60 protein-coding genes (1 of these 60 running past the window's edge) are annotated in these 57,671 nt (G+C 39.3%); all 60 read left to right on the plus strand.

All coding sequences use genetic code 11. The features are described from left to right. Window positions 1-115: 115 nt before the first annotated feature. On the plus strand, window positions 116-2,188 hold the full coding sequence (gene topA / locus KQ486_RS08335; RefSeq protein WP_216687365.1) for a type I DNA topoisomerase: 2,073 nt from the start codon (window positions 116-118) through the stop codon (window positions 2,186-2,188). Window positions 2,189-2,580: 392 nt separating this feature from the next. Continuing rightward, the gene (gene xerC / locus KQ486_RS08340) at window positions 2,581-3,480 is read left to right on the plus strand and encodes a tyrosine recombinase XerC (RefSeq protein WP_216687366.1); all 900 of its coding nucleotides are present in this window, start codon (window positions 2,581-2,583) and stop codon (window positions 3,478-3,480) included. A gap of 22 nt (window positions 3,481-3,502) precedes the next feature. Beyond that, on the plus strand, window positions 3,503-4,060 hold the full coding sequence (gene hslV / locus KQ486_RS08345; protein WP_216687367.1) for an ATP-dependent protease subunit HslV: 558 nt from the start codon (window positions 3,503-3,505) through the stop codon (window positions 4,058-4,060). Between the two features lie 3 nt (window positions 4,061-4,063). Beyond that, window positions 4,064-5,455 (plus strand): ATP-dependent protease ATPase subunit HslU, encoded by a 1,392-nt coding sequence (hslU, locus tag KQ486_RS08350; RefSeq protein WP_216687368.1) that lies wholly within the window; start codon window positions 4,064-4,066, stop codon window positions 5,453-5,455. A 21-nt stretch (window positions 5,456-5,476) separates the two neighbouring features. Then, entirely contained in the window at window positions 5,477-6,256 is a 780-nt protein-coding gene (codY, locus tag KQ486_RS08355; protein ID WP_216687369.1) for a GTP-sensing pleiotropic transcriptional regulator CodY, read from the plus strand. A 397-nt stretch (window positions 6,257-6,653) separates the two neighbouring features. Beyond that, window positions 6,654-7,043 (plus strand): flagellar basal body rod protein FlgB, encoded by a 390-nt coding sequence (gene flgB / locus KQ486_RS08360; RefSeq protein WP_216687370.1) that lies wholly within the window; start codon window positions 6,654-6,656, stop codon window positions 7,041-7,043. A 2-nt stretch (window positions 7,044-7,045) separates the two neighbouring features. Then, window positions 7,046-7,504 carry a flagellar basal body rod protein FlgC gene (gene flgC / locus KQ486_RS08365; RefSeq protein WP_216687371.1) on the plus strand — a complete coding sequence of 153 codons (459 nt, stop codon included), beginning with the start codon at window positions 7,046-7,048 and terminating at the stop codon, window positions 7,502-7,504. A 71-nt stretch (window positions 7,505-7,575) separates the two neighbouring features. Then, a complete protein-coding gene (gene fliE / locus KQ486_RS08370) occupies window positions 7,576-7,842 on the plus strand; it encodes a flagellar hook-basal body complex protein FliE (RefSeq protein ID WP_246569259.1) in 267 nt (88 codons plus the stop codon). 91 nt (window positions 7,843-7,933) lie between these two features. Then, complete coding sequence (gene fliF / locus KQ486_RS08375; RefSeq protein WP_216687372.1) at window positions 7,934-9,511, plus strand: flagellar basal-body MS-ring/collar protein FliF; 1,578 nt, start codon at window positions 7,934-7,936, stop codon at window positions 9,509-9,511. 12 nt (window positions 9,512-9,523) lie between these two features. Beyond that, window positions 9,524-10,537 (plus strand): flagellar motor switch protein FliG, encoded by a 1,014-nt coding sequence (gene fliG / locus KQ486_RS08380; RefSeq protein WP_144159405.1) that lies wholly within the window; start codon window positions 9,524-9,526, stop codon window positions 10,535-10,537. Continuing rightward, entirely contained in the window at window positions 10,530-11,294 is a 765-nt protein-coding gene (gene fliH, locus KQ486_RS08385) for a flagellar assembly protein FliH (RefSeq protein WP_216687373.1), read from the plus strand. The genes fliG and fliH overlap by 8 nt, the downstream gene beginning before the upstream one ends. Then, a complete protein-coding gene (gene fliI / locus KQ486_RS08390; protein ID WP_144159399.1) occupies window positions 11,284-12,594 on the plus strand; it encodes a flagellar protein export ATPase FliI in 1,311 nt (436 codons plus the stop codon). Before fliH ends, fliI begins: the two co-directional genes overlap by 11 nt. A 5-nt stretch (window positions 12,595-12,599) precedes the next feature. Next, a complete protein-coding gene (gene fliJ / locus KQ486_RS08395; RefSeq protein ID WP_186278499.1) occupies window positions 12,600-13,040 on the plus strand; it encodes a flagellar export protein FliJ in 441 nt (146 codons plus the stop codon). Window positions 13,041-13,048: 8 nt separating this feature from the next. Then, the gene (locus tag KQ486_RS08400) at window positions 13,049-13,621 is read left to right on the plus strand and encodes a MotE family protein (RefSeq protein WP_144159392.1); all 573 of its coding nucleotides are present in this window, start codon (window positions 13,049-13,051) and stop codon (window positions 13,619-13,621) included. 44 nt (window positions 13,622-13,665) lie between these two features. Beyond that, the gene (locus tag KQ486_RS14620; protein ID WP_216687374.1) at window positions 13,666-14,901 is read left to right on the plus strand and encodes a flagellar hook-length control protein FliK; all 1,236 of its coding nucleotides are present in this window, start codon (window positions 13,666-13,668) and stop codon (window positions 14,899-14,901) included. Between the two features lie 3 nt (window positions 14,902-14,904). Beyond that, window positions 14,905-15,360, plus strand: coding sequence for a flagellar hook assembly protein FlgD (flgD, locus tag KQ486_RS08410; protein ID WP_216687375.1), 456 nt, complete (start codon window positions 14,905-14,907; stop codon window positions 15,358-15,360). After that, on the plus strand, window positions 15,350-15,727 hold the full coding sequence (locus KQ486_RS08415; RefSeq protein WP_216687376.1) for a TIGR02530 family flagellar biosynthesis protein: 378 nt from the start codon (window positions 15,350-15,352) through the stop codon (window positions 15,725-15,727). Before flgD ends, KQ486_RS08415 begins: the two co-directional genes overlap by 11 nt. A gap of 85 nt (window positions 15,728-15,812) precedes the next feature. Beyond that, complete coding sequence (gene flgG / locus KQ486_RS08420) at window positions 15,813-16,706, plus strand: flagellar basal body rod protein FlgG (RefSeq protein WP_216687377.1); 894 nt, start codon at window positions 15,813-15,815, stop codon at window positions 16,704-16,706. A gap of 42 nt (window positions 16,707-16,748) precedes the next feature. After that, on the plus strand, window positions 16,749-16,967 hold the full coding sequence (locus KQ486_RS08425) for a flagellar FlbD family protein (RefSeq protein WP_144159377.1): 219 nt from the start codon (window positions 16,749-16,751) through the stop codon (window positions 16,965-16,967). Beyond that, on the plus strand, window positions 16,960-17,391 hold the full coding sequence (locus KQ486_RS08430) for a flagellar basal body-associated FliL family protein (protein ID WP_144159374.1): 432 nt from the start codon (window positions 16,960-16,962) through the stop codon (window positions 17,389-17,391). The genes KQ486_RS08425 and KQ486_RS08430 overlap by 8 nt, the downstream gene beginning before the upstream one ends. Before the next feature lie 30 nt (window positions 17,392-17,421). Continuing rightward, window positions 17,422-18,417 (plus strand): flagellar motor switch protein FliM, encoded by a 996-nt coding sequence (fliM, locus tag KQ486_RS08435; RefSeq protein WP_216687378.1) that lies wholly within the window; start codon window positions 17,422-17,424, stop codon window positions 18,415-18,417. Continuing rightward, on the plus strand, window positions 18,410-19,600 hold the full coding sequence (gene fliY / locus KQ486_RS08440) for a flagellar motor switch phosphatase FliY (RefSeq protein WP_144159368.1): 1,191 nt from the start codon (window positions 18,410-18,412) through the stop codon (window positions 19,598-19,600). The genes fliM and fliY overlap by 8 nt, the downstream gene beginning before the upstream one ends. A 41-nt stretch (window positions 19,601-19,641) precedes the next feature. Further along, window positions 19,642-20,004: a response regulator gene (locus KQ486_RS08445; RefSeq protein ID WP_144159365.1), complete on the plus strand. Its 363-nt coding sequence runs from the start codon at window positions 19,642-19,644 to the stop codon at window positions 20,002-20,004. A 91-nt stretch (window positions 20,005-20,095) separates the two neighbouring features. Then, on the plus strand, window positions 20,096-20,764 hold the full coding sequence (locus KQ486_RS08450; protein WP_216687379.1) for a flagellar biosynthetic protein FliO: 669 nt from the start codon (window positions 20,096-20,098) through the stop codon (window positions 20,762-20,764). Then, on the plus strand, window positions 20,757-21,425 hold the full coding sequence (gene fliP / locus KQ486_RS08455) for a flagellar type III secretion system pore protein FliP (RefSeq protein ID WP_144159359.1): 669 nt from the start codon (window positions 20,757-20,759) through the stop codon (window positions 21,423-21,425). Before KQ486_RS08450 ends, fliP begins: the two co-directional genes overlap by 8 nt. Window positions 21,426-21,440: 15 nt before the next feature. Next, window positions 21,441-21,710, plus strand: a complete 270-nt coding sequence (fliQ, locus tag KQ486_RS08460) for a flagellar biosynthesis protein FliQ (RefSeq protein WP_144159356.1) — start codon at window positions 21,441-21,443, stop codon at window positions 21,708-21,710. A 1-nt stretch (window position 21,711) separates the two neighbouring features. After that, a complete protein-coding gene (fliR, locus tag KQ486_RS08465) occupies window positions 21,712-22,491 on the plus strand; it encodes a flagellar biosynthetic protein FliR (protein WP_144159353.1) in 780 nt (259 codons plus the stop codon). Window positions 22,492-22,493: 2 nt separating this feature from the next. Next, window positions 22,494-23,576 carry a flagellar biosynthesis protein FlhB gene (gene flhB / locus KQ486_RS08470; protein WP_144159350.1) on the plus strand — a complete coding sequence of 361 codons (1,083 nt, stop codon included), beginning with the start codon at window positions 22,494-22,496 and terminating at the stop codon, window positions 23,574-23,576. Between the two features lie 20 nt (window positions 23,577-23,596). Further along, window positions 23,597-25,630, plus strand: a complete 2,034-nt coding sequence (gene flhA / locus KQ486_RS08475; protein WP_144159347.1) for a flagellar biosynthesis protein FlhA — start codon at window positions 23,597-23,599, stop codon at window positions 25,628-25,630. Next, complete coding sequence (gene flhF / locus KQ486_RS08480) at window positions 25,627-26,730, plus strand: flagellar biosynthesis GTPase FlhF (protein WP_144159344.1); 1,104 nt, start codon at window positions 25,627-25,629, stop codon at window positions 26,728-26,730. Before flhA ends, flhF begins: the two co-directional genes overlap by 4 nt. Then, window positions 26,724-27,590, plus strand: a complete 867-nt coding sequence (locus KQ486_RS08485) for a MinD/ParA family protein (protein WP_144159341.1) — start codon at window positions 26,724-26,726, stop codon at window positions 27,588-27,590. The genes flhF and KQ486_RS08485 overlap by 7 nt, the downstream gene beginning before the upstream one ends. Before the next feature lie 134 nt (window positions 27,591-27,724). Further along, entirely contained in the window at window positions 27,725-28,780 is a 1,056-nt protein-coding gene (locus tag KQ486_RS08490; RefSeq protein WP_144159338.1) for a protein-glutamate methylesterase/protein-glutamine glutaminase, read from the plus strand. A gap of 12 nt (window positions 28,781-28,792) precedes the next feature. After that, on the plus strand, window positions 28,793-30,796 hold the full coding sequence (locus KQ486_RS08495; RefSeq protein WP_144159335.1) for a chemotaxis protein CheA: 2,004 nt from the start codon (window positions 28,793-28,795) through the stop codon (window positions 30,794-30,796). Between the two features lie 13 nt (window positions 30,797-30,809). Next, entirely contained in the window at window positions 30,810-31,277 is a 468-nt protein-coding gene (locus KQ486_RS08500; RefSeq protein WP_144159332.1) for a chemotaxis protein CheW, read from the plus strand. 24 nt (window positions 31,278-31,301) lie between these two features. Next, window positions 31,302-31,934, plus strand: coding sequence for a chemotaxis protein CheC (locus tag KQ486_RS08505; protein WP_144159329.1), 633 nt, complete (start codon window positions 31,302-31,304; stop codon window positions 31,932-31,934). Then, on the plus strand, window positions 31,927-32,424 hold the full coding sequence (locus KQ486_RS08510) for a chemotaxis protein CheD (protein ID WP_144159326.1): 498 nt from the start codon (window positions 31,927-31,929) through the stop codon (window positions 32,422-32,424). The genes KQ486_RS08505 and KQ486_RS08510 overlap by 8 nt, the downstream gene beginning before the upstream one ends. A 33-nt stretch (window positions 32,425-32,457) precedes the next feature. Beyond that, window positions 32,458-33,225 carry a FliA/WhiG family RNA polymerase sigma factor gene (locus KQ486_RS08515; protein ID WP_144159323.1) on the plus strand — a complete coding sequence of 256 codons (768 nt, stop codon included), beginning with the start codon at window positions 32,458-32,460 and terminating at the stop codon, window positions 33,223-33,225. Window positions 33,226-33,254: 29 nt separating this feature from the next. Then, a complete protein-coding gene (locus KQ486_RS08520) occupies window positions 33,255-34,658 on the plus strand; it encodes a flagellar assembly protein A (RefSeq protein WP_144159320.1) in 1,404 nt (467 codons plus the stop codon). A gap of 17 nt (window positions 34,659-34,675) precedes the next feature. Next, a complete protein-coding gene (locus KQ486_RS08525; protein WP_144159317.1) occupies window positions 34,676-34,993 on the plus strand; it encodes a hypothetical protein in 318 nt (105 codons plus the stop codon). 20 nt (window positions 34,994-35,013) lie between these two features. Continuing rightward, window positions 35,014-35,514 (plus strand): DUF6115 domain-containing protein, encoded by a 501-nt coding sequence (locus KQ486_RS08530; RefSeq protein WP_144159314.1) that lies wholly within the window; start codon window positions 35,014-35,016, stop codon window positions 35,512-35,514. 146 nt (window positions 35,515-35,660) lie between these two features. Continuing rightward, complete coding sequence (gene rpsB, locus KQ486_RS08535; protein ID WP_144159311.1) at window positions 35,661-36,428, plus strand: 30S ribosomal protein S2; 768 nt, start codon at window positions 35,661-35,663, stop codon at window positions 36,426-36,428. A gap of 102 nt (window positions 36,429-36,530) precedes the next feature. Then, a complete protein-coding gene (gene tsf, locus KQ486_RS08540; protein WP_144159308.1) occupies window positions 36,531-37,415 on the plus strand; it encodes a translation elongation factor Ts in 885 nt (294 codons plus the stop codon). A gap of 203 nt (window positions 37,416-37,618) precedes the next feature. After that, on the plus strand, window positions 37,619-38,347 hold the full coding sequence (pyrH, locus tag KQ486_RS08545) for a UMP kinase (RefSeq protein WP_144159305.1): 729 nt from the start codon (window positions 37,619-37,621) through the stop codon (window positions 38,345-38,347). Beyond that, complete coding sequence (frr, locus tag KQ486_RS08550; protein ID WP_144159302.1) at window positions 38,344-38,901, plus strand: ribosome recycling factor; 558 nt, start codon at window positions 38,344-38,346, stop codon at window positions 38,899-38,901. The genes pyrH and frr overlap by 4 nt, the downstream gene beginning before the upstream one ends. 90 nt (window positions 38,902-38,991) lie before the next feature. Beyond that, window positions 38,992-39,741: an undecaprenyl pyrophosphate synthase gene (gene uppS, locus KQ486_RS08555; protein ID WP_216687380.1), complete on the plus strand. Its 750-nt coding sequence runs from the start codon at window positions 38,992-38,994 to the stop codon at window positions 39,739-39,741. A gap of 19 nt (window positions 39,742-39,760) precedes the next feature. After that, complete coding sequence (locus KQ486_RS08560; protein ID WP_216687381.1) at window positions 39,761-40,549, plus strand: phosphatidate cytidylyltransferase; 789 nt, start codon at window positions 39,761-39,763, stop codon at window positions 40,547-40,549. Between the two features lie 32 nt (window positions 40,550-40,581). Next, window positions 40,582-41,727 carry a 1-deoxy-D-xylulose-5-phosphate reductoisomerase gene (dxr, locus tag KQ486_RS08565; RefSeq protein ID WP_216687382.1) on the plus strand — a complete coding sequence of 382 codons (1,146 nt, stop codon included), beginning with the start codon at window positions 40,582-40,584 and terminating at the stop codon, window positions 41,725-41,727. A gap of 16 nt (window positions 41,728-41,743) precedes the next feature. Continuing rightward, a complete protein-coding gene (gene rseP / locus KQ486_RS08570; protein WP_216687383.1) occupies window positions 41,744-43,003 on the plus strand; it encodes an RIP metalloprotease RseP in 1,260 nt (419 codons plus the stop codon). A 43-nt stretch (window positions 43,004-43,046) separates the two neighbouring features. Then, window positions 43,047-44,753, plus strand: coding sequence for a proline--tRNA ligase (locus KQ486_RS08575; protein WP_216687384.1), 1,707 nt, complete (start codon window positions 43,047-43,049; stop codon window positions 44,751-44,753). A gap of 73 nt (window positions 44,754-44,826) precedes the next feature. After that, the gene (locus KQ486_RS08580) at window positions 44,827-49,116 is read left to right on the plus strand and encodes a PolC-type DNA polymerase III (RefSeq protein ID WP_216687385.1); all 4,290 of its coding nucleotides are present in this window, start codon (window positions 44,827-44,829) and stop codon (window positions 49,114-49,116) included. 986 nt (window positions 49,117-50,102) lie between these two features. Beyond that, on the plus strand, window positions 50,103-50,576 hold the full coding sequence (gene rimP / locus KQ486_RS08585; RefSeq protein WP_216687386.1) for a ribosome maturation factor RimP: 474 nt from the start codon (window positions 50,103-50,105) through the stop codon (window positions 50,574-50,576). Window positions 50,577-50,592: 16 nt separating this feature from the next. Continuing rightward, a complete protein-coding gene (gene nusA, locus KQ486_RS08590) occupies window positions 50,593-51,702 on the plus strand; it encodes a transcription termination factor NusA (protein ID WP_144159278.1) in 1,110 nt (369 codons plus the stop codon). A gap of 16 nt (window positions 51,703-51,718) precedes the next feature. Beyond that, window positions 51,719-51,991: an RNase P modulator RnpM gene (gene rnpM, locus KQ486_RS08595; protein ID WP_144159275.1), complete on the plus strand. Its 273-nt coding sequence runs from the start codon at window positions 51,719-51,721 to the stop codon at window positions 51,989-51,991. Beyond that, window positions 51,984-52,283 carry a YlxQ family RNA-binding protein gene (locus tag KQ486_RS08600; RefSeq protein ID WP_144159272.1) on the plus strand — a complete coding sequence of 100 codons (300 nt, stop codon included), beginning with the start codon at window positions 51,984-51,986 and terminating at the stop codon, window positions 52,281-52,283. Before rnpM ends, KQ486_RS08600 begins: the two co-directional genes overlap by 8 nt. Before the next feature lie 17 nt (window positions 52,284-52,300). Continuing rightward, window positions 52,301-54,658: a translation initiation factor IF-2 gene (gene infB, locus KQ486_RS08605; RefSeq protein ID WP_216687387.1), complete on the plus strand. Its 2,358-nt coding sequence runs from the start codon at window positions 52,301-52,303 to the stop codon at window positions 54,656-54,658. After that, entirely contained in the window at window positions 54,655-54,933 is a 279-nt protein-coding gene (locus tag KQ486_RS08610; RefSeq protein WP_144159266.1) for a DUF503 domain-containing protein, read from the plus strand. The genes infB and KQ486_RS08610 overlap by 4 nt, the downstream gene beginning before the upstream one ends. 24 nt (window positions 54,934-54,957) lie before the next feature. After that, window positions 54,958-55,311, plus strand: a complete 354-nt coding sequence (rbfA, locus tag KQ486_RS08615) for a 30S ribosome-binding factor RbfA (protein ID WP_144159263.1) — start codon at window positions 54,958-54,960, stop codon at window positions 55,309-55,311. Window positions 55,312-55,430: 119 nt separating this feature from the next. After that, complete coding sequence (gene truB, locus KQ486_RS08620; RefSeq protein ID WP_216687388.1) at window positions 55,431-56,342, plus strand: tRNA pseudouridine(55) synthase TruB; 912 nt, start codon at window positions 55,431-55,433, stop codon at window positions 56,340-56,342. 15 nt (window positions 56,343-56,357) lie between these two features. Then, window positions 56,358-57,302, plus strand: coding sequence for a bifunctional riboflavin kinase/FAD synthetase (locus KQ486_RS08625; RefSeq protein ID WP_144159257.1), 945 nt, complete (start codon window positions 56,358-56,360; stop codon window positions 57,300-57,302). Window positions 57,303-57,432: 130 nt separating this feature from the next. Beyond that, window positions 57,433-57,671 carry the 5' portion of a 30S ribosomal protein S15 gene (rpsO, locus tag KQ486_RS08630; RefSeq protein WP_144087787.1) on the plus strand. Its footprint extends 31 nt past the window's final position, so only the first 239 of its 270 coding nucleotides appear in the window; it begins with the start codon at window positions 57,433-57,435; its stop codon lies off the right edge, out of view.

A 57,671-nucleotide genomic window follows, 5' to 3' on the forward strand; every position in this document is an offset into this window, starting at 1 on the left:
GTCGCCCTTATGCCCTTTGGGTAAAAGCGTTCACCGTAAGCGAATCACCATAACAACAACGAACTTTAACAGAGCGAAATCAAAAAATAGAAAACCTCGCAGGAGGACTGAATATATGTCGGATTACTTAGTAATCGTCGAATCACCGGCGAAAGCAAAAACCATTGAACGTTATTTAGGAAAAAAATATAAAGTAAAAGCATCTATGGGTCACGTCATTGATTTGCCAAAAAGTCAAACGGGTGTCGATGTCGATAATGATTTTGAACCACGATATATTACGATTCGAGGTAAAGGACCCATTCTGAATGATCTGAAGAAATCAGCCAAGAAGGCGAAGAAAGTTTATCTTGCTGCCGACCCCGATCGTGAAGGGGAAGCAATCGCATGGCATTTGGCCAATAGCTTAGGGATTGAAGAAGATGCAGCCTGTCGTGTGGTTTTTAACGAAATCACGAAAGATGCTGTCAAGGACTCATTTAAAGAGCCACGGGCCATTAACATGGATCTTGTCAATGCACAGCAGGCAAGACGCGTGCTCGACCGACTTGTCGGATACAATATTAGTCCATTGCTTTGGAAAAAGATCAAGAAGGGATTGAGCGCGGGACGTGTTCAGTCCGTTGCCGTCAAACTAATTATCGATCGAGAAAACGAGATCAATAATTTCACACCCGAAGAATATTGGTCAATTGAAACTGAATTTACCCATAACGGCGAAACATTTACAGCGAAATTTTATGGAGTAGATGGGAAAAAGAAAGAGCTAAAATCGAGAGAAGATGTCGATCAAATACTAAAGCAGTTGAATGGAAAAGATTTCACTGTCGATCAAGTGAACAAGCGGGAGCGTAGAAGAAACCCGTCCTCACCATTCACCACATCATCATTGCAGCAAGAAGCATTCCGAAAACTGAATTTCCGAGCAAAGAAAACGATGATGATCGCTCAACAATTGTACGAAGGAATCGATCTAGGTGGCCGAGAAGGAACGACTGGACTAATCACCTATATGCGTACAGATTCGACACGGATTTCGGATACGGCAAAACAAGAAGCAGCGACTTTAATTCAAAATAAATATGGAGAAAATTATCTCGGCAAATCTCGTGCAAAGAAATCCCAACAAAAAACACAAGATGCACACGAAGCGATCCGGCCGACAGTTGTCTCCAAAGAACCTTTATCTATCAAAGCCAAATTATCAAATGACCAATACAAACTATATAAGCTGATATGGGAGCGTTTTGTAGCTAGTCAAATGGCTCCAGCAGTTTTAGATACTGTAACGGCACATTTGTTGAATAACAAAGTTGAGTTTCGTGCTTCCGGCTCTCAAGTGAAGTTTAAAGGCTTTATGAAAGTATATGTCGAAGGTACGGACGATCAGAAAAAAGACGAGCAAAAGTTGCTTCCCGAATTAGAAGAAGGAACCAAGTCAACAGCGAGTCAAATCGAACCTGAACAACACTTTACACAGCCGCCTCCAAGATACACTGAAGCAAGACTCGTGAAGACTATGGAGGAAAAAGGCATTGGACGACCATCAACTTATGCACCTACCTTAGATACAATTCAGCGCCGTGGTTATGTTAAATTGGAAAATAAACGATTTATACCAACAGAGCTTGGTGGAATCATTAATGATTTATTGCAAGAGTATTTTCCAGAAATCGTTGACATCGAATTTACAGTGAACATGGAAAATGATTTGGATGATATCGAAGACGGTGACAAAAAATGGCGCCGTGTAATTGGGCAATTTTATGAAGGATTTGAGAAACGCTTAGAGAAAGCTGAAGAAGAAATCGAAAAGGTTGAAATCAAAGATGAGCCCGCAGGAATCACGTGCGAAAAATGCGGTCACGAAATGGTTTATAAGATGGGCCGCTATGGAAAATTCTTAGCTTGCTCAAATTTTCCGGAATGTCGTAATACAAAGCCGATTCTTAAAGAAATCGGAGTGACATGTCCAAAGTGTAAAAAAGGTCAAGTCGTGGAACGAAAAAGTAAGAAAAGAAGAACTTTTTATGGCTGTGATCAATTCCCAGATTGCGACTTTGTATCATGGGATAAACCAATTGATCGCCCATGCCCAAGGTGTGAATCACTATTGGTTGAAAAGAAACAGAAAAAAGGTACGCAGGTAACTTGTACAAATTGTGATTACAAAGAAAGTGTACAATGAATACCTCAAACTGTTCCTTCTCTGGGAGACCAGTGTAGGAACAGTTTGTTTTTTGGTTAAAAATACCTATTTTAAAAAATAAGTCGGTTTTGTGATTAAATTTTATCTAAATTGTGAAAAGTGTATAGTGAGGATTTAATTAAATTGACACACAATTCACATTCCTATAGAATTGCTCAGTGGTAAGAAGTTTCCGTGAAAAGTTCATTTAAAAAGCTTTTAATAATTAAAGCAATGGTTAACACAGTTTAAACATCAGAGTCCCAAAAAAATTTTCTGGTGCGTATTAAGAGTTAAATCCAACAAAAATGTGAAGATCATATACTAATTGTTGAATAATTTTAAAAATTTTGATAAAATTTAAACGATTTAATAAGAAAGTGTGACGAACCATGATATTCGGACGCTGGGTTCAAGCATTTGAGGATTATATGCTTGTCGAAAAAAATACATCTCCACTGACGATTCAGTATTATTTAACGGACATTAAACAGTTTGAACAATTTTTAATGGCAGAGTCCATCGATGCAATCAATCGAATTACTCATGTAGAGATCCGTTTATATTTAACGAGGTTATATCGAGAAAAGCTAGCGAAGAAATCTGTCTCGAGAAAATTATCTGGCTTACGGTCATTCTTTAACTACTTGGAAAAGGAAGACGTAATTGAGAAAAATCCTTTTCTGTATGTTTCTATGCCAAAATTGGATAAAAAAATCCCGCAGTTTTTTTATGATGAGGAAATGCAACAATTGTTTGCAGCTGAAGATGGAATGACACCGATCAGTCAAAGAAATCGAGCGATTTTAGAGTTGCTTTATGCAACTGGCATCCGTGTAACAGAACTCGTGGGTATAAAAATTGAAGATGTTGATTTTACAGCCGGTTTGCTTCTCGTTTTCGGAAAAGGTCGGAAACAACGATACGTACCTTTTGGTTCTTTTGCTGAGATGGAATTAAAAAAATATATAAATGACTCTCGACCAAAACTTCAGAACAAATCAGAGGGTAAGAATAACACGCTGTTTTTGAACCATCATGGTAAGCCGATTACCGATCGCGGAATTCGTTATATCTTGAATCGCATGCTTGAAAAAGCTGCGCTGACATCAAAAATTCACCCACATAAGTTAAGGCATTCATTTGCAACTCACTTATTGAACCAAGGTGCTGATATGAGATCTGTACAAGAATTATTGGGTCATGAGAGTTTATCGTCCACCCAAGTTTACACACATGTGACAAAGGATTATCTAAAGAAAATATACGATAATGCGCATCCAAGAGCTTAATTGAAAAATAGGAGTGATCAATATGTCACAATCGTTTCACGCAACTACGATTTTTGCCGTTCGACACAATGGAAAAGCAGCGATGAGCGGTGATGGTCAGGTGACACTGGGAAATGCAGTAGTGATGAAGCATACTGCCCGTAAAGTTAGAAAATTACATAACGGAAAAGTATTAGCTGGATTTGCCGGTTCGGTTGCTGATGCATTTACATTGTTTGAGAAATTTGAAGCATATCTTGAAAAATATGAAGGAAATCTTCAACGTTCAGCTGTCGAACTCGCCAAGGAGTGGCGGAGCGATAAAGTTTTACGAAAGCTTGAAGCGATGCTCATTGTTATGGACCTTGATAATATGTTGCTCGTATCAGGTACTGGAGAAGTGATTGAACCCGATGACAATATCCTGGCGATTGGATCTGGAGGAAACTTTGCATTAAGTGCCGGTCGAGCTCTAAAACGGTATGGAAGTATCGATCATGCAGAAGACATTGCAAAGTCTGCATTAGAGATTGCTAGTGAAATTTGTGTTTTTACAAACGATCAAATCATAATAGAGACACTTGGTGGAAAAGGAGAATGATGAATGAGTAGGACGGCGACCCCTAAGGAAATTGTCAATCAGCTAAATAAATATATCATTGGCCAAGAAGATGCGAAGAAAGCTTTAGCTGTTGCTCTTCGTAATCGATATCGCCGAATGCGACTTCCGAATGAATTAAAGGAAGAGATCGTTCCAAAAAACATCTTAATGATTGGTCCCACAGGCGTGGGTAAGACAGAGTTGGCAAGACGACTTGCAAAGCTTGTTCATGCACCATTCGTTAAAGTGGAGGCTACCAAGTTTACCGAGGTTGGCTATGTAGGACGAGATGTAGAATCAATGGTTCGTGATTTAGTTGATATGAGTGTTCGGATGATCAAAGAACAGAAAATGATTGAGGTTCAAGAAGAAGCAAGAAAGCAAGCGAATCGTCGTCTTGTGAAACTACTTGTTCCGGAGAAGAAAAAGAAGTCAAGTGCATCCAATCCTTTCGAGATGTTGTTTAATCAACAGCAAAACCAGGAACCACAAGAACAAGACGAAGACAATAGTGAAATTGCAGATAAACGGAGACGGATCCAACATCAATTGGAACTCGGTGAGTTAGAGGACAAGATGGTCACTATTCAAGTTGAAGAGCAAGCACCTTCCATGTTTGATGCCCTACAAGGTTCAGGAATGGAGCAAATGGGTATGAACATGCAAGATGCATTCAGCCAGATGCTTCCAAAGAAAAAGAAAAAACGCAGATTGCCTGTGAATGAAGCAAGGGAAATTCTGGTCCACGAAGAGGCACAAAAATTAATCGATATGGATGAAGTTCACCAAAAGGCCATTGAACATGCAGAACAATCAGGAATCATTTTCATCGATGAGATTGATAAAGTTTGCGGTAAGGATGACCAGCAAGCAGGTGTTTCCAGAGAAGGCGTACAACGAGATATCCTGCCGATTGTTGAAGGAGGCACAATTGTCACTAAATATGGGACGGTGAAAACGGATTACATGTTATTCATCGCAGCCGGAGCCTTTCATATGGCGAAACCATCTGATTTAATACCCGAACTACAGGGAAGATTTCCAATAAGAGTCGAATTGAACAAGTTGGTTATCCAAGATTTCATCAATATCTTGAAAGAACCTTCCAATGCGTTGATCAAACAGTATACAGCCTTATTGGAAACTGAAAATATCAAACTGGAATTTACAGATGAAGCAATCGAACGAATCGCTGAAATTGCATATGAAGTCAACCAGGAAACAGACAATATTGGAGCAAGAAGGCTTCATACGATCATGGAAAAGCTACTGGAAGATTTATCTTACGAAGCACCAGATATCACGATGGAAAAAATCGAAATTACCAAGCATTATGTTGATGAAAAATTAACATCCATTGTTAAAAACAAAGACTTATCACAATTCATTTTATAAAAAATTTAGGAGGATTTACTAATGAAAACATTATTAGAAAGAACACGCGTAATTAACGCAATGCTACAAAAAACACAAGGAAACGCGGTGAATTTCAATGAAATGGCAGGTACTTTGAAAGATGTCATTGATTCAAACGTCTACGTAGTAAGCCGTAAAGGAAAGTTATTAGGATATGCGATCAAAGAAGAAATTGAGAATAATCGAATGAAACAAATGCTTGAAGAGAGACAATTTCCGGAAGAGTACACGAGCAATTTATTCAATATCCAAGAAACAACATCGAATATTGATATCAACAGTGAATATACTGCGTTCCCTGTTGAAAACAAAGACTTATTCAGCAAAGGGTTGACAACGATTGTACCGATCCTTGGTGGAGCAGAACGTTTAGGTACGTTAATTTTGGCTCGTGTTGAAGAATCATTTGAAGATGATGATCTGTTACTTGGTGAATATGGCGCGACTGTTGTCGGAATGGAAATTCTGCATCAGAAATCAGAAGAAATTGAGGAAGAGGCTCGTAGTAAAGCTGTTGTTCAAATGGCCATCAATTCCCTATCATATAGTGAATTAGAGGCAATCGAGCATATCTTTAAAGAACTTGACGGCAAAGAAGGTTTATTGGTCGCAAGTAAAATTGCAGACCGCGTAGGTATTACTCGTTCAGTCATTGTTAATGCGTTACGTAAATTGGAAAGTGCTGGTGTCATCGAATCCCGTTCCCTAGGAATGAAAGGAACATATATCAAAGTATTAAACGATAAGTTTTTGAATGAGCTAGAAAAGAAAACCATGTAATACAATCATTACGAAAAAAAATCTCTTGAGTCATCTATCTTGGCTCAAGGGATTTTTTTGGTGTGATGTCATCATGATCATTGTGTTATTGAATGTCTTAATGTTTAATCGAATCGTCACAATATCAAGCGTCGAAATTCGGTATAATCATTGGTAAGGAATCAAAATTTCTACCAAGAAATATCATATATCGACAATTTAATGCTCATGTTTTGTCGATAAGTTCCAGAATTTCTTTCGATTTATAGAACTTTAGATTTATTTTTATCGAAAACTTAGGAAAGTTTTGGACACGATATGTCTTTAAGCTTCGAATTGTGTAATAATGAAGTAATTGAGGTATTGTTTTGTCGAAAATTTTGGCTTCTGAAATATTTCGTCGACAGGGGAGAATCTGATGAAGTTATTTAACAATACGTTTAATCACTTGGCGCAAGGACTTGATTATGCATCGACTAAAAATAAAGTCATTGCCAATAATATTGCAAATGTTGATACACCCAATTATAAAGCAAAAAAAGTATCTTTCCAATCACAACTCGAACAAGAACAAACGAAATTGGAAACGTTAAGGACACATCCTAAACATATTCCTTTCGATCAGCAATCTTCAACGATTCAAATCACACAAGATCGGAACCTTACTTTTAACCATAATGGCAATAGTGTGGACTTAGATAAGGAAATGGCTGAGTTATCAAAGAACCAGCTATACTATGAAGCATTGACTGAGCGAATAAATGGGAAATTTAATTCAATCCGTACAGTTTTAGGTGGAGGGCGTTAATCATGGGAATGTTTGATGGAATAAATATTAGCGGGAGCGCATTAACTGCCAATCGATTCAAAATGGATGTACACGCAGATAATATCGCAAACCAACAGACGACAAGAGCACGATTAAATGAAGCGGGAGAATGGGAGCCATACCGAAGAAAAATCGTTACCCAAGGAGCAAAGGGTGAGCAATTTAATCAACTTTTACATAAAGCAATTGGAAAACAAGATATCAGCACAGGGAAAGGTGTTTCCATCCACTCTGTCAAGGAAGATCCTGCACCATTCGAACCAGTTTATAATCCAAATCATCCGGACGCCAATGAAGAGGGTTATGTCATGATGCCAAATGTAGACCCATTAAAAGAAATGATGGGTATGATGACGGCAAGCCGTGCGTACGAAGCTAATGTCACGGCATTGAATGCTTCAAAAGGTATCTTGATGAAATCATTAGAAATCGGTAAGTAAGGAGGACTCAAGTGATGGATCCAATCCAACTGTCTGCATTGCAGCAATCGAATAGTCCAATGAAGCTAGCTATGTCTCAAGGAGAAAAAGTCAGTAATGTTTCTACAGCCGAAGCAAAAGACCAATTCGCAACACAATTGAAAAATGCTATTAATCATGTGAATGGTTTACAAACAGAATCGGATTTAAAGACGAATCAATTAATTCGTGGAGAAGATGTGGACTTACATAATGTGATGATCACGGCTCAAAAAGCAGGAGTTACCCTGCAAGCGGCTACAGAGATTCAAAATAAAGTGATTGAAGCATACAGAGAAGTTATGCGTATGCAAATTTAACATTACAGTTCAGCAAAAATGATAGCAACGTCTAAGTAAAATTAGTCCAAAACAGATAGATAGAGAGATTTATGGAAGTTGGGGGACAAAAATGAATCAATCCATTCAACGCTTTCGGCAGCAGTTGACCGAGAGATGGAAGAGTAGTTCAAAATCACAAAAGACCTGGGTGATTGGCGGGTTTTCTGTATTTATACTTCTAATAATCATACTTACATACTTTATGACATCGACAAAAATGACACCATTATACAGCAATTTGTCCCATCAAGAAGTCGGACAATTGAAAGCAGAGTTGGATGAACGAGGTATTACATATGAACTGACAGATGGCGGGACATCCATTCTTGTTCCTGAAGAACAATCCGACTCGTTGTTAGTGGACTTTGCTTCGCAAGGCATCCCAAATAGCGGAAACATTGACTACTCATTTTTTTCTGAGAATGTTTCCTGGGGAATGACCGATGAAGAAAGACAAATCATTGAAGTCGACGCTTTGCAAACTGAGTTATCAGGCTTAATTGAAAAAATTGATGGGATTAATCAGGCAAAGGTACTGATCAATCGAGCAAGTGAAACGATATTCGTCGGAGAAGAAATGCAGGATTCGTCTGCATCCATCGTTTTGGAAACCGACTTTGGTTATAACTTTTCAGAAAATCAAGTCAGAGGGCTTTATCATTTGGTTTCCAAAGCTGTTCCGAATCTCCCTACTGATAATATCGTCATCATGGATCAAAACTTTAACTATTTGGATATAAATAATTCAACAAATGGTTATGGCAATACATATGTGCAGAATCAAGAGGTTAAAGAGCAAGTAGAAAAAGATATCCAACGACGGGTTCAACGAATGCTCGGAACGATGGTTGGACAAGACAAAGTTGTGGTTTCTGTCACAACAGATATTGATTTTACCCAAGAAAATCGAATCGAAGAGATAGTGGAGCCGGTTGATCTTGATAATATGGAAGGATTACCGGTAAGTGTCGACCGGATCACGGAAACGTATACAGGAAATGACGGTGCGCCTTTAGTTGAGGGTGATACAGATATTCCTGAACTTCAAGGTGTTGAAGAAGGCGAAGGACAGTCAGATTATGAGATGGTTCGGGAAACGATTAACAATGAGTTTAATCGCATCCAAAAAGAGATTGTTGAAAGCCCTTATGAAGTGCGTGATATAGGTATACAAGTAGCTGTTGACAACTCGACGACTGAAAATGGTGAAACCGTTACGTTAACAGCAGCGGAACAGACAGCCGTTGAGGAAGACATTCAATCCATTCTTTCATCGATTGTCAATACATCCATTTCTGCAGATGTAGAGATCGAAGAGCCATTAAATAATGTTTCCGTCGTATTTCAGGAGTTTTCAAGACAGGGAAGCTTTGAATCTCCACAGGCTGGCATCCCAACGTGGCTATATATCGTTGGTGGCATTTTAATTATTGCTATTATTATATTGTTATTTTTATTATTCCGAAATAAAACCGAAGAGGAAACGGTGGAAGAAGTTTATCAAGAAGAAATTCCAGATCTTGAAGATTTTAGAATTGAAGAGAAACAAACGGAATCAACAGCCAAAAGAAAACAGCTTGAACAACTTGCGAAGGAGCAACCTGAGGAATTCGCTAAATTATTAAGAAGCTGGATTTCAGAGGATTAGGGGGAGTCTGTTTTGGTAACGCAGAAAAAAGAATTGACCGGTAAGCAAAAAGCTGCTGCATTGCTGATCTCCATGGGTCCAGATATCTCAGCACAAGTATATAAACACTTAACAGAAGAAGAAATTGAACAGCTAACATTAGAAATTTCTTCCGTCAAAAAAGTCGACCCAACACAGAAAGAGGAGATTTTAGACCAATTTCACCAAATAGCCCTCGCACAAAACTATATTTCCCAAGGTGGAATTGGCTATGCGAAAACTGTACTTGAGAAGGCGTTGGGCGAAAATGAAGCATCTAAAATCTTATCGCGTTTAACGACAAATCTACAAGTCCGACCATTTGATTTTGCTAGACGAGCGGATCCTACCCAAATTTATAATTTTATTCAACATGAACATCCACAGACGATCGCTCTCGTCTTGTCTTATTTGGAATCTGAGCAAGCTTCTCAGATTTTATCGGAGTTGCCAGAGGATAAGCAAGCGGATATCGCTCGTAGAATAGCGATTATGGATTCAGCATCGCCTGAAATCATTGAAGAGGTAGAACAACTACTTGAAAAGAATCTTTCGTCTACTGTTACACAGGATTACACTGAAACTGGTGGCGTTGAATCAATTGTTCAAATATTGAATGGTGTCGATCGATCGACAGAGAGAACGATTCTAGATGAATTAGAAGTACGTGACCCTGAATTGGCGGAAGAAATCAAAACACGGATGTTTGTGTTTGAAGACATTGTTACCTTGGATCATCGAGCGATTCAGCGTGTGATCCGAGATGTAGAAAATCAAGACCTCATCATGGCTTTGAAAGTAGCTAGTGAAGAGGTGAAAGACTTAGTGTTTGAAAATATGTCTCAACGCATGGCAGAAACCATCCGAGATGAGATTGAGTATATGGGTCCTGTTCGGTTGAAGGATGTTGAGGAAGCACAAATGAGAATTGTTGGAACCATTCGTCGATTAGAAGATATGGGCGAAATTGTTATTGCTCGAGGCGGGGGAGATGACATCATTGTCTAATGTTTTCCGTTATCCGTCAGATAAACAACTAACCGAAAGACCGATTCAAGTCGGCGCATTCCGCGACACATCTGCTGAAACAAGTACAGAATTAACTTATGAAGAACAAAGAAAACAAAAACAAAATACTGCAGAAACGATAGTTGAACAGGCTAAAGAGCAAGCAGAACAATTTGTGGTTCAAGCGAAACAGGAAGCTGAACGATTACACGAAGAAGCAAAAGTCTCCATACAACAAGCACATCAAGAAGCAAAAGAAACGGGTTACAAAGAGGGGAAACAAGAAGGTCTTGTACAAGCAAAGGAAGAATACCAATCACTCATTGAGCAGGCGAACGATGTCGTTCACCAAGCGAAAGCCGCTTATCTAAAAAAACTATCTGATGCAGAAGAAGACTTATTGACGTTAGCTGTAGAAATTGCCGAAAAAATTATTCACCAAACGATAGAGTCAGAGAATGACCGCTTTATTCAGCTTGTGAAACAGATTGTCCATGAAGTTTCAGAGCAACCTGAAGTACATGTATATGTTCATCCAGAAATGTATGCATTTGTCGTGAATCAACGGGAAGAACTCGAAGGGATTTTGTCGGGTAAGGGACAACTTAGTATTTTCTCCAATGAAGAACTATCTACCTATGCATGCTTGATCGAGTCTCCTTTTGGAAAAATCGATGCTAGTGTTGATAAGCAACTAAGCAAGGTTAAAGAAGAGCTGCTACAGCTAGTAAAGGAGAATCAGCAGCGTGGAAGTTAAGCGATTGGTTGAAGCATTACATAAAACTGACTCGATTGTACGTTATGGAAAGGTTTATCGGAATGTTGGTTTGTTAATCGAATCCAAAGGGCCTGCTGTTAATATTGGAGAGGTTTGTTATATTCATTCTGCAACAAGTGAAAAGGAACCGATCCTCGCAGAGGTGGTTGGCTTTCAACATGAACATGTGTTGTTGATGCCGTATGAACAAACAAACCAAATCGGCCCTGGTAGTTTAGTAGAATCACTCAATCGATCATTGACTGTGAAAGCTGGCGAAGGATTGATTGGCCAAGTGCTGGATGGTCTAGGTAATCCATTAGATGGGTCCAAGCTACCAAGTGACTTCATCCCTTATGAAGCAGAAAAACAACCGCTTAATCCATTAGCCAGACCGCCGATAGACCAAGTGTTATCAACAGGAATCAAAGCAATCGACACTTGTATGACGGTCGGCAGAGGCCAGCGTTTAGGAATTTTTGCAGGAAGTGGAGTCGGTAAAAGCACGTTGCTCGGAATGCTAGCCCGAAATAGTGATGCTGATGTTAACGTTTTCGCGCTTCTTGGCGAGCGTGGTAGAGAAGTAAGAGAATTCATTGAACAAGAACTGGGTACAGCAGGATTAGCCAAATCGATCGTAGTTGTTGCAACCTCTGATCAACCAGCTTTACAGCGGATCCGTGGAGCATATACAGCAACAGCGATCAGCGAATATTTCCGGGATCAAGGATATCAAGTCAATTTAATGATGGATTCCTTAACTAGAATAGCGATGGCTCAACGGGAAGTCGGATTGGCCAGTGGTGAACCGCCGACTACAAAAGGTTATCCGCCGAGTGTATTTGCCATGTTACCGAAGTTATTGGAGAGAACCGGGACAGGTGAAGTAGGAAGCATTACAGCTTTTTACACAGTGCTAGTGGATGGTGATGATATGGATGAGCCAATAGCTGATGCCGTTCGGGGTCTGTTGGATGGACACTTGGTTCTAGATCGTCGCCTCGCTGAACAAGGCCAATATCCAGCGATTAACGTTCTTAAGTCCGTCAGCCGTCTCATTCAGAAAATTGCGGATCAAGAGCATCTTGAATTGGCTAAAAAGCTACGCTCTCTGCTAGCTACCTATGAAGAAAATAAAGAGTTGATACAAATTGGTGCATATAAAAAGGGGTCTTCTGCAAAAGTGGATGAAGCGATTTATTACTATCCGGAAATCATGTCTTTCCTTGCACAAAACACAAAAGAGGACAGTAATCTTACACAATCACTAAGCGAACTTAGCCGGATCTTGAAAGGTTGATGCTAATGAACACAATCCATTCAATTGAGAGAATATATAACATTCGTGAAAAAGAAATGAACGAAGCCCAAGCGCAATATCAACGTGCAATCGATTATTTTGAAGAGCAAGCGACAGAGCTCTTTCAATTGTTAAAAAAGAAAGAGACACTTCAAGAACGGTTCGACAATCGTCTTAAAGGACGAGTAACGATTACATACATACACGCAGCACATGATTCGATTCAACGGATTGAAAAAGAGGAAAAAGCGCTCCAGACAAAGGTGCATCAAGCACGCGTGAACATGAAGCAAAAGGAAAACCAGTTGAAAGTAGCACATCTCGAAATGAAAAAGATGGAAAAGTTAATTCAACTAAAAAAAGAAGAATTAAAAGAGTTTGCAAAGAAAAAAGAAGCCGAATTCATGGATGAAATTTCTATGCAACAATACTTTCGTACGAGATAGGTGATGTTATGGCAAGGAATAACAACGAAGAAAAAAAGGCAGGTAAGCTACAGTGGGTTCTATTTGTGATCGTCATTCCAATTGTATTCGCCATCACTATGTTATTCGTCGTATTGTCGGTTATGGGAATCAATCCAATGGATCAACTTAAAGAAGCTCCGGTTGTTTCATCATTCGTGGATTCAAAAGATGAAGAAATTCTGCAATCACAATTAGATGAAATAAAAAAAGAAAACGAAAACAAAAACACACAAATTGAGAACTTACAGAGCGAAATTGGCCAAAAAGAAACTAAAATTGAAGAGCTTAAAAATGAAATTGCTGATTTGAATGTTGAGTTGGAACGAAAAGAGCAAACATTATTAACTGAAGAAGAAACGATTAAGAAAATGTCCAATTCATTTTCAGGAATTGAGCCCAAAATAGCCGCTGAAATTGTTGTGGAGATGGAAGACAAGGTTGCATTGAAGCTCCTTGAGCAAATGAGTGATGAGGAGCGTGGCAAGGTGTTGGGAGCGATGAAGCCAGAGCAGGCAGCTACTTATACAGACTCTCTCATAGAACGTACAAACGCTGAATAATTACGATAGATTCTCGAGTCTATACGCTGAAAGGGGGTGAAAAAGTGAATAACGCAATGATGCTACAAGTCATGCCACAGGTTACTCAGTTGATGAACAAAACTTCTGGAAAATCACTTTCACTCAGTCAAGATGGCGATTTTGCTAAGGTACTTCAAGGGTTAGCTGAAAAAGTAACAGTGGAAAAAGTCGGAATGGAGCTTGCCGAAGAAGGGTCAATGGAAGAACTAGAAGCAATGTTACAACAACTCTTAGGGTTAATTTCATCTGATGAAGAACTTGAGTCTCAATTAAACGATTGGCTACAGACATTTACAGACTCTATGAATATTCCCACAGAGGAACTTGATAGCTTACTAGAAGATGCATCCATTCCAGCAATCGATCAAGTCGGCTTGGTATTAACGGAGCTATATCGTTCGTTCGTGTCCACTGATCAAGCTTCTACTGAGACCTTTAAGGGGTTGGAAGCATTGTTCACGCAACCATCCAACGGGTTGGATGGTCTGAAAAACCTTATGGAAAAAGTTCTTTATCAATTAATCCAACAAAAAAGTCAACAACTGCAAATAACTGAACCGAGTATGAAGCAAACACAGACAGCGTCGACGATTTGGCAGCAGCTCATTTCAAGTGAACAATTAAGCCAAAGTCAGTCCGAAACAGGGTTTGCCAAAGAATTGCTCAGATTGTCGGGTAATGCCCAAACAGATAAGCCAGTCATGAATTGGGCACATGTCCTTACAGAAAAACTTTCGAAGCCAACAACTAAAATGCCCTTGGAACCTGCTGGACAACTGAGTAATTTATTGAGAAATGTGACAGCCACTAATGCTCAAATAGTGAAGCAAAGTCTGTCGCTTCAAGGAAACTCACAACAGATGATGAACCAAATGGAGCAAATGATTCTATCAACGCGATTCGCAAAACCAGGTGGTACTACGCAACTTACATTGCAACTGAAGCCAATGGAGTTAGGTGAAATGATTCTCAGGTTTGTTAAGCAGGATGGTGAAATGACCGTTAAAATAACCGTCATGAGCCAGGTGGCGAAAGAAATGGTCGATAAAAATTTACATCAATTAAGACACTTGTTCTCACCTCACCAAGTTGTTGTCGAACGCCAAATGGAAGCAACGAATGAAACGAACTTAGCCGACTTCAAGGAAAAACAAGATCAGGAAGAGCAATCATCAAAGCAGCAAGAAAAGACAAGGCAACTGGATGATGAAGATGGTGATGTGAATTTCCAAGATTATTTATTTGCGGAGGAGGTGTAGAGATTGAAAATTGACGAAAGTCTTTATCTGACAAAACAACCGACGAATCAAACAAAACAATCCGATTTAGGAAAAGATGAATTTTTGAAATTACTGATGGCGCAATTGAAACACCAAGATCCACTGGACCCAATGGACGACAAGCAATTCATCTCGCAAATGGCTACGTTCTCACAATTGGAACAAAGCATCAACATGTCCGAAACAATGAAAGTATTGACAAATCAACAAAGCCAATCAAATTTCTTGGCCTATTCCAACCTAATCAACAAGGAGATTACATACGCGGTGTATGATTCTACAGGTGAATATGCAGGAAAAGAAACCGGACGAGTACAATCGGTGTCATTTACTGGGAATGACGTGATGCTAAAGCTATCCAATGAAGATAAAATTGCAGCGAGTCAAGTAATGGAAATTACCCAACCGACCCATGAGGTGATTGATGATGGCGAATAGTAGAATTAATACCATTCATTATCCGACAATTCCACCACAGTCGAAACAAGTAAACCAAAAGAAAGCAGTTCAGCAATCTTTTCAAACCATCCTAGAAAACCAAAAGGCTGAACTAAAAGTTAGTAAACATGCGCAAAAACGATTGGATGAACGGAATATCCAGATTAGTCCATCACAATGGAATGAGATCCATGAAAAAATGCTTGAGGCAAAACAAAAAGGCGTTACTGATTCTGTCATCGTAACGAAAGATGCTGTGTTGGTTGCCAGTACAAAAAACCACACAATTATAACGGCATTGGATAAAAATAATCAATCCGATCAATTAATCACAAACATAAATGGAACGATTATTTTGCCGGATTAACGGCTGGACCGAAAGGAAGCCGAGAATTGCTGACTGATTGAAGCAATTTCACTATTAAACTTAAAAACGGAAGGAAGAGATGTAAATGTTACGTTCGATGTATACAGGTATCTCAGGAATGAAAGGTTTTCAAACAAAATTAGATGTAGTTTCCAATAACATCGCAAATGTGAATACGTTTGGATTTAAAAAAGGAAGATATACATTTTCCGATTTAATGAGCCAAACGATGCAAGGTGCTACAGGACCTATTCAAAACGCAGCAGGAGACCCAACATTAGGGGGACGTAACCCAATGCAAGTTGGATTAGGAACAACAACAGGAAGTATTGATAATATCCATACACAAGGTAACCGCCAGACGACGAATCGCCCACTAGATTTGGCAATTGAAGGTGATGGCATGTTTGCAACTGCCGAATCAGTCGAAGGTGATGATGCTCTAGCAACGGATACTGACGATATGAGCTTCACACGTGCAGGTAATTTTTACTTCGATGACAACGGACATATTGTAACGAGTGGCGGTAGATATTTGGTAGGTCGTACGCCAAACGCAGATAATGACGGCGTAACAAATCAAATCGGCCGAATTCAATTACCGGATAATGCTCAAAGCTTCAGTATCGGTGGGGATGGAACGGTCAATTACGTGGACGGAAGTGGACAACCAGCTGTCGCAGGTCAAATTTTACTTGCAAATTTCTCCAACCCAGAAGGTTTAGATAAAGTTGGCAGTAATTCCTATAAAATTTCCAACAATGCGGGTGAATTAGATGGCGGAATCGCCGATTATCTTTTCGTGCCAGGAGAAGGCGGGGCTGGCAACTTATTTGCCGGTGCGCTTGAAATGTCCAATGTCGACCTTTCAGAAGAATTCACGGAGATGATTACAGCTCAACGTGGATTTCAAGCGAATACACGTGTCATTACAACAAGTGATGAGATTCTACAAGAACTCGTTAACTTGAAACGATAAGGGAGGGAATGGGGCTGGATTGTTTCAGCCCCGTACCTAAATATGATCGAGTTAACTAGGCTAAACGGTGATGAATTCGTTTTGAATGCATTATATATTGAAAAAATTGAAGCATTACCTGACACAACCATCAGCTTAATTAATGGAAAAAAGCATTTTGTAAAAGAATCGGTTCACGAAGTCATTCAATTGATCACTGACTATTATCAGCAAATCGGTACAATTGATTTACATAAGAAGGTGGTGGAGAAAGATGAGTAAACCGATCAAGGTCATGATTACTATACTCATTTCATTGACAATCATTGGTATAGCAACAATTGTTATCCTCGTATATGGTGATCAAGGTTCTGTTTCATCGGAAGAACGTACCATAGATGACATGGTTGAAAATTCCTTTATGACCGGAGAAATACGGACAGACTTAGCAGACAACAACTTTTTGTTAATCCAATTCAGAATCGTGACTGATCACGAGGACGCGGCAGAATTCTTACAAAAGGGCGAGCATTTTCAATTGAACAATGTCATCTTAAAAGAACTAACCGTCCTGAAGGAAGAGAATTTTAGAAGTGGACTAAGTGAAGTCGAACAGCAATTAAAGAATCATCTTAATCAAATAGATGGGTTGCAGAAACACGGGAAAGTAACCGATATCTTTACTATCGATAAAGTTCTTCAATAATAGAAAGACCCATTAATGGGGGTGAGAAATGTGGCCGATGATGTTTTATCCCAAGGTGAAATCGATGCTTTGCTCACTGCGTTGTCCAGTGGAGAAATGGATGCAGAGGAATTAAAGGTCGATGAAACAGAAAATAACAAAATAAAAGTCTATGACTTTAAAAGAGCATTAAGATTTTCAAAAGATCAAATTAGAGGACTGACACGAATCCATGAGAACTTTGCAAGGTTATTGACATCCTTTTTCTCAGGACATCTACGATCTTATGTATCGATCCAAGTCGCTTCTGTCGACCAAGTGCCTTATGAAGAGTTTATTCGGTCCGTCCCATCTAAGACGATTTTAAATGTCTTCTCTGCAGATCCGTTAGAAGGACGATTACTTTTCGAGGTAAATCCAAATATAGCCTATGCTATTTTAGACCGGATGCTGGGTGGTTCGGGCTCTAGCTTAAATAAAGTAGAAACACTGACGGAAATTGAGACAAAGATTATGTCGAGAACATTTGGTTCAGCGATGGAGTCGTTAGAAGAAGCTTGGGAATCTATGGTTTCCATCGATGTTGAAATGGAAGATTTTGAGGTGAATCCTCAATTTTTACAAATTGTATCACCGAACGAGACAGTGATTGTTATTTCATTAAATACAATGATTGGTGAAAGCTCTGGGATGATGAATATTTGCATTCCACATATTTTACTAGAACCCATTATTTCTAAGCTGTCCGTTCATTATTGGATGGAAAATCAAGCTCATAAGCGAAATGAAGAAGATTATCACTTGCTTCAAGAAAATTTATCGAAAGTCTCAGTCGATGTTAAAACGAATTTAGGTGAGTCATCTATTACAATTGAGGACTTTTTGCATTTACAAACGAATGATGTAATCAAACTGGATCAATCCATTCATGATCCATTAAAACTATATGTCGATGAAGAACCAAAATTTTATGTTCACCCAGGTAAGAAAAATAATCACTTATCCGTTCAGGTCATCAGTGATATGAAGGAGGAAGACGATGGATAACCATAAAGGTGATATGCTCACACAAGAAGAAATTGATGCGTTACTGAATGGCGGCCCGTCCAATGATCAACCGGATGAAGAATCTACTACACAAGAGCGGCAGCCAACTGAGCCAACGAGCGATTCGAACCCCTCACTTGAAGATGTGCTGACATCTATGGAGGTAGATGCGATCGGCGAGTTAGGCAATATATCGTTTGGTAGCTCAGCGACAACTTTATCAACTTTATTGAACCATAAAGTTGAGATTACGACACCAGTCGTAAACGCCGTACATGTCGATCAGCTTGCCGGTGAATTCCCTACTCCTCATGTTGCGGTGAGTGTCGATTACACCTCTGGATTCTCAGGTTCGAATTTGTTAGTGATCAAACATGAAGATGCAGCAGTAATCGCAGATCTCATGTTAGGAGGCGATGGTTCTACACCATCTACCGATTTAGATGAATTGCATTTAAGTGCTATTCAAGAAGCGATGAACCAAATGATGGGTTCTGCTGCAACAAGTATGTCATCCGTATTCAATCAACCGATTGACATAACACCACCGAAACCAATTATGTTAGATGCTACGACTGGTGATGGCTTAGCATATTTGCCAGATGAGCCGGTATTGATCAAAGTATCTTTCCAGTTGAAAGTAGAAAATCTAATCGATTCCAATATCTTGCAGTTATTGCCGATTCAGTTTGTCAAAGAAAGTGTTAAGCGATTATTGAATGAAAGTCCACAAGAGGAATTGAATCAACAACCCAGTGATCAAGAGGAAGGTGAGAAGGCTGTGGAAAATTATTCAAAGGAAGAGCCTGAACAGCAAAACCAGCATTCCCATGACAGCTCATATCAAAAACCTTTCATCAATCATGTTGAGTCTGCTCAATTTAGCGAGTTTGCTTCCTCAGAGAAGACAAACCCAGCGGAACGCAGAAATTTAGACTTATTAATGGATATTCCACTGAACGTTTCCGTTGAACTCGGACGTACTCGTAAGCCCATTCGAGACATTCTTGATCTTAGCTCAGGATCAATCGTAGAACTGGACAAACTTGCTGGAGAACCGGTTGATATTCTAGTAAACAGTAAATTGATTGCGAAAGGTGAAGTCGTTGTCATCGAAGAAAACTTTGGTGTACGGGTCACGGATATATTGAGTCAAGCTGAACGAATCCAGAAATTACGCTAAAAATAACTTATAAGCAGAAAAGAAAAAGGGAGAGGTCTATTATGTCGAAAAGAATATTGATTGTAGATGATGCAGCATTCATGCGTATGATGATTAAAGATATCTTAGTGAAGAACGGATTTGAAGTTGTTGGGGAAGCACAGGACGGTGTTGAAGCAGTTGAAAAATATGCTGAACTCAAACCGGACCTTGTAACCCTCGATATTACAATGCCTGAAAAAGATGGGTTAACTGCATTGAAAGAAATTTTAAGTTCAGACAGTGATGCGAAAGTAATTATGTGTTCAGCAATGGGGCAGCAATCTATGGTAATTGATGCCATTCAGGCGGGGGCAAAGGACTTTATTGTCAAACCTTTCCAAGCCGATCGTGTGCTTGAAGCCATCAACAAAGTGTTAAATTAATTAGCATATTGCCGCATGTAAGAACAGATAAAACCTTGCACATGTTGCAAGAGAAATCTATGAAAACATTTTACGGTTAGGGTCGATGACGATGAAACATAAAATAGCCATTGGAGTCTTTCTTTTCTTTTTATTCATTCCAGTTAGTTCAATTTCCGCTTCACCGAGTGGAGATGGGAATGTATCCGATCTTTTTGAAAAAGAGGAACAAAAAGAGGAAACAAATGAGCAAAGGGAACCATCACAAGAAAATAGCCTCGATATCGAAGACTCCACTGGTGAACAAGTGACAGCGTCTGACAGTTCCTTGTTTTTGGATTTCTTGAAAATGATTGTCGCACTGGTTGTTGTACTCGGTTTAATCTATTTTCTATTAAAATTTCTACAAAAACGCACTCGAATCTATCAACAGACTCGGTCATTGGAAAACTTCGGCGGTTTATCACTCGGTTCGAACAAATCCATTCAAATCGTGCGTGTCGGCAGTGAGTATTACTTAATTGGTGTTGGTGATGACGTCCAATTACTAGACAAAATTGAGTCACCGGATACGATTGGAAGTCTGGAATCAAGTGATGCTACGGCCAATCAAGCCATTAACTTTCAAGATCTGTTGAAGAAATTCACTCAACGAGATCAAAATCCATATCAAAATACGGATACAAAAAATAAATTTCAGTCTGAGTTGAGCCAGATGAGAAAGAGCCGTAATGAATTGCTGAAAGGAAGCGAACAGAAGGAGGATCAACGTCATGACTGATGCTGTCAATCTACTGACTGAGAATGATCCGCAAGCAGCTTCATCAGCCATTCAACTCTTGCTATTGTTATTGGCGATAACCATTCTGCCAAGCATCTTAATTTTAATGACTAGCTTCACTCGTATTATTATTGTGTTGTCATTTGTCAGAACGTCACTAGCGACACAACAAATGCCACCGAACCAAGTACTGATTGGGTTAGCTTTATTTTTGACTTTCTTTATAATGGCCCCGACATTTAATGAAGTAAATGAGGAAGCATTACAACCTCTGTTCAATGAAGAAATAACATTGGACGAAGCTTATGAATCGGCAAGCATACCTTTCAAGGAGTTTATGGCCAAGCATACAAGACAAAAAGACCTTGCATTATTCATGGATTATAGCGGGGAAGAAAGTCCGGAAACATTGGCTGATATCTCTTTGACAACATTAGTCCCTGCCTTTGCGATTAGTGAACTGAAGACAGCCTTTCAAATGGGTTTTATGATCTTTATTCCGTTTTTGGTCATTGATATGGCTGTTGCTAGTGTCTTGATGTCAATGGGAATGATGATGCTCCCACCGGTCATGATTTCATTGCCATTTAAAATCTTATTGTTTGTAATTGTCGATGGCTGGAACTTAATTGGTCATTCCATATTGGAAAGTTTTACATAGGAAGTAGGGCATTAAATGAGTGCAGATACAGTAATAGCATTAGCGGAACAAGGCGTCTATACATTATTGATTGTTGTTGGCCCTTTAATGATTTTAGCGCTAACCGTCGGGCTTCTCGTCAGTATCTTCCAAGCGACGACACAGATTCAAGAACAAACGTTGGCGTTTATTCCTAAAATGATTGCCGTATTTATTGGGATCGTCTTTTTTGGACCTTGGATGCTTCAACGTATGATTGAATTTACGATTAATATATTCAATAACATCCCTAACGTGGTTGGTTAATATGGCTGAGTTTATAGATCTTGCGAGAATGCCAGGGTTGTTATTGATTGTTGCTCGTTTAGCTGGTTTTTTTATGATGACACCGTTTTTCTCTTACCGAAATATCCCGATGCCTGTTCGAATTGGTTTAGTTATGTTTCTGGCTTGGATTATGTATTTCACAATAGAAATTCCGGTATTTTTCTTGAATGGACAGTTTTTTCTCTTATTGGTGAAGGAAGTAACTGTCGGATTAATGATCGGGTTACTGGCCTATATCATATTATCCGCCATTCAGATAGCAGGTGGTTTCATTGATTTCCAAATGGGATTTGCGATTGCGAACATCGTCGACCCTCAAACAGGGGCACAGAGTCCGATTATCGGTCAATATCTATACATTTTTGCATTATTATTTCTGGTTGCGACGAATGCGCATCATTTATTGATTGATGGGATTTTTTATAGCTATGAATTCATCGGATTTTACGACATGATACCCATCGGTGATCAATCTTTTCCAATTTTTATTTTAGACAGTTTTGCTCATATGTTTATGCTTGCGTTTCAGATGTCGATTCCGGTTGTCGGGTCTTTGTTCTTGGTAGATATCGCTTTAGGTATGATTGCTCGAACGGTTCCTCAAGTAAACGTGTTTGTCGTTGGCTTACCGCTTAAAATATTTGTCGCATTTGTAATGATTCTTATCTTTTTAGGATTTTATGTCATGTTGCTTCGAGGATTGTTTGAAACGATGTTCCAGATGATGAGGCAACTCATGCAGTTAATGGGAGGGGCTTAGTCTTGGAATTACTACGCTTAGACCTACAGTTCTTTAACCAAGAAAAAACGGAGAAAGCAACACCTAAAAAACGTCAAGATTCTCGTAATAAGGGTCAGGTTGCCAAAAGTCAGGATATTAACTCAGCCATCTTATTGTTTTTTGTCTTTCTCTTTCTACTTGTCTTTGGTTCGGTTATGGGTGAGGTTTTCACAGGTATGTATACATATAGCTTCACAAAATTCATCCACTGGGAAGTGACCGCAGCTACAACCGAGCAAGTATTTTTTCAAATGACGATGGAAGCCGTCAAGGTTGTTTTGCCAGTGATGGCCGTTGCAGTGATTGCAGCACTTTTATCGAACTACATACAATTCGGTTTGTTGTTCTCTGGTGAACCACTTAAATTCGACCTGAAGAAAATCGATCCGATCAAAGGGTTTAAGCGAATCTTTTCTGTCCGGGCACTTGTTGAATTTTTGAAATCCTTATTGAAAATTGTGTCCATTGGCGGTGTATGTTTTGTAGTGCTTTGGCTTCAAAAAGATGAACTCATGCTTTTATCTATGAAGACTGTGAGTGAATCGATTTCGTTTTTTGCCCAGTTGACAATTCAAATGGGTATTGCCGCCTCTCTCATGTTGATGTTTCTATCGGTTTTCGATTATTTATATCAACGGTATGATCACGAAAAGAACATTAAAATGTCCAAGCAGGATGTCAAAGATGAGTATAAGAAAATGGAAGGGGACCCGTTGATTAAATCACGGATCAAGGATACCCAAAGACAAATGGCTCAGCAACGGATGATGAGTGAAGTACCGACTGCAGATGTCATCATTACGAACCCTACCCATTTTTCCATCGCGCTGAAATACGACGAAGAAAAATCTGAAGCACCATTCGTCGTTGCCAAAGGTGCAGATTATGTCGCCTTTAAAATCAGGGAGATTGCAGAAGCAAATGGTGTGATGCGAATTGAAAATCGAAGCTTGGCAAGAGGACTGTATGCAGCCGTTGAGATTGGAGACTCCATACCTGAGGAGTTTTATCAATCAGTTGCCGAAGTATTGGCTTATGTATATAAGCTTCAACGAAAAGTGTAACTGGAAAGAGGTTTTTCTGAATGTCCATAAAAGATTTATCCGTTTTATTCGGCGTTATTATGATCATTATCATGCTGGTGATTCCTTTACCGGGGCCGTTATTAAGTGTACTCATTTTAATTAATATATCATTAGCCTTGGTCGTCATCTTAGTTGCCATGAATGTAAAAGAAGCATTGGAATTTTCTGTATTCCCGTCTCTCTTACTGCTTTTGACATTATTTCGATTGGGACTTAACGTTTCTACCACGCGTTCCATTCTATCTGAAGCAAACGCTGGTGGTGTTGTCGATACATTTGGTAATTTTGTGACCGGTGGGAATCCATTAGTCGGTTTTGTCGTCTTTCTTATTCTTGTCGTCATTCAATTTATTGTCATTACAAAGGGTGCGGAGCGTGTATCTGAAGTTGCTGCACGTTTTACCTTGGATGCGATGCCTGGGAAACAGATGAGTATTGATGCCGATTTGAATGCAGGCTTGATTACCGAGCAACAAGCAAAAGATCGCCGTGAAAAAATTGAAGATGAAGCGGACTTTTATGGCGCAATGGACGGTGCGAGTAAATTTGTTAAGGGTGATGCGATTGCCGGGATCGTCATCGTGCTGATCAATATTATTTTCGGTTTTATCATCGGGATGACGCAATTTGGCTTAAGTGCCGGAGAAACGGTAGATGTCTTCTTGCGATTGACTGTTGGTGATGGATTGGTCTCTCAGATTCCCGCGTTATTAATTGCAACCGGAACAGGGATTATCGTGACGCGCGTAGCGGCAAAAGGAAATCTTTCTTATGATGTTACGAGTCAATTATTCCGGTTTCCTAAACTGTTATATATAGCAGCAGGAACGATTTTTTTACTCGGATTAACTCCGATTAATTTTGCTTTGACGACAGTGATTTCCGGTATGCTTGGATTTGGTGGGTTTTACTTGAGTCGAGCTGAAGAAAGGGCTGCTGAGCCAATTGAAGAAGTCGATGAAACGGAAGAACGTGCGCAAGAAATGGCAGCACCGGAGAATGTGGTTCAGTTGTTAAACACAGATCCGATTGAATTTGAGTTCGGTTATGCACTCATACCGATTGCCGATCAAAATCAAGGTGGGGACCTACTTGACCGCGTTGTAATGATTCGTCGACAACTAGCATTGGAGCTCGGACTCGTCATTCCAGTTGTAAGAATTCGCGATAACATTCAATTGAACCCGAATGAATATCAACTCAAAATTAAAGGAAATCAAGTTGCTCAAGGTGAACTGTATATCAACCATTATTTAGCGATGAGTCCAGACTTAGAGGATGATGGGATTGACGGCATAGAAACGAAAGAGCCTGCCTTCGGATTGCCAGCTAAATGGATTACTGAAGAAATGAAAGAAGAAGCTGAATTGCTCGGATATACTGTCGTTGACCCGCCATCAGTTGTTTCAACGCATATAACAGAAGTTATTAAACGATATGCTCATGAATTGATTGGTCGCGAGGAAACAAGACAGTTGATTGATCACTTAAAAGAAACGCATCCGATTTTAGTGGAGGAAATTACGCCGGAACCATTGTCTGTTGGAGAAATTCAAAAAGTGCTAGCCAAGTTGTTAAGTGAGCAAATTTCCATTCGTAACTTGCCAATTATTTTTGAAACATTAGCTGACTATTCAAAAATGACAAATGATACAGATCTGCTGACAGAATATTGTCGCCAAGCGCTATCTGTGCAAATTACCAATCAATATGCTCAGAATCAATTTTTAAAAGTTGTTACCTTGTCTCCTCAAGTGGAGAAGATGGTTGTTGAGGGAATTCAACAAACAGAACACGGGAATTTTATTACGATGGACCCTGAAAACCAACAAAAATTAATCGAAGCTGTCCACCAAGAGCTCACACAAGCCTATTTCCAAGATTCAGCTCCAATTGTTTTGTGTTCTCCTGCTGTTCGGATGTATGTAAAACAAATTATCGGAAGAGCTTTACCAGAAACGGTCGTCTTATCCTATAACGAATTGGAACCAACTGTTGAAGTAGAAAGCAGTGGGGTGGTGAATGTACAATGAAGGTAAAAAAATACATTGCATCGACAATGCCAGAAGCAATGAATCAAGTGAAAAAAGAATTGGGTGAATCAGCGGTTATACTAGATTCACGTGAGATTAAAACCAGTCGTTTCTTTGGTCTGTTCGGGAAAAGAAATATAGAGGTTTTGGCAGCAGTCGATCCAAAGCCGACTCGGATACGCCAATCTTCTCGAGAGAAGAAGCAAACGGCAAATGATTCAGTAATGCCAACAAAACTTCCAATGCATTTACAGAAGTCCGAATCGTCGAGAGAAAAGGTGTCTACTCGATTATCCTTATCGAATCGCTACCCGCATCCGGTCGAAAGTACACTCGAACAGTTGCAGCAAAATGGAATCGATGAAGATACACGTGCGCATGTGCTTCAAATACTATTATCAACGTTTTATAAACATGATGAAAAAGTGACCGAATCTGAACTTTTAAATGTGACAAAAGAATTTTTTAAACACGAGATGGCTTCCTCTATTGAATCAACGGAAGGGCATTCAAAGTTCATATATCTTCTAGGTCCGACAGGTGTTGGTAAAACAACGACTATTGCCAAATTGGCTGCCGACGCTAAAATGAAACACGCGAAAGATATTGCATTTATTACATTGGATACTTATCGAATTGCAGCAATTGAGCAGTTAAAAACGTATGCGAAGATCTTAGATATACCTATTGAAGTTGCCTATAATGCAGAAGATTTAGAAGCTGCCAAGGAAAAATTCAAAGATAAGGATCTCATCTATATTGACACGGCCGGTCGGAACTATATGAACAGCGAATATATCAATCAACTAAAAGAGATCGCCCAGTTCAAAGAACAGGACAAGTTGATGTGCGTTCTGTCACTGACGGCTAAGGAAGAGGATATGGAAACAATCTATCAACAATTTTCGAAATTGCCCGTTGATACGGTTATATTTACAAAAGCAGATGAAACATCAACCTATGGGCAAATCTATAACTTATGGAAGAAACATCACTTTGCTATCCATACGTTGACAATCGGTCAAGATGTACCGAATGACCTTTTAACTGTCGACGCTGAGGTTCTCGCCCAGTTGATGGTCGGTGAAAAATCATGGTGAATGATCAAGCATCGAAACTACGAGATTTGATGATAAACCAAGAGAATAATCAATCTGCAAAAGCGATTGCTATATTCAGTGGTAAAGGTGGAGTGGGTAAATCGAATTATGCGATTAATTTTGGGCTTTGCCTAGCGGATCGGCGAAAAAAAGTACTACTGATTGATTTAGATATCGGCATGGGAAATATTGATGTCTTACTAGGTATGAGTCCAGATCATTCTATGGCTGAAATGCTAGAGAATAAAATGAGCATATTTGATATAATTGAATCAAGATCTGACTATTTTTCTTTTATCGCAGCCGGTACCAGTTTATCGCATTTATTTGAATTAAACACGTCGGGAAGGATGCATTTCATTCAGCAATTTCAAGAGGTTCTTCATTTTTTTGATTACATTCTCTTGGATTTAGGAGCAGGGATGACAAAAAGTCATTTAGCGTTTTTAGAAGCGGCTGATGAATCTATTGTTATAACGACACCAGAACCTACATCATTGACCGATAGCTATGCGGCAATAAAGCATCTATTAATTGAATCGGACAACAAAGATATTCAATTATCCTTACTCGTAAACCGAACGGCTAAAAGTACAGAAGGATGGCAAGTGTATCAACGACTTAGGAAAGTTGCCATGAATTTCTTAGACTGTGAACTTCGGTTTGCTGGTAGCTTGCCAGATGATCCTGCAGTGTCAGAGTCTGTAAAAAAGCAAATTCCTTTTATAGAATCTTTTCCAAAATCTCGAATCTCAAAACAATTAGATAAAATTGTCACTCAATATGAGCAAAAAGAATCGCCCGACACAGAGCGATCAATAACATTTATAGAGAAAATGAAAACGAAGTTATTTCGTTAAGTTAGTTTCAAGTTAATAAAAAAGAATGGTCGTATCAACCGAACCGATATTCAAACGAGCCACACAGAAACACGTTTATTTTTCTATCTCAATAGAAAATGAAATCACCACAACGAAAGAAAGGTTGCCCGGCGATGAAACCATATAAAGTACTCATAGTAGATGATTCAGCATTCATGAGAAAAATGATTTCCGATATTGTTCAGCAATCTGAGCGATTAGAAGTCGTCGGAACAGCTAGAGACGGAGTAGACGGACTTAAAAAATTGAAAGATCTGAAACCGGACGTTGTAACGTTAGATGTAGAAATGCCTAAGATGAATGGACTAGAAACATTGGAACGAATTATGAAAAGTCATCCCATGCCAGTCGTTATGCTATCTAGTACAACAAAAAGTGGAGCGAAAGAAACGATTGAAGCCCTTCGTATAGGGGCAATCGACTTTATTTCCAAGCCTTCTGGACCCATTTCACTGGATATACATAAAGTGGCATCAGAGATTACCGAGAAAATCATTCAAGCAGCAGAAACATCAAGTGGTCAACAATATCAACATTTACGGAAAAAGTTCGATATAAATAATAACGAGCACATTCCGCCATTTATACATAAACAAACAGTGGTCTGTATTGGCGTTTCAACAGGTGGACCAAAAGCCTTACAACAAGTCATCACTCAGTTGCCCAATGATTTTCATGCACCAGTCGTCATCGTACAACATATGCCTGCGAAATTCACAAAATCACTTGCTGAGCGGCTGGATGAGCTTTCAGCTGTCAAAGTAAAAGAAGCAATACCTGGAGAGATTTTACGCAATGGTGTTGTCTATATTGCACCTGGAGATTATCATCTTCAACTCAAACAACTTAATCGTTCACTTGTCATTGACATCAACCGAGAAGAGCCGGAAAAGGGACATCGACCATCCGTGAATAAGTTGTTTTCATCGGTTGCTACATTAAAAAACACAAATAAACTAGCGGTTGTACTTACGGGGATGGGTACAGACGGAACAGATGGAGCTATGGAACTGAAACAACTTGATACAAGGAGCATCATCATCGCTGAATCCCAGGAAACAGCATTGATTTACGGAATGCCCAAATCTATTGTTGAACATATCAATGGTTGCTTGATCAGACGCTTGGATGAAATCACCTCGACACTGGTGGAATTGGTGAACGAATAGGGAGGAACATTTATGGAGACTAGCCAATATTTAGGTATTTTTATCGATGAAAGTAACGAAAATTTACAGACAATCAACGATGGATTGCTCGACCTAGAAAAAGACCCTACGAATATGGAACATATCGAAGTGATCTTTCGTGCGGCACACACATTAAAAGGTATGTCTGCAACAATGGGCTATGAAGAATTGACGACATTAACACATCAAATGGAAGATGTTCTCGATCTAGTCAGAAACAATCAATTACCAGCATCTACTAATTTGCTGGATATGTTATTGCATGCTGTCGAAAAGCTTGAGGAAATGGTCGGTGATATCTCTTCGGGCGGTGATGGAAAAGGTGTAATACAACCTATTTTAGATCAACTCAAAGCAATCGAGAAAGGTGAAGATGTTTCGGATGATTCTGTAGCTTCCAACCAGGATGTCACTAGCAAAGAACTCACGCTCGATTCGTTTGAAGAAACGGTGATTAACCAAGCAAAAGCAGAAGGTTTACATACTTATCACTTAACGATTCAACTGGCGGATGATTGTTTGCTGAAAGCAGCACGTGTCTATATGGTATTTGAGATCCTAGAGAAGGAAGGCGAAATAATTAAGTCAGTTCCTTCAGTCGAAGTACTTGAAAATGAAGAATTCGATCAACAGTTTGATGTGGCCTATGTGACTTCGATCGAACAGAAAGAAATAACTGACAAAATCATGAAGGTATCAGAAATTAAGCAGGTGAGCATTCAACCAATCGGCAATCAAAAACAAACGGAACGAACAGAAAACATAGGAATAAATCAAGAACCAACAAAACTTGATTCCACAACGAAGGAAGCCCAAGAAAATTCTGGATCCAAACGAAAACAAGCAGCAAATAAAACCATCCGTGTTAATATCAATCGTTTGGATGCATTGATGAATTTGTTTGAAGAGCTAGTCATTGACAGAGGAAGACTAGAACAAATCGCCGATGAAATGGAGCATAATGATTTAACAGAGACGGTCGGTCGAATGACCAGGATTTCCAGTGATTTACAAAGCATCATTTTAAACATGCGTATGGTCCCGATTGAGCAGGTTTTCAATCGTTTTCCACGAATGGTTCGCCAATTGACACGAGAGTTACAAAAAGAGATTCAATTGGATATTGAAGGTGCCGAAACAGAGCTCGATCGAACGGTAATCGATGAGATTGGGGATCCTTTAGTCCACTTAATCCGGAACTCGTTAGATCATGGGATTGAAACGCCAGATGTCCGAGAAAAAATGGGAAAAAATCGCCAAGGACACGTGTTGTTAAAGGCTTATCACAGTGGCAATCATGTGTATATTGAAATTTCTGATGATGGACAAGGAATTAATCGAGAAAAAGTATTGAATAAAGCCATCGAAAATCAGGTGGTCACACCTGAACAAGCGAATCAGCTATCGAATCGAAAAATCGATGAACTCATTTTAGCAAGTGGATTCTCAACAGCGGACGAGATTTCTGATATATCTGGTCGAGGAGTGGGACTGGATGTTGTCAAAAATACAATAGAATCCTTGGGCGGAACAATAGAAATTATATCAGAGGAAGGAAAAGGGACCACGTTTACGATCCAACTCCCACTGACATTATCAATTATCTCAGTCATGTTAAGCACGATTGGTAATGAAACGTATGCCGTACCACTTTCAACAATCATCGAAACGGCGCTGATCAAACCGGAAGAAATCGTTACCGTACAAGGACAACAGATGATGCATTTCAGAGAGTCTGTGATTCCACTTATCTTTTTACGTGATGTGCTGGAAGTGCCAGATTCTGCTAATGAATCTGCCTATGAATCCGTTATCATTGTTCGTAAAGGTGAACAAGTGGCAGGTCTGGTAGTTGATTCACTGATCGGGCAACAAGAAGTTGTTTTGAAAAATTTAGGAAACTATCTAACGAACATATTTGCCATATCAGGGGCGACAATACTCGGCGATGGAGAAGTGGCGTTAATCATAGATACGCATTCACTAATTAAATAAGGAGGCTGTTTAGATGAGCAAAGTGTCAAAAGAAGTTAAAGTGATCGTCTTCAGGTTGCAAAATGAAGAATATGGGGTGCCAATCGATTATGTCGGTTCAATCGAGAGAATGCTAGAAATTACTCGGATTCCCAATACACCGAAGTTTATTAAAGGAGTCATAAACTTACGTGGTATTGTCACACCGGTCATTGATTTACGTGAGCGTTTTGGTATGGAAACGAGTGAGTATTCTAATCGGTCAAGAATGATTATCGTGCACATTGATGATAAAGAAGTCGGTATGATTGTTGATGAAGCGAACGATGTTGTTGACTTGAGTGAAGATGACATTGAAACACCACCAGAAGTAATTGGTTCGGTGGACACTGATTATGTCCGTGGTGTAGCCAAATTGGAACATCGGTTATTAATTCTGTTAAATCTTGATCGAGTACTCTCCAATGAAGAAGTGAATCAGTTATCAGCAGTGGAAAAATAACTCTGCTGGTGGAAAGGAAGTATTATGAATCATCCTTTTGATTATACAGCGATCCACAAAGATGTTTTAAAAGAAATCGCTAATATCGGTGCGGGTAACGCTGCGACGTCATTATCTGAAATGTTGAATCAACCCGTACACATGAAAACGCCAGTTGTACATGTTGTTTCCTTTGATGAAATGATGGAAAGGGCAGGTGGGAAGGAAGAAGTACAAGCTGCTATTCATGTAGAGTTACAAGGACGGTTAAAAGGAAGCATGTTTTTTGTGATTGATCCGGCTGAAGCAGAAGAATTTGTTGGATTGCTGACCGGCAATAAGAACTTATCCTTAATAGAAGGCGATTCATTCGCAATATCTGCTTTTATGGAATTAGGAAATATTTTAACTGGATCCTATGTGCGTGCGTTATCTGACTTTACAAATTTGGAAATACATCAATCCGTTCCTTCTGTCGCTATAGATATGCTGGGTGCAATGTTGACTGCAGGTCTAATCGAAATTTCGCAAGTATCCGACCACGCAATTATGATTGAAACAGTTTTCAGTGATGAAACATCGGAAAAGAACCCATTACAAGGTCATTTTATTTTATTACCGGACCCAGAAGCATTTCAACAAATTTTTGAAGTATTGGGAGTTGCCGATCATGAGTAAGGTTCTGGGTGCTGTCAAGGTTGGAATAGCTGATTTAAACGTAGTCGAACACCCAGGATCGATTTCCACAATCGGACTAGGTTCGTGTGTTGGCGTTGTGATCTATGATGAACAAATCCGTATAGCTGGATTGGTCCATGTGATGCTTCCTGATTCGTCAATTGCCAAAACTGAGGATTTTAAACAAGGTAAATTTGCAGATACGGGAATTGCGACACTAATTGAAATGATGCTGCAAAAGAATGCTAAAAAGAGCCGAATGAAAGCTAAAATTGCGGGTGGAGCTCAAATGTTCACCAATCAAAGCGGGAAAGATACAATCCGGATTGGGCCAAGAAATATTGATGCAGTAAAAGAAGTGCTCACAGAGCATAACATACCACTCCTTGCTGAAGATGTTGGCGGAAATAAAGGCCGGACAATCGAATTCAGTACGGAGAGTTTACTTTTGAAGGTTCGGACCATACAGCAAGGTGAACAGTTCATATAATCAGAAAGCCTGAGTTTCAGGAGGTTACATATTATGGTATTAACCGAAGATTCCTTGAAGACAATTTGGAAAAAATGGCAACAGGATAAGGATGAGCAAGCTGGGAATAAATTGGTTGAACACTACATGCCACTAGTGGATTATCAAGTCAACCGCATTTATACAACATTACCGAAGAATGTGGAAAGACAGGATATAAAAAGCTTGGCTTTTATGGGGTTGGTTGATGCATTAGAAAAGTTCGATCCCAACCGTGATTTAAAATTCGATACGTACGCTTCTTTTCGCATAAAAGGTTCGATCATTGATGGTTTACGAAAGGAAGATTGGCTGCCAAGGTCTGTCAGAGAAAAAGCAAAAATAGTCGAGCAAGCAACGGAGCGATTGGAAAAGAGATTGAATCGAGAACCAAAAATCAGTGAAATCGCAAATGAAGTCGGCATATCCCACCAAGAAACCTCAGAAATTGTAAAAGATACACTTGTCGCAAATTTTCTATCGATTGAAGAACAAAAAAGTGAACAACAACCCGAGCATCGGGAGAGCTTAAGGAACACCATACCAGATAGACAAGCGTATACGCCGGAAGAGTCCAGCTTGAAAAAAGAGCAAATCAATGAATTGGTAACAGTGATTACAGAACTGAATGAAAAAGAACAGCTTGTCCTACAACTATTTTATAAAGAAGAATTGACATTCACAGAAATTGGGGGGATTCTTCAACTCTCGACTTCTCGAATTTCACAGATACATACAAAATCCATTGCAAAACTGAAAAGCCTTTTAACGACTGTTCAATAAATCGTTCAGTGACTAGGAGTGAAAAAAACTTGGATTTGTCGAGCGTCTTTCTAATCCAGATTAGTGATGATAAAATGCAAGCACTTATAGAGTTTAACCGTGAGGTATTACAACATCGATCTACCCAAGAATTACACGAACTAAAAGAACAAATTCATTTAAAAGATCTTTTTGATTTTGCTCGTTCGAAAAACGTAACATATGGGTTGTTGGAAGATGTTTTATTAACGATGATTAAAAACTTTCGAATTAACCAAGATCCCGTTGTCTTTGCAAGAGGGCTTGCGCCTCAACATGGGAAGAATGGTATGTTGAAATATCACGTACAATTAGGAACAACAATCGAGATAAACGATCAAGAGCATATTGACTTCAAAGAAATCATGGTCATTCCAAAGGTCGAAACAGGCACGAAATTAGTTACCATTATTCCGCCAACAGAATCAAAGGATGGAATGAATGTTACAGGTAACGTAGTTAAGGCAAAGCCCGGGAAACCAGCAGTTATGAAGGCTGGAAAAAATACAGAATTTCAGGAAGAGCACCAGGCAATATTTGCTACCGGAAGCGGCCAAGTCAGTTTGATTTCAAAACAAATACAAGTACTTCCTGTTTATGAAGTGAAAAAATCGGTGAGTATGGAGACAGGCAACATTGATTTTAATGGTTCAATCGTTATAAATGGTGACGTTCCCACAGGTTTCTCTTTAAAGGCAAGAGGCGATATAACGATTCAAGGGACTGTCGAAGCTGCCACCCTGGAAGCCGGGGGTTCGATTTTTGTCCATGAGGGTGTATATGCGGCTGGTAATGGAAGACTTGATGCCGGAATGGATATTCGCGTACGGAATATTAATCAAGCAAATCTTAAAGCAGGTAGAAATATCATTATTGAAAATTCTTGTTTACATAGTCACATCGATGCTCAAGATATGCTCTATTGCCACCGAGGACATATTATTGGAGGACATATATCTGTCGGTAAGAAAATTGAAGGAAATGATTTCGGCAATCGTTTAGAAACAAAGACAGAAGTTTATTTAGGCCATAGTATGGATGTCATGCATTTGTATAATGAACTAGAGTCAAAAATTGAACAAGCCCAAGACCAATTAAAAAAGTTAAAACTATTGGGAGAACGTTTAGAAGAAGTCAAACAAATTAGGGATCTATCAAGCAAAGAACGTGTAGCGATGTTGCGTCAAAGAAACACGTATAACATGACAAAGATTGAACTTGAGAAGTTGCTTGAAAAACAATTTACATTGAACGAAGAGAAGGAAGCATTTGATTTTTTGAAAATGGATGTAAATGGTATCCTGTATCCAAATGTTCATGTAATGGTCGGAAAGTACTCCATGTCCATTCAACAAGAATATAAACACGTATCGGTTGTCTACAAACATCAAGATTTTTCGATCATTCCTTTATAAAAAAAGGAGTGAGTTAAGTGAGTTGGAAGGGTGTAGAATTACAAGTCGCACTGCCGAGAGTTCAAGAACACAGTCAACTCCAAGATCAACTGCAACAACGCGGCAAACAAAGTCAAGACTTTATCGGCCAGAATCATTTAAAAGAAGCAGAAAAGATGCGAAAAGCAGTAATAAAATCAGAACAAAAAGATCAAACGCAAATTCATAGGGATGCAGATGATAGCAACCAAGTCCGACAATCAAACGAACATCACAGACCTTTGAAACAGCAACGAACAGAGGAAAATAGATTAAATCATCCTTATTTAGGAAAGAAGATTGATTATTCACGCTAGCGATTGGAGAAGGGTTCGACGTGTTACTATTAAGCTTAATTTTACATGGCGTTACATTCATTTTTCTGTTTCTTCTCTATCAGAAACTTCAGGAAAATAAAGAGCGAGAAAATGTTATTGAACAGAAAGAAAAAGAAATTGATGAACTATTCCATAATTATTTAGTAGAGATCAAGGAAGAGAACCAGAAATTCACCGAACAAATAAACAAAATGAAAAAACAACAAGATAAGCAAAGAACGCAACAGCAACAAAGCAAAGAATCAGTCATAGAAAAAGAGGATTCGACCGAATTTGAAGAGGAGCCCTTCTTTACCAAAGAAAACTTCCCCGATGAACTGGATTATGAACCACTTATTCCACAAGAAGAACATGAGCCGGTGTATGAGCTAACAATGGAAAGCCGAGTGATGCACCTTTACGATCAAGGCTATTCAGCAGATCAAATTGCTAAACAATTAAACGTAGGTGTGACAGAGATCGAACTAATGATTAAAATTCATACACAATTGTCGAATTAACACTTGCTAGTGTAAAATCAATATGATATATTTACTTTTGGTGTTAGTACACACGCTCGTCGAAACAGTACAGTGGTGCTTTCAAAAAGTTCTGTTCTGTTGATGAAGTGAGCGGAGGAATATAAAAACCATAGGAGGAATGAACAATGGCAGCAATTTCAATGAAACAATTGCTAGAAGCAGGTGTGCATTTTGGCCACCAAACACGTCGTTGGAATCCGAAGATGAAAAAATACATCTTCACGGAGCGTAACGGCATTTACATCATCGATCTACAAAAAACAGTTAAAAAGGTTGATGAAGCATTTAACTTTGTGAAAAACTTGGCACAAGACGGAGGGAAAGTTTTATTCGTCGGTACCAAAAAACAAGCACAAGATACAATTAGAGACGAAGCAATTCGCTCTGGTATGTACTACGTTAACCAACGTTGGTTGGGTGGTACATTGACAAACATGCAAACCATTCAAAAACGAGTAAATCGTTTGAAAGACATCGAAAAAATGGAAGAAGACGGTACGTTCGACGTATTACCGAAAAAAGAAGTTGTTATGATTCTTAAAGAAAAAGAACGTCTTGAAAAGTTCTTAGGTGGCGTTAAAAATATGAACGGCTTACCAGACGCTGTATTCATTGTCGACCCACGTAAAGAAAGAATTGCTGTGAAAGAAGCACAGAAATTGAATATTCCAATCGTAGCGATGGTTGATACAAACTGTGATCCAGACGAGATTGATTACGTGATCCCAGCAAATGATGACGCAATCCGTGCGGTTAAGTTACTTACTTCCAGAATGGCTGATGCAATTCTAGAAGTAAAACAAGGTGAAGAACTGCAAGATACAACTTCTGAAGAAGAAGCAACGAGTGAAGAAACAGAAGAGAAAAAGACAGAAGAAAAAGTAGAAGAGTAAAAGGTAAAGGGTGATAAGGGGGAACAGAACCTTTTATCACCCTTTTTTAGAAAACTTTCGTCTTAACGATATGATACCCAATTACCTGAAGGAGGAATTCTTATGGCAGTAAATGCGAAAATGGTTAAAGAATTACGTGAAAAAACAGGCGCAGGAATGATGGATTGTAAAAAAGCGTTAACTGAAACGGATGGAGATATGGATAAAGCTGTTGAATATCTTCGTGAAAAAGGAATTTCTAAAGCAGCAAAGAAAGCAGACCGCATTGCGGCAGAAGGATCAGCTCATATCAAAGTTGACGGAAATGCTGCTGTATTGATCGAAGTAAACAGTGAAACAGACTTTGTTGCAAAGAACGATCAGTTCAAGGAACTATTGGATGCTTTAGCAAGCCATATTCTAAGTCAAAATCCTTCTACAGTAGAAGAAGCTCTTGAACAGCCATTGAATGGTGAAGGCGATACCGTACAAGAGTTCATCAATAAAAACATTGCACAAATTGGTGAAAAACTATCACTTCGTCGCTTTGGCCTACTAACAAAAGATGACAATGCTGCGTTTGGTGCTTATACTCACATGGGTGGCCGAATCGGAGCGTTAACCGTATTGGAAGGTACAACAGATGAATCTGTAGCAAAAGATGTTGCTATGCATATCGCAGCAGTTAACCCTCGATTTGTATCTCGTGATGAGGTTCCGCAAAATGAAGTGGATCAAGAACGCGAAATGCTAAAAACTCAAGCATTGAATGAAGGTAAACCTGAGCATATCGTTGAGAAAATGGTCGAAGGACGTTTAGGTAAATTCTTTGAAGAAATTTGCCTATTGGAACAAGGTTTCGTTAAAGATCCAGATCAAAAAGTTAAAAAATATGTAGAATCAAACGGCGCATCAGTAACAGAATTCGTCCGTTACGAAGTTGGCGAAGGTATGGAAAAACGTGAAGAAAACTTTGCTGACGAAGTAATGGGTCAAATCAAAAAATAAGCTGTTCCCAAGTCCTTTGTTCATGTGGCGCTCATATGAACCATAGCGAAATTTTATATGAACATTCATCTTACTTGAATGGGTGGCAAGAAAATAGGGAACACGGAGAACGTGTTCCCTATTTTTAAAAGAATCTATTTAGCTAATCATTTTTAACAGCACATGTTTGATGAATAGCTTACATATAATTGATGGAGGTAGCTATGTCGACACCAAAATACAAACGAATTGTACTAAAATTAAGTGGTGAAGCATTAAGTGGAGAAAAAGGTAGTGGCATTGATCCAACGTTTATCAAATCAATAGCCCAACAAATAAAAGAAATTCATGATTTAGGTATAGAAATTGCCATTGTCGTTGGCGGAGGAAACCTTTGGCGTGGTAAGATAGGTAGTGAAGTTGGAATGGACCGTGCAAATGCCGATTATATGGGCATGTTGGCGACAGTCATGAATTCACTGGCCTTGCAAGACAGTTTAGAGAACTTCGATGTCCAAACACGTGTCCAAACCTCCATTGAAATGAGACAAGTTGCAGAGCCTTATATTCGCAGAAAAGCAATGCGACATTTGGAGAAAAAGCGTGTGGTAATCTTTGCTGGAGGTACCGGGAATCCATACTTTTCTACAGACACAACGGCAGCCTTACGAGCAGCAGAAATTGAAGCAGATGTCATTTTAATGGCAAAAAACAATGTAGATGGTGTCTATTCCGCTGATCCGAAAATGGATCAAGAGGCAATGAAGTTCAGTGAGTTATCCTATTTGGATATCTTGAACAAAGGGCTTGCGGTCATGGATTCTACAGCGACTTCATTATGTATGGATAATAATATTTCATTAATTGTATTTTCCATCATGGAAAAAGGAAATATCAAACGCGTATTATTAGGAGAAGACATCGGTACAGTAATTAGGAGGAAATATTCATGAGTCAATCAATCATTAATGACACAAAAACAAAAATGAATGATGCTGTTAAAGCTTTTAGTAGACAACTGGCTACAGTTCGAGCAGGTCGTGCCAACCCGGCCATTTTGGATACGGTGTATGTGAATTATTATGGTGCCAACACGCCGTTGAATCAATTAGCGACAATTTCAGCACCAGAAGCACGCTTACTTGTCGTCACGCCATTTGATAAATCATCGATCGGTGATGTCGAAAAGGGTATTCTGAAAGCAGACTTAGGATTGACACCAAATAATGACGGAAATGTCATTCGAATCAATATTCCTGCATTGACAGAAGAAAGAAGAAAAGAATTGGTGAAAGTTTCACGGAAATATGCTGAAGAAGCTCGTGTTCAAGTCAGAAATATTCGACGTGAAGCTAACGACCAACTGAAAAAACAAGAAAAAGATAGCGAAATTACTGAAGATGAACTACGTGCTAATCAAGATGAAGTTCAAAAAATCACTGATAATAGTATCGGTGAAATTGACTCTAGTTTAGAAGCAAAAGAAAAAGAAATTTTAGAAGTGTAATTAGCTTCTCGCATGATTAACATAAGCTTTCGCTGTGTGAAGCGAAAGCTAAATTTTTCTATATACTCTTTTACTTAGTGAGGGATTGGTATGTTTACTCGGTCGAAAGAAAAGCAATCCGTTCAAAAAGAAATCGATCCATCCAATTTACCGGAACATATTGCCATTATCATGGACGGAAATGGACGGTGGGCAAAAAAGAGGGGATTGCCTCGGATTGCCGGACATCGGGAAGGAATGAAAACCATCCAAAAGGTGGTTGAACGTGCCGTTGAACTAGATCTTAAAGCGTTAACATTGTATGCTTTTTCCACTGAGAATTGGAAAAGACCAATGAATGAAGTGGAGTTTATTATGAAACTTCCCTCTCAGTTTTTGGACACTTACTTACCAGATTTAGTAAAGAACAATGTGAAAGTAACAACGATTGGCGACTTTGACGCCTTGCCTAAATATACAAAAGAAGCAGTCAGTTATTCTGTAAAAAAAACAGAGAATAACACAGGATTGATCCTTAACTTCGCAATTAATTATGGCAGTCGCAAAGAAATATTAGATGCTGTGAAGCAAATTTGCTTGGATTATCAGGAAGGTCAAATGGACCTTGATGATCTGGATGAAAAAGCGTTTTCAAATTATTTGACCACAAATTCGTTGAGTGATCCCGATTTGGTTATTCGTACAAGTGGTGAACAACGCATTAGCAATTACTTGTTATGGCAAATCGCCTATTCAGAATTTTATTTTACAGAAAAACTTTGGCCAGATTTTAATCAAAAAGCCTTGGATATGGCTATTTTAGCTTATCAAGACCGTAAGAGAAGGTTTGGTGGGTTATAGGCAGTTAGGTGGATGTATAATGAAAGAAAGAATAATTACCGCAATTATCGGATTGATTTTATTTATTCCGCTTGTCCTATTCGGAGAGTGGCCATTTGTTGTTATGGTGTTTCTATTAGCAACCATCGCTTTTTTTGAGTTGATGAGAATGAATAATGTACCTTTCAATTCCTTTCCTGCAATCGTCGGAGTGGTTATGCTATGGTTGCTTTTATGTGATGAAAAGGTTTTGCCATTTGCAGAACGAATTCCTTTAAGCCGTATAGAAATCATCTTTTTAGCTTTTCTGTTATTATTGGCTTATACGGTTATCGTCAAAAACAAATTTACATTTAATGGTGTTTCGTACGTACTGACTTCTGCACTATACATAGGGATTGGGTTTTCATACTTTATTGAAACACGCTATGACGGTTTGGAATATGTTGTCTTTGTGTTAGTTGTCATTTGGTTAACAGATACAGGGGCATTCTTTACCGGTAAGTTCCTTGGTAAAAATAAACTGTGGCCGGCAATCAGTCCAAAGAAAACGATTGAAGGCTTTTTTGGTGGCGTGATCATCTCCGTTATTGCTGTATTGATTCTACAATCTATTACAACCATTCATGATAATTTATTAATCTTACTACTAGTCACTATATTTGCCTCAATTACAGCACAAATCGGTGACTTGGTTGAATCTGCTTTAAAGAGACATATGGGAGTCAAGGATTCAGGGCAGATACTACCTGGTCATGGCGGCATCCTCGATCGCTTCGATAGCTTGATCTTTATGGTGCCATTTTTACACTTCATACACTTTTTTTAATTGAACGAACTTGATAAGTTGAGGGTTGTATAATGAAAAACATTACATTATTAGGTGGGACAGGTTCAATTGGTGAACAAACTGTCGAAGTGATTGAACAGCTTCCGGATTATCGATTATTTGCCTTTGCTTTTGGAAAGCGTGTAGACAAAGCACTTGAGTTGGTAGAAAGATTAAAACCAGAATGGATTATCGCTGGTGATCGGAAAGCCAAACAAGAAATTGAAAAAAAGATTTCTTTTCAAGCGAAAATATCTTATGGAATGGAAGCTTTATGCGAAGTTGCTGCCCATGAACAGACGGATATGGTTGTCAATGCACTACTCGGAAGCATCGGACTTAAACCGACTTTGGATGCAATTCGTGCCCGAAAACAAATCGCTTTTGCCAATAAAGAGACGTTAGTCACTGCTGGGCATATAGTGATGGAAGAAGCGAAGAAGTATGGTGTGGATTTACTGCCTGTGGACAGTGAACACGCAGCCATTCACCAGTGCTTGCGTGGAGAAAAGCAAGACCAACTTAATCGTTTAATCATCACTGCTTCTGGCGGTAGCTTTCGGGATTATTCACGTGATGAATTGATCGGTGTCAAAAAAGAAGATGCATTAAAGCATCCGAATTGGGATATGGGTGCAAAAATCACGATTGATTCGGCTACAATGATGAATAAAGGATTAGAAGTCATTGAAGCTCATTGGTTGTTTCAGGTACCCTATCAGAAGATTGATGTGCTCATGCATAAAGAAAGTGTCATTCATTCGATGGTTGAGTTCAACGATTTAAGTGTAATGGCACAACTAGGGACTCCAGACATGCGGATACCGATCCAATATGCATTGACTTATCCCAATCGAGAAAAATTTGCGTTAAGTGAAGGATTAGATTTATTGAAGTTTCAAAAGCTTCATTTTAATGAGCTGAGCTTCGAACGATTCCCTTGTTTACGAATGGCTTATGAAGCTGGAAAAACAGGCGGAAGTGCACCGACTGTTTTAAATGCGGCCAATGAAGTAGCTGTCCAATTATTTTTGGACGACAAGATAACCTTTTTGGACATTGAGCAACTCATAGAAGACGAATTACAGAAACATCAAGTAATTGAGCAACCTGATTTGGAAACAATTCTTGCTGTTGACCAAGATACGAGAAAACGCATTTTGAGTGTTTACTCGTAAAGGAAGGTGCTAATGAATGAATACGATCATTGCCTTTATATTTATGTTCGGTTTGTTGGTTTTTATCCATGAATTAGGACATCTGATCTTCGCCAAGCGTGCCGGAATGCTTGCAAGGGAATTCGCAATTGGCTTTGGTCCGAAAATCTTCTCTCATCGAAAAGATGAAACATTGTATACGATTCGAATGTTACCAATCGGTGGGTATGTGCGTGTTGCCGGGGACGATCCAGAAATTGTGGAATTGAAACCAGGTTATCATATCGGCATTGAATTCAATGAGCAAAACAAAGTGAACAAAATCATCGTCAATAATAAATCGAACCATCCCAATGCGAAGGTGGTCGAAGTCGAACAAATTGATCTTGATCATGATTTGACACTTCTTTGCCATGATCTCAATACAGAAGAAAGACAACAGTACGATATTGACCGAAAAGCTTTGTTTGTCATGGACGAAAAAGAAACTTTGATTGCTCCATACGATCGTCAATTCGGTTCAAAGTCAGTTGGAAAGAAAGCAATGCAAGTATTTGCTGGTCCATTGATGAACTTCTTGCTCGCTATCGCCATATTTTGGGGACTTGGTTTTATTCAGGGAGTACCTGTTGAAGAGGCGTCATTAGGTAGTGTGCAGGATGGTTCACCAGCAGAGCAAGCTGAATTGATGGAAGGAGATACCATCACTTCGATTGACGGCAAAGAAATTAATGATTGGACAGAATTCGTTCTTTATGTACAGGAGAGACCTGGAGAAGAAATCGCTTTGACCGCTGATCGGGATGGCCAAATGATTGAAGCTTCACTTGTCACCAATTCATTCGAGACAGAAACCGGTGAAATGATTGGTCGAATTGGTGTGAAGCGAGACTTCGATAAAGCACCATTAGAAGTGTTCAGTTATGGTTTTACTCAAGTTTATGAAATCGGCACACTGATCCTAGATGCTCTAGGCATGCTTGTAACGGGTCAATTATCACTGGATGCTTTAGCAGGTCCTGTAGGTATTTATACGGCGACAGATGAAGTTGTCCAAACAGGAATCCTGAACTTCTTTATGTGGACAGCCATGCTCAGTATTAACTTAGGAATTGTAAATCTATTACCACTTCCAGCATTGGATGGCGGTCGTCTGATGTTCCTCGGCTATGAAGCAATTCGAGGTAAACCACTCGACCCACAAAAAGAAGGGATTTTCCACTTTATTGGCTTTGCTTTACTGATGTTATTAATGATTGCTGTCACGTGGAATGACATTGAACGATTGTTTATGTAAATGCGTCATGGCTTTACGGTATAATTAGATTGAGGTGAATGAAATGAGACAAAGCAATTTGCTAATTCCGACTTTGCGGGAAGTTCCAAAAGAAGCTGAAATCAAAAGTCATCAATTGCTTTTAAAGGCAGGTTATATTCGTAAATTGGCATCAGGAGTCTATAATTTCTTGCCACTTGGTAAAAAAGTACTTCGGAAAGTTGAGAAAATCATCTTGGAGGAAATGAATCGATCCGGTGCGCAAGAGGTTCAAATGCCGACCATACAACCAGCTGAAATTTGGGAAGCTACCGGTAGATGGTATACGATGGGCGGAGAATTAATGCGTTTGAAAGATCGTCACAACAGACCATTCGCGTTAGGAGCTACTCACGAAGAGGTAGTCACCACATTGGTCAAAGATGAAGTGACATCTTATAAAAAGTTACCTTTTACATTATATCAGATACAAAATAAGTTCAGAGATGAACAAAGACCTCGTTTTGGCTTATTGCGAGGCCGAGAGTTTTTAATGAAAGACGCATATTCTTTTCATGATAGTTTTGAATCTCTTGACGAAACTTACCAAGCACTATATGATGCCTATTCGAGAATTTTCGATCGGTTGAATTTGAATTACCGTGCTGTAATCGCTGATTCTGGCGCAATGGGTGGTAAAGATACGCATGAATTTATGGTTCTTTCTGAAGTAGGGGAAGATATCATTGCTTATTCAGACACCTCGGACTATGCAGCAAATATTGAAATGGCTCCGGTAGCCGATCAAGGTGAGAAACCTGATGTGCAACCGAAAGAGTTGGAAAAGGTTGCCACACCAAATGTAAAAACGATGCAAGAAGTAGCTGATTATTTAGGACACACATTGGCAATGGGCATGAAGGCCATAATGTTTAAAGTGGATGGCCAATTTGTTTTGGTTGTCATCAGAGGTGACCACGAAGTCAATGATGTGAAGTTAAAAAACCTATACAATGCAGATATTGTTGAGTTGGCAACGGAAGAAGAGACTCGTGAAACAGTCGGAGCTGGTTTTGGCTCGCTTGGCCCTGTAAAGTTGCCTGATGCAGTAGATGTCGTTGCAGATTATGCGGTTCAATATTTAGTGAATGCAACTTGTGGTGCAAACGAGGATGGTTATCACTTTAAAAATGTCCAACCAGAAAGAGACTTCCATGTGAGTCATTATGCGGATTTGAGATTCATCCAAGAAGGTGACCCGTCTCCAGATGGACAAGGAACGATTGAATTTGCCAAAGGCATTGAAGTGGGTCATATTTTTAAACTAGGTACGCTTTATGCCGAAAAACTTGGTGCAGAATATCTTGATCATAACGGTAAATCTAAGCCATTTATCATGGGATGTTATGGGATTGGTGTATCTCGTGCGCTTGCCGCGGTTGTGGAACAATTTGGTGATGAGAATGGTATGAACTGGCCGAAAGAGATCCGACCATTTGATATTCACTTGCTTAATTTAAATACAAAAAATGATGAACAAGTTGAATTGGCCGATCAACTATATAAACAATTGCAAGATGATGGTTTCGATGTCTTATATGATGACCGAAAAGAACGGCCGGGTGTTAAATTTAACGACAGTGATTTAATTGGCATTCCTTATCGATTTGTTATCGGAAAAGGTGCCAGTGAAGGGTATATTGAATTTAAACACCGTCAAACAGGTGAACAAAAAGATGTGAAGATTTCCGAGCTTACACAGTTCATCGAACAACTGAGGGAGAATGAATAGGTATCAAGTAAACAGGACCCTTGTCAATTTATGGCAGGGGTCTAAATGAATTATAAAGGGTGAGGGGAAAGGTATGGACAACTTTTCAAAAGAGCGACTACAGCTATTGATTGAACAAATCCAATTGCCTGAGACGATTGTTCATGAATATTTTTCAGAAACAACTTTACAGAAACTGACCGTCTTTAAAGAAACGAAAACATGGCAATTTCAATTACATAATCCAAAGCCCTTTCCGTGCGAAGTCATTGAAGTTTTTTCGTTAAAGCTTCGGGAGGCTTTTCAACATATCGCGGAAGTCAATTTCATGGTGACAACTGAACAGAGTGAGTTGGAAGAAAAAGAAATCATAAATTATTGGAATTTATTTATATCCTCCATCGATGATCTCTTTCCGGCGTATAAAGATTTTGTCCATTCTCAACAACCACAGTTGAAAGGCAATGTTATTCTTCTTTGTGCACGAAATCAGATGGAAGCCAGTGCAATCCAAAAGAAACTCTCGCCATTGCTTAAATCTTTTTGCCAGCAATATGGCTTAAAAAATTACCAGCTTGATATGGAGATTATCCAAAACGACGAGGAAATCGAACAGTTCCAGCAGGAGAAACAGCAGGAAGAACGTACGTTGATTGAAAAAGCCATTCGGGATCAAGAAGAAAAAGCGAAACAAACTATTGCGGCGGAACCTTCCAATGCTCCGGTTAAACTTGGACAGACGATTCAAGAGGAACCGATTGAAATGCAGCATATTATCGAAGAAGAAATGCGCCTGGCCATTCAAGGCTATGTATTCGATGTCGATATTCGGAATTTACGGTCGGGTCGTGATTTGTTGATCATCAGCGTGACAGACTACACAGACTCACTTCAAATTAAAATGTTTTCTCGTGGAGAAGAACAAAAAGAAGAATTTAAAAAGCTACAGCCTGGTATGTGGATCAAAGCACGTGGTGGAATCCAAACAGATAACTATACACATGAACTTGTCATGATGGGTACAGATCTTGTTGAAATCAAGCCAAAAGTCAGGCAAGATATTATGGATGATAAGCGTGTGGAATTGCATGCGCATACAGCCATGAGTCAAATGGATGCGACTGTATCAGCTGAACGTCTCATTAAGCAAGCAGCTGATTGGGGTCATTCAGCAATTGCAATTACGGACCATGCTGTCGTACAATCTTTCCCGGAAGCCTACAATGCCAGCAAGAAACATGGCATCAAAGTATTATACGGCCTTGAGGCCAACTTGGTTGACGATGGCGTGCCGATTGCTTATAACGAACAAGCGATTGACTTGGATCATGCGAATTATATTGTGTTTGACGTTGAAACAACGGGTCTATCTGCTAACTTCGACAAGATTATCGAATTGGCTGCCGTCAAGGTACATCAAGGTGAAATTGTCGATCGCTTTGAGCGATTCGCAAATCCACATCAAAAGCTAAGTGATACAACGATTAATTTAACTGGGATTACAGACGATATGGTTCAAGATGCACCGGAAATTGAGGAAGTAATGAAAGATTTCCATCAGTGGTGTGAACAAGATATATTGGTCGCACATAATGCTAGTTTTGATATCGGGTTCATTAATGCAGCCTATCAACGAATGGGAATTGAAAAGGTAACGAATCCAGTAATCGATACATTAGAATTGGCCAGATTTTTATTACCTGACTTAAAAAATCATCGATTAAATACGTTGTGTAAGTTTTTAAATATTGAATTAACACAGCACCACCGTGCGATTTACGATGCGGAAGCGACAGGGTATATGCTTGTCAGTTTATTGAAGATGGCAAAAGAAAAAGAGATTTTGAATCATAATGAGCTGAACCGTTATGTTGGTGAAGGAGACGCATATAAGCGCTCCCGTCCGTCTCACGCTACATTAATTGCTCAGACACAAGAAGGACTAAAAAATCTATTCAAACTAGTTTCAATGGCTCATATCGATTACTTTTATCGACAGCCTCGAATTCCTCGTTCCAAGCTGAATAAGTTTCGCGAGGGGATACTAGTCGGTTCAGGGTGTGATCAAGGAGAGCTATTCGATACGGTTGCACTAAAATCAAAAGATGAAGCAGAGAAAGTGGCTGAATTCTATGATTTCATTGAAATTCAACCACCGAGCAATTATGCACATCTAATTGAGAAAGAACAAGCTCATTCAATGGGCCATATTAAACAAATGCTGAAAACAATTGTCGAAATCGGAGAAAAACAACAAAAGACAGTTGTCGCTACAGGTAATGTTCATTACATTGAACCACATGAAAAACAGTACCGAAAAATTTTGATTGCATCTCAAAGTGGGAATCCGTTGAATCGTCAAACACAACCGGATGTTCACTTCCGTACAACGGATGAAATGCTAGAGCTTTTTGATTTTCTCGGTGAAGAAAAAGCTACAGAAGTGGTCATTACGAATACGAATGCCATAGCAGACCAAATTGAAGACATTAAGCCGATTAAAGATGACTTGTATACACCGAATATCGAAGGCGCCGATGATGAGATCAGACAAATGTGTTATGACCGTGCAAAAAGTATTTACGGAGATGACTTGCCTGAAATTGTAACAAGCCGCTTAGAAAAAGAACTAACAAGTATTATCGATAATGGGTTCTCAGTAATTTATTTGATTTCCCAAAAACTCGTTAAAAAATCATTGGATGACGGCTACTTAGTTGGTTCAAGGGGTTCTGTTGGTTCATCATTCGTTGCTACGATGACCGAGATTACAGAAGTTAATCCTCTGCCACCGCATTACGCATGTCCGAATTGTAAGAATCATGAATTTTACACAGATGGCTCGGTAGCTTCAGGATTTGACTTACCCGAAAAAGATTGTCCAGCATGTGGTACAGCTTATCACCGTGATGGTCAAGACATTCCTTTTGAAACGTTTTTAGGTTTTGAAGGTGATAAAGTCCCTGATATTGATTTGAACTTCTCTGGTGACTATCAACCGAGGGCACACCATTATACAAAAGTATTGTTTGGCGAGGAAAATGTCTATCGTGCAGGTACGATTGGTACGGTTGCTGAAAAAACGGCGTTTGGTTATGTGAAAGGTTATGCACAAGATTATGGCCAACACTATAAGCAAGCCGAAATCAATCGGTTAGTGAAAGGCTGTACAGGGGTCAAGCGGACAACGGGTCAGCACCCAGGGGGCATTATTGTTGTGCCTGATGATAAAGAAATCTATGATTTCACACCAGTCCAATTTCCAGCGGACGACCGTACATCAGAGTGGAAGACAACTCATTTTGATTTCCATTCGATCGACAACAATTTATTGAAACTGGACATCCTTGGACACGATGATCCGACGGTAATCCGTATGCTACAAGATCTGACTGGAATTGACCCACAGACTGTACCGCCGAATGATCCGGAAGTGATGAAAATTTTTAGTGGCCCTGAACCACTCGGCGTATCAGCGGATCAAATTTTGTGTAAAACAGGAACATTAGGTGTTCCGGAGTTTGGTACTCGGTTCGTTCGACAAATGTTGGAAGACACGAAACCATCATCTTTTGCTGAGCTTGTCATTATATCTGGTCTCTCGCACGGATCCGACGTTTGGCTTGGTAACGCACAAGAATTGATTAATGATGGGATTTGTGAAATTGGTGACGTTATTGGTTGTCGTGACGACATCATGGTTTATTTGATGCATAAAGGGCTGGAAGCATCGCTAGCATTTAAAATTATGGAGTTCGTACGTAAAGGTAGAGGACTTCAAGATGAATGGATTGAAGAAATGAAAAAACATGGTGTGCCCGACTGGTACATCGAATCTTGTAAAAAAATCAAATATATGTTTCCGAAAGCCCACGCCGCAGCCTACGTATTAATGGCCGTGCGAATTGCGTATTTCAAAGTCCATTATCCAATTTATTTTTATGCAGCTTATTTTTCTGTCCGGGCGGCAGATTTTGAGCTTGATACAATGGTTAAAGGCTCAGAGGCATTGAAAGCGCGGATCGAAGAGATTTTAAGCAAGGGCAATGATGCGACTCCGAAGGAAAAAAGCTTATTGACGGTCTTGGAAATTGCATTGGAAATGAATGAACGAGGGTTTAGTTTTCAAAAAGTAGATCTTTATCGCTCAAATGCCAAAGACTTCATTGTTGATGGAAATACACTTATCCCGCCGTTCAACGCTGTTGATGGATTGGGAACAAATGCGGCAATTAATATCGTCAAGGCTAGAGAAGAAGGAGATTTTCTTTCGAAACAAGATTTGAGAGAACGCAGCCGATTATCTAAAACGGTTGTCGAATATTTGGATGATCATGGTTGCTTAGAAGGATTGCCGGAGGAAAATCAGCTATCGTTATTTTAGTGAATTTCTATAAGGACATAGAGTTTCTACATGAAAAAACAATGCTTTAACCTTAAATGAAAATTTACCTGCGTACACAGCTGCAATCCTCGGTAAAAACCGCCGAGTGGAATTTCGTTCGGCTGAGCAGAAGTAATATTCGTTTAAATCTCCCTTATTCTATACATGCAACCCGGCTGTTGAGGCAGCCGGGTTTTGTTATGGTTTGCAAGTATTTCGATATATGTGACCAAACTAGAAAAATATGGGCTTATTTCTCCGTATATGTGCCCTGCTTTCATCGATATGTATCCAAGTGCAAGTTATATGTAACCGGTCGAGCGAAATATGATACCAAGATAGCGATATATGGTCCGTGCACTGGATTGGACAACCTTTGAATTGGATTTGCGACCTACTATCAGAAATATGAGCTACTTCATTCGTATATGCGCCCAACTCTGGCTGATATGCTCCCAAGCAAGAATTATATGTGACCGAATCTAGGATTTATGAAACCAAGTTAGAGCTATATGAGCCGAGTGCTTCCTGGCCTACTCTCGAATTTTACATATAACCTTTTTAAATAAATCTGAGCTTGGCTCTTCTTCTATGTGCCCGAAACTAACCGATGGGCGGCGACCCTATTCTTGCATTTAAATGAAAGTTATGATATATTTCAAATTGGTTATACTAAGGATACCTTTACGATGAAAGAGTGGGCGCGTCCCACTCTTTCGTTTTACCCTGAATGCGTCTTATGAACGTTTACTGGATGCATTTTGATTCGATCAAGATGCACCATTTCTTTTTCCCTGCTGGTTTTTCAGCAGGGATAATTTATGAAACAAGGTTTCTACGGAAAAAAATCAACCATTTACTTACAGTGCTCTGGTTTGGAATATATAGGACAAAAACGATGTAAACAAATGCACAACTGTTCGCTCGCGATAAGTTTTCGCGGGTAGCGATTCTTTCAAAAGCATTTTTCTAAGGAGGATTGTCACATGAGTAAAAAGATCGAAGGCATAACAGAAGAGCTTGCACAGCCGATTGTTGATGAATTAAAGTTGGAATTAGTGGATGTTGAGTTCGTGAAAGAAGGTAAAAATAACTTCTTGCGTGTCTATATCGACAAAGCAGGAGGAGTCGACTTGGAAGATTGTGAACAAGTCAGTGAAAAGCTCAGTGAACGATTGGATGAAGATGATCCGATCGATCCTGCTTATTTTTTGGAGGTGTCATCTCCAGGTGCAGAACGGAAGCTAAAGACTAAGGAAGCGATTCGTCAGCATATTGGTTCTCATGTATATATCAAGACATATGAACCTTTTGCAGGAAATAAAGAATTTTATGGTGATTTAATTAATTTTGAAAATGATTTCGTCCACATTCGATACCGAGAAAAAACGCGGGAAAAAGAGATTGAAATTCCGTATGCAAAAATTGCATTAGCTCGACTAGCGGTATCTTTTAACTAAGGGAGGTAAGAGAGTTTTGAAAACTAATTTATTCGAAGCCATTAATTTATTGGCGAGTGAAAAAGAGATTGATAAGGAGATTTTGCTAGAAGCCTTAGATGCAGCAATCGTTTCTGCTTACAAAAAGAACTTCAACTCTAAAACAAATGTTCGAGTTGAGATGGATGAAGAAAATGAAACGATGAAAGTTTACTCCAGAAAAGATGTCGTAGAAGATGTTCAAAATGAAGATCTGGAAATAAGCCTTGAAGAAGCCAAAGAACTGGATGTCAACTATGAAATCGGTGATGTCGTTGAGCAAGAGGTAACGCCAAGGAACTTTGGGCGAATTGCGGCACAAAACGCGAAACAAGTTGTCACGCAAAGAGTTCGTGAAGCTGAACGAGATGTCATCTACGAAGGTTTCATCGACCGCGTTGACGATATTATGACAGGTAAAGTCCAACGTATGGATGCTCGTAACCTATACGTACATTTAGGTAAAATTGAAGGTAAACTGCCACTGAACGAAATCATGCCGACAGAAAGCTATAAAGTGCATGATCGGATCAAAGTGTATGTAACAAAAGTTGAAAAAACAAGCAAAGGACCGCAAGTTTATCTCTCACGGACACATCCAGGTTTGTTGAAGCGTTTATTCGAGATGGAAGTGCCAGAAATATATGATGGTATTGTGGAAATCCGATCCGTTGCCCGTGAAGCGGGAGATCGGTCTAAAATCAGTGTGTTTGCAGAAGATGAAGAAATAGACCCAGTAGGCTCTTGTGTAGGTCAGCGAGGACAGCGTGTTCAAGCGATCGTAGATGAGTTGCAAGGGGAGAAGATTGACATCGTCCATTGGTCCGAGGACCCTGTTGTGTATATCTCTAATGCACTTAGTCCGTCTCGCGTAACCGATGTTCTGGTTAATGAAGAAGAAAACGCGACAACAGTTATCGTTCCAGACAATCAACTTTCATTGGCAATCGGTAAAAGAGGCCAGAATGCTAGACTGGCTGCCAAACTGACAGGCTGGAAAATTGATATTAAAAGTGAAAGTGATGCTGAAGAACTTGGTTTATTTGATATGGAGCAAGCAACCGAATTAGATCATGAGATGGATTCCGTTGACTTTGAAGAAGAATAAGTAGGGGTGTTTTTAAATGAATAAAAGAAAAAAACCTTTACGTAAATGTGTCGTTACGAACGAAATGCTCCCGAAAGAGGAATTGATTCGGGTTGTCCGGAACAAAGAAGGGGAAGTATTCGTTGATGAAACCGGTAAGAAGAATGGCCGAGGAGCATATATAAAGAAAGACCGCGAAGTCATTGAAAAAGCGAAAAATAGTGGCCAATTAAAAAGGAATTTGAATACTTCAATCGATGAGTCCATCTATAACGAGTTGTTCAAACAAGTAGGTTCTGAACATGTCTAATTATTTAAACTTGTTGGGGCTCGCCAATAGGGCTAGAAAGCTAGTTCATGGTGAAGGAACAATCGTTGAAGGCATCCGAAACAAACAAGTGAAGCTTGTTCTGATTGCTGAGGATGCATCAGATAACACACAAAAGAAATTAACAGATAAATGTAAAAGCTATCAAGTCCCCTATGTCATCATAGACAACCGTCAAGTACTTTCCAAAGCAATTGGTAAAGAAGGTAGGGTGGCTGTAGGGGTTACAGACGCAGGTTTTTCTGAGAAATTATCAGAATTGTTGCGGGAATAAAACTCGGGGGTGAATGTATGAAAAAAATGCGCGTATATGAATATGCCAAAGCAAACAACCTAAAAAGCAAACAAGTAATCAATCAGTTAAATGAGCTTGGTATTGAAGTATCCAATCATATGACAGCCATTAGTGAAAATACAATTCGACAATTAGATGAATCTTTAGGTAATACAAATAATCAGGGTCAACAAAGTGACCAATCCAATACGAAACAACAATCAACAAAGAAAGAAGCGACAAAACCAATAAATACGAATCGTTCAACACAAGAGAAAAACAACAAACAAGGTCAAAAAAATGAAACAGCTAATCATGCTGGCAATCAAAAAAACAAGCAACATTCCCAACAAAAGCCACAGAAGCAGCAGAATAACAATCAACAAAGAGCGCAAAATAGCAATCAACAGAGAACACAAAACAACAACCAGCAAAGATCACAAAACAACAATCAACAAAAAACTCAACAAAATTCAAAACAACAGAACAAACAATCGAATCAGCATAGATCAAATAAACCAACAAATCAACAACGACCGAATAATCAACGGAACAATAAACGCAATTTCCGAAAAGGAAAACAAAATCAGCAACAGAAACAGCCTAAACAGGAGATTCAGCTTCCAAAGAAAATTACTTATGAAGGATCGTTATCTGTTGGCGAATTAGCTGAAAAATTAGGCAGAGAATCCTCGGAAATTATTAAAAAACTTATGCTACTTGGGGTCATGGCGACAAAAAACCAACAGCTTGACTCAGAAACCATTGAATTAATCGGTGAAGATTATGGTGTTGAAGTAGAGGAAGAAGTTGCTGTTGATCAATCAGATCTTGATAACTATATCGAACCAGATACTGAGGAAGAATTAGAAGAACGTCCACCTGTTGTTACTATTATGGGTCACGTTGACCACGGAAAAACTACATTACTTGATTCGATCCGTAAAACGAAAGTCGCTACAGGTGAAGCTGGTGGGATTACACAGCATATCGGAGCCTATCAAATCGATCAAGATGGGAAGAAAACAACATTCTTGGATACACCTGGTCACGCTGCATTTACAAGCATGCGTTCACGCGGAGCGAAAGTTACTGACATTGCCATTTTAGTTGTTGCGGCAGATGATGGTGTCATGCCACAGACAGTTGAGGCAATCAACCATGCGAAAGCAGCTGAGGTGCCAATCATCGTTGCGGTCAATAAAATGGATGTTGAAGGTGCTGACCCGAACCGTGTTATGCAGGAGTTAACGGAATATGAATTGATTCCTGAAGACTGGGGAGGAGAAACGATTTTCGTTCAGTTGTCCGCATTGAAAAATGAAGGAATTGATGAGCTGATCGAAATGATTAACCTTGTTGCAGAGGTTGAAGAGCTTAAAGCCAATTCAAATCGCTTGGCATCAGGGACAGTCATTGAAGCTCAACTTGAAAAAGGACGAGGCAGTGTCGCTACATTGCTCGTGCAAAATGGTACCCTCCGAATCGGTGAACCATTTGTTGCTGGAAATGGATATGCAAAGGTACGTGCCATGGTCAATGATTTAGGTGAGCGAGTAGATGAGGCAGGACCATCCACTCCAGTAGAAGTGACAGGTTTCCAACACGTACCAAATGCAGGTGATCCTTTCGTCGTTTTCGAAGATGAAAAGAAAGCGAAGCAAGTGGCAGACCTGCGTGCTGAAAAACAAATTGCTGAAGAACGTGACTCCAAAGGAAAAGTCAGTCTGGATGATTTATTCGAACAAATTAAGCAAGGTGATATGAAAGAAATAAATATCATTATTAAAGCTGACGTTCAAGGCTCTGCAGAGGCTGTACAGTCATCCTTGCAAAAGATTGAAGTCGAAGGTGTTAACATCAATATCATTCACACTGGAGTTGGAGCAATTACCGAATCAGATATTATCCTGGCTTCCGCATCCAATGCCATTGTGATTGGCTTTAATGTCCGTCCAGACAACAATGCGAAACGGGCAGCTGAATCTGAAAAAATCGACATTCGACTACATCGTGTCATTTATAAAGCGATCGAAGAAATGGAAGCTGCCATGAAAGGTATGCTTGACCCTGAATATGAAGAGAAAGTGATTGGTCAAGCAGAAGTCCGTGAAACCTTTAAAGTATCAAAAGTTGGTACAATTGCAGGTTCTTACGTTACGGATGGTAAAATCACACGTAACTCAGGTGTCCGAGTTATTCGAGACGGTGTTGTTTTGTTTGAAGGAGAAATTGATTCATTAAAACGATTTAAAGATGATGCCAAAGAGGTTCAACAAGGTTACGAATGTGGTATTACAATTGTGAATTTCAATGATCTTAAAGAAGGTGACATTATCGAGGCCTTCATCATGGAGGAAATCGAACGCAAATGATCGGCAGTGTAAGGGTTGAATGCATGTTATATGATGTCCATTCACTGAAAGAGAAACGTTCGATTATCAAGCAGATCACCCATCAAATTCACAAGCAATTTAACATTAGCATTACAGAAATAGACTTCCATGACCTATGGCAACGTTGTGCGTTTGAGATGGCCACTGTATCTGTCGATCAAGTGATGGCAGAAAAAATCTTGCGGCAAGCTGTTAATCTAATTGACGAGCGGTCAGATTTAGAGGTCACAATCGTAAATTATGAATGGCTGTAATGAGAATATAGAGGTGAATTATCGATGAGTAATATTCGGGCCAATCGTGTCGCTGAGCAGATGAAAAAAGAGTTAGGCGACATTTTAACCCAAAAAATTAAAGATCCACGCATTGGATTTGTTACGGTGACGGATGTAGAAATTAGTCCGGACCTCCAAGAATCGAAAATTTTCGTTTCTATTTTTGGAACTGAAGAAGAAAAAGAACAAACGCTCGTTGGGTTGGCTAAATCAAAAGGTTTTATTCGCTCAGAAATCGGAAAACGTATTCGACTAAGAAAAGTGCCTGAGATTTCCTTTGAAATCGATGAGACAATCGAATATGGAAATCGAATCGAGCGAATTATCCGCAACCTAAATGAAGAGGACGAATCATAAAATTAAAATTTTTAAACGTATAGGAAATAAAATGAGGAGGATAGGCAATGAACTGTCTATCCTTTCCATTTTAGGTATACATAAAGTTTAAGTTTAGAAAGCATAGGAGGGAATCGGTTTTGAATGGTGTCATTCCACTATGGAAACCCGCAGGCATGACTTCTCATGACTGTGTAGCGCGAATCCGTAAGTTGTTACGAATGAAAAGAGTTGGTCATACAGGTACGTTGGACCCAGAAGTGGAGGGGGTTTTGCCCATCTGCATCGGTAAAGCCACGAAGATCGTTTCCTTATTAACAGACTCCGTTAAAGTATATGAAGCCGAAATTTCATTAGGTAAACAAACAACGACAGAAGACCAAACAGGCGAAGTCGTTGCAAAGGCTGAAGTCGATTCTGGTCTTACATATGATGCGTGTATAGAAGCCCTAGAGAGCTTTCAAGGAAGAATACGTCAAATTCCACCGATGTATTCAGCCGTTAGAGTAGAAGGCAAGCGGTTGTATGAGTATGCGAGAGAAGGAATCGAAGTCGATAGACCTGAACGGACAGTGACGATTCATGAAATTGATATGCTTTCCAAAGAACTTGAGCGAGTCGATCAAGACGATGTCCGATTTATTTTCCGGGCCGCATGTTCAAGTGGTACATATATTCGGACGTTATGTGTTACTATTGGAGAAAAGCTAGGATATCCAGCTCATCTATCCAAACTAGTACGAACTGAAGCGGCTACAATCCATGCATCGGAAACCGTAACTTTTGAAGAAATTGAAGAAGCTATTGAGCAAGGGCAATTAAATAAATGTATTCGAACTTTATCTCAAACTCTTACCTTTTTACCGACATATACACCGAAAGACGATGAAGAAGCAAAGAAGTTCAGACAAGGACAAGTGTTTCCGACATTTGCGGAAATGGCAAATGACGCTTATATCAAAATTGAGCAACCTGATCAAAAGGTTATTGCAATCTATCAAAACCATCCAACAAAAGATGGATTGATGAAACCTTTTAAAGTTTTCGAGTAAGAAGAAGGTGTAAAAATGGAAGTCATTCGATTAAATTATCCAGAGGATTATAAACGAAACCATTTAAAGCCATCTAGTTTGGCAGTTGGTTTTTTTGATGGTGTGCATCGGGGCCATCAACAAGTCATACAAGCAGCAATTGATTACGCTAAAGAGAATAATCTAGAGTCGGCTGTTATGACATTCGACCCACATCCACTGGCAGTCTTGAAAAATGAACCGTTATCGAATTTTTTGTTGACGTCATTGGAAGAAAAGAAAGCAATTTTTGAAAAAATGGGCATTCGATATTTATTTGTTGTTTCATTCACTAAAGAATTAGCGAAACTTACGCCTCAAGAATTTGTTGATAAATTCTTTATCGATTTGTCCATTCACCATGTTGCTGCTGGGTTCGATTATTCTTTTGGACACAAAGGTGCAGGGAAAATTCACGATATGGATCAATATGCTCGCGGGAAACTTTCCTATACAGTCATAGATAAAGTTACTTTTGAAAATGAGAAGGTCAGTTCAACAAGAATTAGAGAATTATTAGATCAAGGGCAACCAAACCAAGCGAATGAGCTGTTAGGAAGATCCTATACATTAACGGGTCACGTCGTTAAAGGTTACCAACGGGGCAGGGAAATCGGTTATCCGACGGCTAATTTGGAAATCGATGAAAGCAGAGCTATTCCCAAGGTTGGTATTTACGCAGTAACAGCTATCGTCCAAGGCCAAAACTATGACGGAATGGCAAGTATTGGTTATAACCCAACATTCGAAGAGAAACATGAACAACCGATCATAGAAGTTCATTTATTTAATTTTGAAAGTGATATCTATGGTGAGTCCATGCAAGTGTCGTTTTGCTCTTATATACGGGACGAGTTGGCATTTGATGGAGTGGACGAGTTAACGCAAGAATTGAAAGAAGATGAACGAAAAGCGAAAGAAGCTTTGAAAAATAATCAGTAAATGACTTGCATTTTTTGCTCATAAAATGTAATCTTTATAGTGTAAGAAATAACCTTACTCTTGGCATAGCGAGTTCTCCGTCGGATGCGAGGATTAAGGGGTTTTCAATAAAAAGTAGGAGGTGAATAGGATGGCAATTTCACAAGAGCGTAAGAATGAATTGATTAGTGAGTTCAAGACACATGATAACGATACTGGTTCACCAGAAGTTCAAGTGGCTATCCTAACTGAACAAATTACAACCCTTAACGATCATTTGCGTGAACATAATAAAGATCACCATTCACGCCGTGGTTTGATGAAAATGGTTGGTAAACGTCGTAATCTATTAAATTACTTACGTAAAAAAGATGTTCAACGTTACCGTGA

The sequence above is a fragment of the Allobacillus halotolerans genome, assembly GCF_018967645.1.
Taxonomy (GTDB): Bacteria; Bacillota; Bacilli; order Bacillales; family Alkalibacillaceae; genus Allobacillus; species Allobacillus halotolerans.

Coding starts and splice junctions, on each gene's coding strand:
- flgG (WP_216687377.1), top strand. CDS start 15,813: ATGTTACGTTCGATGTATACAGGTATCTCAGGAATGAAAGGTTTTCAA.
- fliP (WP_144159359.1), top strand. CDS start 20,757: ATGACTGATGCTGTCAATCTACTGACTGAGAATGATCCGCAAGCAGCT.
- KQ486_RS08500 (WP_144159332.1), top strand. CDS start 30,810: ATGAGCAAAGTGTCAAAAGAAGTTAAAGTGATCGTCTTCAGGTTGCAA.
- hslU (WP_216687368.1), top strand. CDS start 4,064: ATGAGTAGGACGGCGACCCCTAAGGAAATTGTCAATCAGCTAAATAAA.
- infB (WP_216687387.1), top strand. CDS start 52,301: ATGAAAAAAATGCGCGTATATGAATATGCCAAAGCAAACAACCTAAAA.
- KQ486_RS08600 (WP_144159272.1), top strand. CDS start 51,984: ATGTCTAATTATTTAAACTTGTTGGGGCTCGCCAATAGGGCTAGAAAG.
- uppS (WP_216687380.1), top strand. CDS start 38,992: ATGTTTACTCGGTCGAAAGAAAAGCAATCCGTTCAAAAAGAAATCGAT.
- codY (WP_216687369.1), top strand. CDS start 5,477: ATGAAAACATTATTAGAAAGAACACGCGTAATTAACGCAATGCTACAA.
- fliQ (WP_144159356.1), top strand. CDS start 21,441: ATGAGTGCAGATACAGTAATAGCATTAGCGGAACAAGGCGTCTATACA.
- KQ486_RS08560 (WP_216687381.1), top strand. CDS start 39,761: ATGAAAGAAAGAATAATTACCGCAATTATCGGATTGATTTTATTTATT.
- KQ486_RS08400 (WP_144159392.1), top strand. CDS start 13,049: ATGGCAAGGAATAACAACGAAGAAAAAAAGGCAGGTAAGCTACAGTGG.
- fliJ (WP_186278499.1), top strand. CDS start 12,600: ATGAACACAATCCATTCAATTGAGAGAATATATAACATTCGTGAAAAA.
- pyrH (WP_144159305.1), top strand. CDS start 37,619: ATGTCGACACCAAAATACAAACGAATTGTACTAAAATTAAGTGGTGAA.
- KQ486_RS08415 (WP_216687376.1), top strand. CDS start 15,350: ATGGCGAATAGTAGAATTAATACCATTCATTATCCGACAATTCCACCA.
- KQ486_RS08625 (WP_144159257.1), top strand. CDS start 56,358: ATGGAAGTCATTCGATTAAATTATCCAGAGGATTATAAACGAAACCAT.
- topA (WP_216687365.1), top strand. CDS start 116: ATGTCGGATTACTTAGTAATCGTCGAATCACCGGCGAAAGCAAAAACC.
- KQ486_RS08510 (WP_144159326.1), top strand. CDS start 31,927: ATGAGTAAGGTTCTGGGTGCTGTCAAGGTTGGAATAGCTGATTTAAAC.
- fliE (WP_246569259.1), top strand. CDS start 7,576: ATGTCTCAAGGAGAAAAAGTCAGTAATGTTTCTACAGCCGAAGCAAAA.
- rseP (WP_216687383.1), top strand. CDS start 41,744: ATGAATACGATCATTGCCTTTATATTTATGTTCGGTTTGTTGGTTTTT.
- KQ486_RS08505 (WP_144159329.1), top strand. CDS start 31,302: ATGAATCATCCTTTTGATTATACAGCGATCCACAAAGATGTTTTAAAA.
- flgB (WP_216687370.1), top strand. CDS start 6,654: ATGAAGTTATTTAACAATACGTTTAATCACTTGGCGCAAGGACTTGAT.
- xerC (WP_216687366.1), top strand. CDS start 2,581: ATGATATTCGGACGCTGGGTTCAAGCATTTGAGGATTATATGCTTGTC.
- rnpM (WP_144159275.1), top strand. CDS start 51,719: ATGAATAAAAGAAAAAAACCTTTACGTAAATGTGTCGTTACGAACGAA.
- KQ486_RS08450 (WP_216687379.1), top strand. CDS start 20,096: ATGAAACATAAAATAGCCATTGGAGTCTTTCTTTTCTTTTTATTCATT.
- frr (WP_144159302.1), top strand. CDS start 38,344: ATGAGTCAATCAATCATTAATGACACAAAAACAAAAATGAATGATGCT.
- dxr (WP_216687382.1), top strand. CDS start 40,582: ATGAAAAACATTACATTATTAGGTGGGACAGGTTCAATTGGTGAACAA.
- flhA (WP_144159347.1), top strand. CDS start 23,597: ATGTCCATAAAAGATTTATCCGTTTTATTCGGCGTTATTATGATCATT.
- fliY (WP_144159368.1), top strand. CDS start 18,410: ATGGATAACCATAAAGGTGATATGCTCACACAAGAAGAAATTGATGCG.
- hslV (WP_216687367.1), top strand. CDS start 3,503: ATGTCACAATCGTTTCACGCAACTACGATTTTTGCCGTTCGACACAAT.
- KQ486_RS08580 (WP_216687385.1), top strand. CDS start 44,827: ATGGACAACTTTTCAAAAGAGCGACTACAGCTATTGATTGAACAAATC.
- fliF (WP_216687372.1), top strand. CDS start 7,934: ATGAATCAATCCATTCAACGCTTTCGGCAGCAGTTGACCGAGAGATGG.
- flhF (WP_144159344.1), top strand. CDS start 25,627: ATGAAGGTAAAAAAATACATTGCATCGACAATGCCAGAAGCAATGAAT.
- rbfA (WP_144159263.1), top strand. CDS start 54,958: ATGAGTAATATTCGGGCCAATCGTGTCGCTGAGCAGATGAAAAAAGAG.
- KQ486_RS08445 (WP_144159365.1), top strand. CDS start 19,642: ATGTCGAAAAGAATATTGATTGTAGATGATGCAGCATTCATGCGTATG.
- KQ486_RS08485 (WP_144159341.1), top strand. CDS start 26,724: ATGGTGAATGATCAAGCATCGAAACTACGAGATTTGATGATAAACCAA.
- rpsB (WP_144159311.1), top strand. CDS start 35,661: ATGGCAGCAATTTCAATGAAACAATTGCTAGAAGCAGGTGTGCATTTT.
- KQ486_RS08425 (WP_144159377.1), top strand. CDS start 16,749: ATGATCGAGTTAACTAGGCTAAACGGTGATGAATTCGTTTTGAATGCA.
- KQ486_RS08490 (WP_144159338.1), top strand. CDS start 27,725: ATGAAACCATATAAAGTACTCATAGTAGATGATTCAGCATTCATGAGA.
- KQ486_RS08515 (WP_144159323.1), top strand. CDS start 32,458: ATGGTATTAACCGAAGATTCCTTGAAGACAATTTGGAAAAAATGGCAA.
- tsf (WP_144159308.1), top strand. CDS start 36,531: ATGGCAGTAAATGCGAAAATGGTTAAAGAATTACGTGAAAAAACAGGC.
- flgC (WP_216687371.1), top strand. CDS start 7,046: ATGGGAATGTTTGATGGAATAAATATTAGCGGGAGCGCATTAACTGCC.
- fliR (WP_144159353.1), top strand. CDS start 21,712: ATGGCTGAGTTTATAGATCTTGCGAGAATGCCAGGGTTGTTATTGATT.
- KQ486_RS08610 (WP_144159266.1), top strand. CDS start 54,655: ATGATCGGCAGTGTAAGGGTTGAATGCATGTTATATGATGTCCATTCA.
- rimP (WP_216687386.1), top strand. CDS start 50,103: ATGAGTAAAAAGATCGAAGGCATAACAGAAGAGCTTGCACAGCCGATT.
- KQ486_RS08430 (WP_144159374.1), top strand. CDS start 16,960: ATGAGTAAACCGATCAAGGTCATGATTACTATACTCATTTCATTGACA.
- KQ486_RS08495 (WP_144159335.1), top strand. CDS start 28,793: ATGGAGACTAGCCAATATTTAGGTATTTTTATCGATGAAAGTAACGAA.
- KQ486_RS08575 (WP_216687384.1), top strand. CDS start 43,047: ATGAGACAAAGCAATTTGCTAATTCCGACTTTGCGGGAAGTTCCAAAA.